Origin of the sequence: Phyllobacterium sp. SB3 (assembly GCF_040009165.1) — a bacterium.
GTDB lineage: Bacteria > Pseudomonadota > Alphaproteobacteria > Rhizobiales > Rhizobiaceae > Phyllobacterium.
This window is the reverse complement of the sequence record NZ_JBDYKI010000013.1, coordinates 57,672-115,342: the sequence shown is the minus strand read 5'-3', so window position 1 is coordinate 115,342 and position 57,671 is coordinate 57,672. Positions and strand designations below refer to the sequence as shown.

The 57,671-nt window shown below is 56.1% G+C and carries 51 protein-coding genes and 2 pseudogenes (2 of these 53 cut by a window edge); 23 read left to right on the top strand and 30 right to left on the bottom strand.

The genetic code is table 11. The features are described 5' to 3' along the window. The 3 genes from ABKW30_RS28180 to ABKW30_RS28170 all read right to left on the bottom strand — a co-directional run. Positions 1-774, bottom strand: the 5' portion of a protein-coding gene (locus ABKW30_RS28180; protein WP_348602276.1) for an NAD(P)-dependent oxidoreductase. It extends 129 nt beyond the left edge of the window; only the first 774 of its 903 coding nucleotides appear in the window; the start codon lies at positions 772-774; its stop codon lies off the left edge, out of view. A gap of 80 nt (positions 775-854) precedes the next feature. Beyond that, positions 855-1,679 carry an aldo/keto reductase gene (locus ABKW30_RS28175; protein ID WP_348602275.1) on the bottom strand — a complete coding sequence of 275 codons (825 nt, stop codon included), beginning with the start codon at positions 1,677-1,679 and terminating at the stop codon, positions 855-857. Positions 1,680-1,716: 37 nt separating this feature from the next. Then, complete coding sequence (locus tag ABKW30_RS28170) at positions 1,717-2,748, bottom strand: aldo/keto reductase (RefSeq protein WP_348602274.1); 1,032 nt, start codon at positions 2,746-2,748, stop codon at positions 1,717-1,719. A 202-nt stretch (positions 2,749-2,950) separates the two neighbouring features. Here ABKW30_RS28170 and ABKW30_RS28165 point away from each other — a divergent pair, with 202 nt between their 5' ends. Both ABKW30_RS28165 and ABKW30_RS28160 read left to right on the top strand, forming a co-directional pair. Beyond that, positions 2,951-3,850 carry a LysR family transcriptional regulator gene (locus ABKW30_RS28165; protein WP_348602273.1) on the top strand — a complete coding sequence of 300 codons (900 nt, stop codon included), beginning with the start codon at positions 2,951-2,953 and terminating at the stop codon, positions 3,848-3,850. A gap of 119 nt (positions 3,851-3,969) precedes the next feature. Then, positions 3,970-4,733 (top strand): IS5 family transposase gene (locus ABKW30_RS28160; protein WP_348602272.1). Its coding sequence is split into 2 segments (ribosomal slippage): positions 3,970-4,291 and positions 4,291-4,733, totalling 765 coding nucleotides; the frame shifts between segments, so codons are not numbered across the junction. 9 nt (positions 4,734-4,742) lie between these two features. Here the strand turns inward: ABKW30_RS28160 and ABKW30_RS28155 are convergent. From ABKW30_RS28155 to ABKW30_RS28125, 7 genes are all read right to left on the bottom strand, one after another. Continuing rightward, positions 4,743-6,518: an oleate hydratase gene (locus ABKW30_RS28155; protein WP_348602271.1), complete on the bottom strand. Its 1,776-nt coding sequence runs from the start codon at positions 6,516-6,518 to the stop codon at positions 4,743-4,745. A gap of 264 nt (positions 6,519-6,782) precedes the next feature. Beyond that, positions 6,783-7,652 carry a nucleotidyl transferase AbiEii/AbiGii toxin family protein gene (locus tag ABKW30_RS28150; RefSeq protein ID WP_348602270.1) on the bottom strand — a complete coding sequence of 290 codons (870 nt, stop codon included), beginning with the start codon at positions 7,650-7,652 and terminating at the stop codon, positions 6,783-6,785. Then, positions 7,640-8,695, bottom strand: coding sequence for a type IV toxin-antitoxin system AbiEi family antitoxin (locus ABKW30_RS28145; protein ID WP_348602269.1), 1,056 nt, complete (start codon positions 8,693-8,695; stop codon positions 7,640-7,642). Before ABKW30_RS28145 ends, ABKW30_RS28150 begins: the two co-directional genes overlap by 13 nt. A gap of 248 nt (positions 8,696-8,943) precedes the next feature. After that, on the bottom strand, positions 8,944-9,879 hold the full coding sequence (locus ABKW30_RS28140; RefSeq protein ID WP_348602268.1) for an ABC transporter substrate-binding protein: 936 nt from the start codon (positions 9,877-9,879) through the stop codon (positions 8,944-8,946). A gap of 82 nt (positions 9,880-9,961) precedes the next feature. Then, on the bottom strand, positions 9,962-10,966 hold the full coding sequence (locus ABKW30_RS28135; RefSeq protein ID WP_348602284.1) for a ribose ABC transporter permease: 1,005 nt from the start codon (positions 10,964-10,966) through the stop codon (positions 9,962-9,964). A gap of 40 nt (positions 10,967-11,006) precedes the next feature. After that, positions 11,007-12,572, bottom strand: coding sequence for a sugar ABC transporter ATP-binding protein (locus ABKW30_RS28130; RefSeq protein ID WP_348602267.1), 1,566 nt, complete (start codon positions 12,570-12,572; stop codon positions 11,007-11,009). 21 nt (positions 12,573-12,593) lie between these two features. Further along, positions 12,594-13,382, bottom strand: a complete 789-nt coding sequence (locus ABKW30_RS28125) for an SDR family oxidoreductase (protein ID WP_348602266.1) — start codon at positions 13,380-13,382, stop codon at positions 12,594-12,596. 112 nt (positions 13,383-13,494) lie between these two features. On the opposite strand from ABKW30_RS28125, the gene ABKW30_RS28120 reads away from it, so the two are divergent. From ABKW30_RS28120 to ABKW30_RS28110, 3 genes are all read left to right on the top strand, one after another. Then, positions 13,495-14,262: an XRE family transcriptional regulator gene (locus ABKW30_RS28120; protein WP_348602264.1), complete on the top strand. Its 768-nt coding sequence runs from the start codon at positions 13,495-13,497 to the stop codon at positions 14,260-14,262. 105 nt (positions 14,263-14,367) lie between these two features. Beyond that, positions 14,368-15,156, top strand: coding sequence for a cyclase family protein (locus ABKW30_RS28115; protein WP_348602263.1), 789 nt, complete (start codon positions 14,368-14,370; stop codon positions 15,154-15,156). Positions 15,157-15,227: 71 nt separating this feature from the next. Continuing rightward, positions 15,228-16,703 carry an altronate dehydratase family protein gene (locus tag ABKW30_RS28110; protein ID WP_348602262.1) on the top strand — a complete coding sequence of 492 codons (1,476 nt, stop codon included), beginning with the start codon at positions 15,228-15,230 and terminating at the stop codon, positions 16,701-16,703. A 124-nt stretch (positions 16,704-16,827) separates the two neighbouring features. On the opposite strand, the gene ABKW30_RS28105 is transcribed toward ABKW30_RS28110, so the two are convergent. From ABKW30_RS28105 to ABKW30_RS28060, 10 genes are all read right to left on the bottom strand, one after another. Continuing rightward, on the bottom strand, positions 16,828-18,579 hold the full coding sequence (locus tag ABKW30_RS28105) for an ABC transporter ATP-binding protein (RefSeq protein ID WP_348602261.1): 1,752 nt from the start codon (positions 18,577-18,579) through the stop codon (positions 16,828-16,830). Continuing rightward, positions 18,576-19,367, bottom strand: a complete 792-nt coding sequence (locus tag ABKW30_RS28100) for a hypothetical protein (RefSeq protein WP_348602260.1) — start codon at positions 19,365-19,367, stop codon at positions 18,576-18,578. The genes ABKW30_RS28105 and ABKW30_RS28100 overlap by 4 nt, the downstream gene beginning before the upstream one ends. Next, entirely contained in the window at positions 19,364-21,121 is a 1,758-nt protein-coding gene (locus tag ABKW30_RS28095; protein ID WP_348602259.1) for a hypothetical protein, read from the bottom strand. The genes ABKW30_RS28100 and ABKW30_RS28095 overlap by 4 nt, the downstream gene beginning before the upstream one ends. Positions 21,122-21,156: 35 nt before the next feature. Further along, positions 21,157-21,945 (bottom strand): ABC transporter permease, encoded by a 789-nt coding sequence (locus tag ABKW30_RS28090; protein WP_348602258.1) that lies wholly within the window; start codon positions 21,943-21,945, stop codon positions 21,157-21,159. A gap of 9 nt (positions 21,946-21,954) precedes the next feature. Then, positions 21,955-22,896, bottom strand: coding sequence for an ABC transporter permease (locus tag ABKW30_RS28085; RefSeq protein ID WP_348602257.1), 942 nt, complete (start codon positions 22,894-22,896; stop codon positions 21,955-21,957). Between the two features lie 58 nt (positions 22,897-22,954). Further along, positions 22,955-24,430, bottom strand: coding sequence for an aldehyde dehydrogenase (locus tag ABKW30_RS28080; protein ID WP_348602256.1), 1,476 nt, complete (start codon positions 24,428-24,430; stop codon positions 22,955-22,957). A 74-nt stretch (positions 24,431-24,504) separates the two neighbouring features. Next, a complete protein-coding gene (locus tag ABKW30_RS28075; RefSeq protein ID WP_348602255.1) occupies positions 24,505-26,043 on the bottom strand; it encodes an ABC transporter substrate-binding protein in 1,539 nt (512 codons plus the stop codon). Between the two features lie 72 nt (positions 26,044-26,115). Further along, on the bottom strand, positions 26,116-26,733 hold the full coding sequence (locus ABKW30_RS28070) for an amino acid synthesis family protein (protein WP_348602254.1): 618 nt from the start codon (positions 26,731-26,733) through the stop codon (positions 26,116-26,118). Next, a complete protein-coding gene (locus ABKW30_RS28065; protein WP_348602253.1) occupies positions 26,730-27,122 on the bottom strand; it encodes a carboxymuconolactone decarboxylase family protein in 393 nt (130 codons plus the stop codon). The genes ABKW30_RS28070 and ABKW30_RS28065 overlap by 4 nt, the downstream gene beginning before the upstream one ends. Beyond that, entirely contained in the window at positions 27,115-27,921 is an 807-nt protein-coding gene (locus tag ABKW30_RS28060) for an alpha/beta hydrolase (RefSeq protein ID WP_348602252.1), read from the bottom strand. Before ABKW30_RS28060 ends, ABKW30_RS28065 begins: the two co-directional genes overlap by 8 nt. Before the next feature lie 152 nt (positions 27,922-28,073). On the opposite strand from ABKW30_RS28060, the gene ABKW30_RS28055 reads away from it, so the two are divergent. From ABKW30_RS28055 to ABKW30_RS28035, 5 genes and pseudogenes are all read left to right on the top strand, one after another. After that, positions 28,074-28,766: a GntR family transcriptional regulator gene (locus ABKW30_RS28055; RefSeq protein ID WP_348602251.1), complete on the top strand. Its 693-nt coding sequence runs from the start codon at positions 28,074-28,076 to the stop codon at positions 28,764-28,766. Between the two features lie 23 nt (positions 28,767-28,789). Next, positions 28,790-29,770 (top strand): aldo/keto reductase, encoded by a 981-nt coding sequence (locus ABKW30_RS28050; protein WP_348602250.1) that lies wholly within the window; start codon positions 28,790-28,792, stop codon positions 29,768-29,770. 113 nt (positions 29,771-29,883) lie between these two features. Continuing rightward, on the top strand, positions 29,884-30,549 hold the full coding sequence (locus ABKW30_RS28045) for a GntR family transcriptional regulator (protein WP_348602249.1): 666 nt from the start codon (positions 29,884-29,886) through the stop codon (positions 30,547-30,549). A 105-nt stretch (positions 30,550-30,654) separates the two neighbouring features. Further along, positions 30,655-30,906: a helix-turn-helix domain-containing protein gene (locus ABKW30_RS28040; protein ID WP_348602248.1), complete on the top strand. Its 252-nt coding sequence runs from the start codon at positions 30,655-30,657 to the stop codon at positions 30,904-30,906. A 218-nt stretch (positions 30,907-31,124) separates the two neighbouring features. After that, a pseudogene (locus ABKW30_RS28035) lies at positions 31,125-31,264 on the top strand (IS110 family transposase); the annotation flags it as partial. 162 nt (positions 31,265-31,426) lie between these two features. Here ABKW30_RS28035 and ABKW30_RS28030 read toward each other — a convergent pair. The 4 genes from ABKW30_RS28030 to lhgO all read right to left on the bottom strand — a co-directional run bounded on the left by ABKW30_RS28030 (position 31,427) and on the right by lhgO (position 36,698). Next, positions 31,427-32,968 (bottom strand): amidase family protein, encoded by a 1,542-nt coding sequence (locus tag ABKW30_RS28030; protein WP_348602247.1) that lies wholly within the window; start codon positions 32,966-32,968, stop codon positions 31,427-31,429. Positions 32,969-33,544: 576 nt separating this feature from the next. Then, positions 33,545-34,180 (bottom strand): 3-oxo-tetronate 4-phosphate decarboxylase, encoded by a 636-nt coding sequence (gene otnC / locus ABKW30_RS28025; RefSeq protein ID WP_348602246.1) that lies wholly within the window; start codon positions 34,178-34,180, stop codon positions 33,545-33,547. A gap of 18 nt (positions 34,181-34,198) precedes the next feature. Next, positions 34,199-35,455, bottom strand: a complete 1,257-nt coding sequence (gene otnK / locus ABKW30_RS28020; RefSeq protein ID WP_348602245.1) for a 3-oxo-tetronate kinase — start codon at positions 35,453-35,455, stop codon at positions 34,199-34,201. A gap of 43 nt (positions 35,456-35,498) precedes the next feature. Next, positions 35,499-36,698, bottom strand: a complete 1,200-nt coding sequence (gene lhgO, locus ABKW30_RS28015; RefSeq protein ID WP_348602283.1) for an L-2-hydroxyglutarate oxidase — start codon at positions 36,696-36,698, stop codon at positions 35,499-35,501. A gap of 407 nt (positions 36,699-37,105) precedes the next feature. Here lhgO and ABKW30_RS28010 point away from each other — a divergent pair, with 407 nt between their 5' ends. From ABKW30_RS28010 to ABKW30_RS27990, 5 genes are all read left to right on the top strand, one after another. Then, entirely contained in the window at positions 37,106-37,966 is an 861-nt protein-coding gene (locus ABKW30_RS28010) for an ABC transporter ATP-binding protein (protein ID WP_348602244.1), read from the top strand. Further along, positions 37,963-38,715 carry an ABC transporter permease subunit gene (locus tag ABKW30_RS28005; RefSeq protein WP_348602243.1) on the top strand — a complete coding sequence of 251 codons (753 nt, stop codon included), beginning with the start codon at positions 37,963-37,965 and terminating at the stop codon, positions 38,713-38,715. The genes ABKW30_RS28010 and ABKW30_RS28005 overlap by 4 nt, the downstream gene beginning before the upstream one ends. Beyond that, a complete protein-coding gene (locus ABKW30_RS28000) occupies positions 38,712-39,479 on the top strand; it encodes an ABC transporter permease subunit (protein ID WP_348602242.1) in 768 nt (255 codons plus the stop codon). Before ABKW30_RS28005 ends, ABKW30_RS28000 begins: the two co-directional genes overlap by 4 nt. A gap of 171 nt (positions 39,480-39,650) precedes the next feature. Next, a complete protein-coding gene (locus tag ABKW30_RS27995) occupies positions 39,651-40,652 on the top strand; it encodes an ABC transporter substrate-binding protein (RefSeq protein ID WP_348602241.1) in 1,002 nt (333 codons plus the stop codon). Positions 40,653-40,810: 158 nt separating this feature from the next. Then, a complete protein-coding gene (locus ABKW30_RS27990) occupies positions 40,811-42,241 on the top strand; it encodes an NAD-dependent succinate-semialdehyde dehydrogenase (protein ID WP_348602282.1) in 1,431 nt (476 codons plus the stop codon). Positions 42,242-42,297: 56 nt separating this feature from the next. Here ABKW30_RS27990 and ABKW30_RS27985 read toward each other — a convergent pair whose 3' ends face one another. Then, positions 42,298-43,344, bottom strand: a complete 1,047-nt coding sequence (locus tag ABKW30_RS27985; protein WP_348602240.1) for a LysR family transcriptional regulator — start codon at positions 43,342-43,344, stop codon at positions 42,298-42,300. A 362-nt stretch (positions 43,345-43,706) separates the two neighbouring features. On the opposite strand from ABKW30_RS27985, the gene ABKW30_RS27980 reads away from it, so the two are divergent. The 7 genes from ABKW30_RS27980 (at position 43,707) to ABKW30_RS27950 (ending at position 50,680) form a co-directional block, all read left to right on the top strand. After that, complete coding sequence (locus ABKW30_RS27980) at positions 43,707-44,477, top strand: aldolase/citrate lyase family protein (protein ID WP_348602239.1); 771 nt, start codon at positions 43,707-43,709, stop codon at positions 44,475-44,477. A gap of 17 nt (positions 44,478-44,494) precedes the next feature. Then, positions 44,495-45,952 (top strand): 3-isopropylmalate dehydratase large subunit, encoded by a 1,458-nt coding sequence (leuC, locus tag ABKW30_RS27975; RefSeq protein ID WP_348602237.1) that lies wholly within the window; start codon positions 44,495-44,497, stop codon positions 45,950-45,952. Positions 45,953-45,964: 12 nt separating this feature from the next. Then, entirely contained in the window at positions 45,965-46,594 is a 630-nt protein-coding gene (leuD, locus tag ABKW30_RS27970) for a 3-isopropylmalate dehydratase small subunit (protein WP_348602236.1), read from the top strand. 127 nt (positions 46,595-46,721) lie between these two features. Further along, a complete protein-coding gene (locus tag ABKW30_RS27965) occupies positions 46,722-48,263 on the top strand; it encodes an acetolactate synthase large subunit (protein WP_348602235.1) in 1,542 nt (513 codons plus the stop codon). 59 nt (positions 48,264-48,322) lie between these two features. Next, a complete protein-coding gene (locus ABKW30_RS27960) occupies positions 48,323-49,153 on the top strand; it encodes a fumarylacetoacetate hydrolase family protein (protein ID WP_348602234.1) in 831 nt (276 codons plus the stop codon). A gap of 18 nt (positions 49,154-49,171) precedes the next feature. Continuing rightward, positions 49,172-49,858: an aspartate/glutamate racemase family protein gene (locus ABKW30_RS27955; RefSeq protein ID WP_348602233.1), complete on the top strand. Its 687-nt coding sequence runs from the start codon at positions 49,172-49,174 to the stop codon at positions 49,856-49,858. A gap of 12 nt (positions 49,859-49,870) precedes the next feature. Next, positions 49,871-50,680, top strand: a complete 810-nt coding sequence (locus ABKW30_RS27950; RefSeq protein WP_348602232.1) for an SDR family oxidoreductase — start codon at positions 49,871-49,873, stop codon at positions 50,678-50,680. A 44-nt stretch (positions 50,681-50,724) separates the two neighbouring features. Here ABKW30_RS27950 and ABKW30_RS27945 read toward each other — a convergent pair whose 3' ends face one another. The 4 genes from ABKW30_RS27945 to ABKW30_RS27930 all read right to left on the bottom strand — a co-directional run bounded on the left by ABKW30_RS27945 (position 50,725) and on the right by ABKW30_RS27930 (position 54,542). After that, entirely contained in the window at positions 50,725-51,132 is a 408-nt protein-coding gene (locus tag ABKW30_RS27945) for a cupin domain-containing protein (protein WP_348602231.1), read from the bottom strand. An 84-nt stretch (positions 51,133-51,216) separates the two neighbouring features. After that, a complete protein-coding gene (locus ABKW30_RS27940) occupies positions 51,217-52,344 on the bottom strand; it encodes an iron-containing alcohol dehydrogenase (RefSeq protein WP_348602230.1) in 1,128 nt (375 codons plus the stop codon). 25 nt (positions 52,345-52,369) lie between these two features. Further along, entirely contained in the window at positions 52,370-53,410 is a 1,041-nt protein-coding gene (gene pdxA, locus ABKW30_RS27935; RefSeq protein ID WP_348602229.1) for a 4-hydroxythreonine-4-phosphate dehydrogenase PdxA, read from the bottom strand. 1 nt (position 53,411) lies between these two features. Continuing rightward, complete coding sequence (locus ABKW30_RS27930) at positions 53,412-54,542, bottom strand: four-carbon acid sugar kinase family protein (RefSeq protein ID WP_348602228.1); 1,131 nt, start codon at positions 54,540-54,542, stop codon at positions 53,412-53,414. Positions 54,543-54,732: 190 nt separating this feature from the next. Here ABKW30_RS27930 and ABKW30_RS27925 point away from each other — a divergent pair. Next, positions 54,733-56,188, top strand: a pseudogene (locus ABKW30_RS27925) (ISL3 family transposase); the annotation flags it as partial. Positions 56,189-56,296: 108 nt separating this feature from the next. Here ABKW30_RS27925 and ABKW30_RS27920 read toward each other — a convergent pair. Beyond that, a protein-coding gene (locus tag ABKW30_RS27920; protein WP_348602227.1) for an amidase crosses the window boundary here: on the bottom strand, positions 56,297-57,671 show its 3' portion. It continues 65 nt past the right edge of the window; 1,375 of the gene's 1,440 nt are visible here — the last part of the coding sequence; the start codon falls outside the window, past its right edge — the gene reads right to left on this strand; its stop codon occupies positions 56,297-56,299.

Here is a 57,671-nt window from a genome sequence, read left to right as displayed (position 1 = left end):
GCGAAGAAAGCCTGCAGTGGGTTCGAGCGCTGTGATCTGGTCGTTGACCGCGTTGAATACCTGAAAACCCAACCCGTCCTTGCGAATGCAAAGATCGACAATCTGGCCCAGATCGCGCGCGTCGATATAGCTCCAGGCATTGCGCTTTCGGGACAACGGGTCGGCCAGGAACGCCGGGAAGCGATCATACTCATCCGGCTCTATGACATTGCCGATGCGCAGCGCGTAAATGTCAGCGCCACTGCGCATGGCAAATGCACGTGCTGTCTTTTCATTGACCACTTTGGAAAGACCATAGCTATCCATCGGGTCAACATCATAATCTTCTTCCAACGGGAATGACTTGAAGTCCTGATCACCTTCGGCGAAGCAGACTCCATAGGTGGTTTCACTGGAGGCGATGATGATCTTGCGGATGCCGAGCTTGGTCGCAGCTTCGATAACATTGTAAGTCGAAACCGCATTTGTCTGGAAAGTGACATTATCGGGTCGAAGCAAGAGACTGGGGATGGCTGCAAAATGCACGACGGCATCGACGGGCGCCGGGCCGCCACCTGCTTCGAGCTCCTTGCCGTCGAAGTGCATGGAGAGCGCGTTGAAGGTCTGACCGCTATCGGTCAGGACGGTGATGAGCGTACGTACGCCGGGATGGGCGAAGGGCACGAGATCGAGATTGAGGACCTGATGACCCTGCTCAAGCAAATAGGCAATGGCGTGGCGGCCAGCCTTGCCGGTGCCACCGGTAAAAACAATGCGTTTGCCTGAAGTCAGCATGATGAAACTCCAAATTCTTATGAAATGATGCGGCGTAGCGGGCCAACCTGTGGGGCCTTGTCAAGCGGCCAAGCTTATGCTCAGACGTCCCACACCGGGCACCAGTCGCCATTGACCAACCGCAAACCCTTGTCGAGCGCCTCGGTCAGCACGATCTGCTCGGAGGTCAGCACGACATGCCGAGCCTGGAAATTCGAGACGATCCGGTCCTTCTTGCCTGAGGAGGGGATAACGATCAGGCCCTTTGCCATCAGAAAAGCCAAGGCGATTTGCTCGCCGGTCGCATCGTGAGCCTTGCCGATCGACTCGAGTACCGGATCGCCGACAACCGCGCCTCGGGCAAGAGGCGAATACGCAGTGATCGGAATTCCGAGGTTGGCGCAATAGCTCACGATCGGACGGTTCTGCATGTAAACGTGGCACTCGACCTGGTTGGTGGTGATCGTGCCTTCGCCCAAAATCGCAATCGAGCGGTCTATCAATCCCTTGGTGAAATTCGAAACGCCAATGCGCTTGGCAAGGCCTGCCTGAAGCACCTCGCCCAACTGGCCCACATAGCTTTCGAGCAGATAGCGATCATGCGGCGAGGGCCAGTGCAACAGCAGCAGATCGACCTGATCGGTTTGCAGCTTGTCGAGGCTTTCGCGGACCGAGGGCAGCACCGCGCCGGACCCGTAATTTTCCGGCTTCACCTTGGTGGTGATGAAAATCTCCCCGCGCGCCACGCCGCTGGCCTTGATGCCACGTGCTACGTCCTGCTCGTTGTCATAGCCCTGCGCCGTATCGATGTGGCGGCAACCTGCCTCCAGTGCCCAGAGCACCCCGTTTGACGCTTCGTCGCCGGGGCGGTTCCAGGTGCCATAGCCCATTTGCGGAATACCCGCGACGACAGGTTCGGTGCTCATGCTTTTTACTCCTCGAGTTTGCGTCGGCTCGTCCGGATTAACGCCCGCCCGCGATATTTCGGTTGCGCTGGGCGATGCCGCCCGCGCCATAGGGATAATCCGACATTTCTGGCTTGCTGACGCCGCCAAGCCTCGCGACGTCTTCGTTGCTCAGCACAAGTTCGGCTGCGCCGAGATTATCCTTGAGCTGCTCGGTGGTCCGCGCGCCCAGGATCACTGAGGTCACCGCGGGCTGCGCCGCCACCCATGCCAGGGCCACCTGTGCCAAGCTGGCATTATTCACCTTGGCGATATCCTCGACGGCATCGATCACCTCCCATGTCATCGACCTGGCATTGCGCTTGTCAAACGCCTCCATGCCGCGCGCGGGATTCTCGCCCAACCGCGTCGCGCCGGTCGGCGTCTGGTCACGCTTGTACTTGCCCGAGAGCCAGCCGCCGCCGAGGGGTGACCATGGCAACAACCCGATGTCGGCATCAAGCGCGGCCGGTACGATCTCGTGCTCGATGTCGCGTACGAGCAGGTTATACTGAGGCTGCAGGGTGACCGGCGGCTGATAGCCACTGGCCTTGGCCAGCCAGACGGCTTTGGTCAGTTGCCATCCCAGAAAATTGGAGAACCCATAATAGGCGATCTTGCCGTTACGAATTGAATCGTCGAGGAAGCGCAGGGTTTCTTCCAGCGGCGTCAACGTGTCGAAGGCGTGCATCTGGTAAAGATCGATGTGCTCGACACCCAGCCGCCTGAGCGAGGCATCCAGCGCTTCGCGCAAATTCTTGCGCGAGAGGCCAAGATGGTTGGGCCCATCGCCCATCGGAAAGCGCCCCTTGGTCGTGATCACCAGATCTCGCAACACGCCGGACTTACTTTTGAGCCAGCGCCCGACGATCTCTTCCGACAGGCCCGCGCTATAAACGTTCGCGGTATCAATAAAATTGCCGCCGGCGGCAACATAATCGTCCAGAAGCCGAAACGATGTCGCCTCGTCGGACTCGGCTCCGAAGGTCATTGTGCCGAGGCAATATGCGGACACGACAGCGCCGCTGTTACCGAGCTTTCGGTATTCCATTGTTACACTCCGTTATGTCTGGAGGCTCGTCGCGAAGCCCGGTCCAGGAATTTGGATAACCGGCGCTACCTGTGAGTGACCGTGAAATCATTTGGGCGGGACCGCGACAGCCCCAATCTTTCGATAATGAGGTAGGCAGTTCCATCAGGCAAATAGATTATATAGATATCATTGATCTATAAACGCGCATAATCAGGGCATCATGGACCTAAGACAACTGCAATATTTCGTTGCTGCGGCAAAAGCTGAGCATTTTACGCGAGCATCCCGCCAGCTGAACGTCGCCCAATCGGCATTGTCGAGTGCGATCAAGTCCCTTGAGGAGGAACTTCGAACGCAGCTGTTCGTGCGATCGACACGCAAGGTCCGCCTGACCTTGGCGGGCAAAGCATTTCTGGAAAAAGCTGTCGTCGTACTCGATGCCGCCGAAGATGCGCGGCAGACCGTCCACGACGTGACGCACGCCAACGGCGGCAAGCTCGGTATAGGGACCGTGCAGGGCCTACCGGCTTTCCTCGACCTGCCGGCACTTCTGGCTGAATTTCACGATCTCTATGAGCGGGTTGAAGTTCGTTTGATCCAGGGGGGTGCCGATCACCTGCTCGATAAGCTTCGGAAAGGCATTATCGATCTTGCTTTCCTTCCCGTCACAGAGCCAACAAGTTCAATCGTCACCACCATGATCGCCTGCGAAGATCTGGTTCTGATCTGTGCCGTTGACCACCCGGCCGCTGCCTTGAACGACATAACCTTGCCAGCCATCAGCCAGTTTCTCTTTGTCGATTTTCAACCCGATTGGGGCACCCGAAAACTCATCGACGATGCGTTTCACAGTGCCGGTCTGACGCGGAAAACGGCTTTTGAAGTCAGCGACCTGAACACATTGTTCGATCTCGTATCGAGAGGACTCGGGATTGCTCTCGTGCCGGAATCGGTCGCGCACAGCTATGGCCCGACGATATCGATCCGTAGCGTAAGCCAGGTCGACATATGTTGGGAGGTCATTGTTGCAAGGCTACCCGGTGAATTGCCGGAAGCGGCTCCGACACGATTCTTGACCCTGCTGGAAACAAAACGCCGTGTGTCCTCTTCGCAGGTTTGACTGCGTCGGAGAACAAGCTCAAAGCCACGCGACTGGAGGCTAGGGCGCGAACTTATAAATGAGGCTTCCCGACTTAGCGTTGTTGTGATTCAAGGTCGGCAGTATTTGGGAGCCCTGCTATGACGCGTCGCCGCTTTGATCTTACGGATTTTGAATGGGGTATCATCGAGCCTTTGTTACCCAACAAGCCCCGGGGAGTGCCGCGTGTTGATGACCGGCGCATCATCAATGGGATTTTATGGCGGTTTCGCACGGGCTCACCCTGGGCAGATGTTCCTGAACGCTATGGTCCGCCCACAACCTGCTACAATCGGTTTGTCCGATGGCGCAAGAAAGGCGTCTGGGATGATATTCTGCGGGAGGTATCAAAGGCCTTCGATGGCGAGATTGTCATGATCGACAGTTCCTGTGTCCGGGTGCATCAGCACGCTGCCACAGGAAAAAAGGGGATGTTGACGATGGCTGCATGGGACGTTCCCGCGGCGGCCTGACTACAAAGATACATGCTGTCGTCGATGCTGAAGGCAGGCCTGTCGAACTCATGCTCACCGCCGGCCAGGCTCATGACAGCAAGATGGCCGAGCCGATGCTCGGCAACATCGGTCGTGGAACAATCCTGCTGGCAGACCGTGCCTATGATACCGATGCGTTGCGCGCTTTGGCAAAAGCTAAAGGAGCCTGGGCAAACATTCCGGCAAAAAGAAACCGCAAGGACACCTTTTCCTTCAGCCCGTGGGTCTATCGCCAACGCAATTTGGTGGAGCGGTTCTTCAACAAACTCAAACAATTCAGAGCCATCGCTACACGTTACGACAAAGACCCGCTTAACTTCCTTGCAGCCATCAAACTCGCCGCAGCACGTATCTGGATCAATGCGTTATGAGTCCGCACCCTAGACCAGCTTGGCTTCTTTCAGCAGCTCTTCGAGATAGGTGCCCTCGATCTTCTTCATGGCCACCTTGCCGAGGAGGCGAGCCAGGAACGGGAGCTGGATCTCGTGCAGCTTCTTCCGATCGTTGAGATAGTACAACGCGCTCATCAGCACGCGCACGTCGAAGGATGAGGCGAAGACTTCAGGTACGCCGCGATCGACATTGAATAGCGTGTAGACGGCTTCCATGGCCGTTCGTACCGAATATTCGGTGGTGAACACGGTATCCTTCTCGGTTTCTGCGAAGTTGCCGATGAAGGCCAGATTCTTCGAGCCCTCCGGTACAACGAGCGGGCGGTCGCCCATCGCCCGCGGCATGAAGTAGGAGGTGATGTAGGGCATATTGCAGGGGATCGTGCTCGCCGATCCGCGTGCCAGGGAGGGAATGTCCTCGACCGGAATGCCCATGTGGAAGAGCCACTCCTCGCACAACTCGGCGCCGGTGCATTCGCGGATGGTCTTCTTCACGTAGTTGCCGGGCTTGTCAGAGAACAGGCCGTAGAGCCAGACCACGAGCTTCTGGCTGGCGTCCTGCGCCTTGAAGTGAGGCTGGCGGCTCATCGTGTAGCCGTACAGCCAGTTCGAGTCCTTGAAGTTGCACGGGCCGCCGGTGACGATGCGGCCATTGCGAGGGTCGCGCCCGGTCATCTTCTCGATCCAGGGCACGATCCTGTCGTCGAGCAGGGTGACGGTCGCCGAGATCGTCCAGTTCGCGTCCGGGATGTTTTCGCAGAACTTCTCCGGCCGGCCGAAGGCCGGGTCCTGCGCGGCAAGATTCTTCCAGAGCGTCCATGCGCCGCCATGGTCAGTCTCGATCGGTGCGGGGTGGTCGTTGTCGCCGAATGTTGACGATTCGGTGATCGACCCGTTGGTGACGAACACCACATCGCTCTGCGTGAGGTCGATCGTCTTCCGCTCGCTCTTCACGGTCATGACGAGCCGTCGGGCCAGCTTGCTGCCCCCGCCCGTGTCGACCTCGATGGTCTCGACCTGGGTGTCGTACTGGAAGCGGACGCCTTTGCCTTCCAGCCAGGCGACGAGAGGCCTGATCAGCGACTCGTATTGATTGTACTGCGTGAAGCGCAGCGAGGAGAGATCGGCGAGCGCCGCGATGTGGTGGACGAAACGCAGCATGTAGCGGCGCATTTCCATGGCGCTCGCCCATGGCTCGAACGCGAACATCGTGGCCCAGTAGAGCCAGAAATTGGAGGCGAAGAACTCTTCGCCAAAGCACTCGTCGATGCGCTTGTCGTCGAGCGCGCTCTCGGGCGTCAGAGCGAGCTTGAGCATCTCCTCGATGGCCTTCGGCGTCAGCGTCAGGTCCGCCATGTGCGGGATCGGCTCGCCTCGGTCCTCGGTTGCTCGACAGGGATTCCGGCTCGGGTCCTTCTTGTGAAGCCAGTACATCTCGTCGAGGACGGATGCGTCCGGCGTGTCGAGCGAGGGAATGGAGCGGAACAGATCCCACAGCGTCTCGAAATGCGCTTCCATCTCGCGGCCGCCGCGGATGATGAAGCCCTTATGCTCGTCGAGGATGCCGTCGATGCTGCCGCCGGGCAGGCCGAGTTCCTCGAAAATCGTGATCATCTCGCCGGGCAACTGGGCGTCGCGCACCAGAAAGGCTGCACCGGCGAGGGACGCAAGCCCGGCGCCGACGAAATAAGCCCTCTTGCCATCAACGCCGTCAGGCTTCGGCGCGCGCGCATAAGCCTCGAAATTGCCGTTGCTGCGATACATGGATGATACCTCTACGGACTTGGGCGCGAGCGCCGGGGATTGACAATGTGATCCGGACCGAGAAGCCGACATCTCCAGAAACGCCTGCAAAAGATTCGATTGGCCGTGTGGAGGCTCCTTCCCACGTGTCCGGTCCATTGAACTGATCGTTGAGCACGGTGCCTGGAGCATGAATATGCGGTTCCCATCAAAGCCACCGCGATCCTGAATTTTTCATATTCCCCCGATCGTTTATATTTTTTGGTCAAAACTTACCTCGCCACGTCAGCCACGCAGGCCAACCGCCCGCAGCCAGGCGTCGACCTGTCCGAAGGCATCCTGTTGCCACTGTTCGGGCGTGCGGCCGTCGAGAATGTCCGTCTCGGCAACGAATTTGCGAACGCTCGTCGCGCCGTAACCTTCGAGGGCGTCAAATTTGTCCGCGATGTACTGATAGCCTCGCGCACCGCTTTTCTGATCGAGCAAGGGTCTGCAGGCTTCGGCCAGAGCTTCTATCCCATCGGGATAGTTCCGGATGCTGTAGTAAATGTCGTAGGCGTCTTTCTGCTTGTGCCGTCCATTGAGGGCGTGGCCCTTCATAGCGAGCAGGGCAGGAATCGAGCAAACGGCCACCTCCACGCGATTGGTGCCGCCCTCCGGCATATCGCCGGTGATGGCGACGAGTTGATAAAACCGCAAGGCGAGGTCCGCACCATTCGCCCGCTGGACAGCGAAGTCAGTCAGGATCGGTGGACGATTTTTCACGAATTCCGCATCGCGCGGCATCAGGAAATCGACGACAATGTCGATCGGCGCGCCTCCATCGTTGAGAGGCACCTCACGCACGAGCTGGAAGCGGCGGAGTTCCTCACGCTGCTTGTACCCGTGCCCCATCAACGCTTCGACCAAAGTGACGTATTCGCCGTCGCCCAGCGCTTCTGCGTTGAGTCCGAGATCGACGTCGAGCGTCCCGACGTGAGGCATGTCTTCATTGTCAAGAAGCAGCCAGGGAACGGCGCCGCCGATGACAGCGAACTTGCCCTTGAAGCTGCCGAGGATTTGGCCGATCTCGACCAGAACACCCTTCACCGCTCTTGTCGTGCGATCCTCGTAATCGGCTGCGGACTGAGGGTCGGGTGGGACTATTTTCGCCATGAAAGGAGTTCCTGTCTCAAGTGTTCCGCGGCTTCCGCTCCTCGTTCTCCAGCGGTGGAAAGGTCGAGGTAGGTTTGGACGAGGCTCGTACAGGCCACACCTGGGGCGGGCTCTACGATATCGTGGAATAGTCCATGATCCTTGAGGACCATGACGACGACATTCGCGCCCGATGCAGCGGGTGACAGCTCCAAAGCATCGCGCAGGGCCGTGAGGCCAATTGAATCTGCGTAGAAATAGTGGGTGGACATCCTCCCGTAGGGTGCCAACCAGTGCGCCGCCGAAAACGATGCAAAGACCGCGTTAGACCCGCCTTGCACGACGCCCAACGCGCCGCGCGCCGCGCTATCGAGCGATTGACCATGGAGCGTCGTGTAAAAGCTCATACGTTCGCTGGCCGGCGCTTCGTAGGCGTCTCGCCAGGCATCAAGGAGCGCATCGGGCTGCGATAGCCGTAACCCCTCATCCGTGACCTCGGCCCACTCACGATCAACCAACTCGCTGCGGACGTTGCTGACGTGGCCCAGGCTGACGCCCGACGTTTGCGAGAGATCTGCGACACGCCATGCCCGACCGGGATCGCGCAGGAGCGCCCGGAGGACCTGCGCGGATTTTGGTTTGAAGATTGATTTCAGATTTCGCTGAAGGGCGGGCGGCCTTGTATCCACCTGGCGCTCAATAAACACGCTATCGAATGTGATCCGCGCGTTTCCCAGAAAGTCGAGATATCCCACGTCGAACTCGCGGCAAAGCGCCTGCGCTTCCCGGGACAGGTAGGGAGCGATGAAGATCGGCATCGCCGGCGGGTCAAAGCCCTGCACAGCCTTCTGAAGCTCAAGCAGTGCCGCGCGCACATGGCGCGGCTGACCGACCGGTTTGACTTCGCATGCGAGGAACCGGCGATTCCCATTGAAGTTGAGCTCGGCGAGAATATCGACGCGGGATTCAGCTGGCGTGAGGCCAAGTTTCTCGACATGGATCACGGGTATGCTCCGCAGCAGCGCCCCCAAAGCCTCGGCTGCTCGTTTCTCCAGGTCGTTCACTTCAAAGGGGCTTTCAGCATTTGCTGAAAATGCCCCAGACGGTGAAAATTGTCAAACCTTTTTCAGTGAAATTGTAGTTTTCAGCAAATGCTGAACAGGTGGCTTCGGGTGAAATCCGCGCTGGGCCAGCCCCATCGCGCTACCTGCGCGAGCGCAACCGATATCGCTCAAGGCCTTTAAAACAGAGGGGATAATATCCGTATAGCGATATTATCCCCTACAAACGAGTATGCCGGTTATCGCTCAAGCTAGTCTCGGGCAGCTTCCCAGCCCTTGTAATCACCGACATTATCACGAGTGACAAGCCTGGAATCGAGGAGGACGACGGACTTTTCAGGGTTTTTGCCATTGAGGACTTCAACGCCCAGTCTCACAGCTTCGCGCGCCATCATATATGGATCCTGACTGGCGGTCGCAGCAATAGAAGGGCTCTTTGCGTCTTTCAACTCCGCTTCCAGATCCGGCGCTCCATCTACTGACGTGATAATAATATCCTTCCTGCCGAGTTGCTTCATCGCCAGATTGCTTCCAATGGCCTGGGGATCTGCCACTGCGAAAACGGCATCAATCTTGGGAAAGCGTGTGAGGTGCGATTGCATGACTGCCATTCCGCCATCGCGGGAGCTCTTGCCATCCTGATCGTCAGAGAGAACTTTGATCCCGGGAGCGGCACCGAAGACAGTCTTACATCCCTGTACGCGATCCATGATCGCCGAATTCTGCGGACCGTTCTGGATAATTACGCTGCCTTTTCCATCCAGCTTGTCGACGATGTACTTACAAGCGATCTCACCGGCCTGAACATTGTTCGTCGTGACAGTAACGTCGGCACCCTTGGCGGCAGTGTCGACAGACACCACAACAATTCCTTTTGCCTGGGCTTTGCGAATTGCGGGCTCCAGCGCATTTTTATCGCCGGGGTTGAGCAATATAAGATCCACGCCAGATGCAATGAAATTATCTATCTGGTCGATCTGCTTGTTCAAATCCTGTTCGAAGCCAATCGTTGTCACCTTGACATTCGGATTGATCTTCTTCGCTTCGGCTTGCGCTCCGTTCGCCAAGGCGACAAAGAAAGGATTACCGAGGGAAGCCAGCGAGATTCCGATTGATTTGAGTTCTTTAGCCGAACTTGCGGAAACCATCATTGCAAGTGCAGAGACTGTTATCAAAAGCGTTTTCATGTGTTTGTTCCCATATTGGTTTCCGGCTCATCTTTGTTCACCAAGGCATCGACCGGCAAATGCCCCTTTTTTTACCCGGCACTCAGGTGCGGCTGGAACTCTTCAGGCGATATCGATCGAGTGCAACAGCACCGATAATAACCAAGCCTTTAATGATGAACTGCCAAACATCGGAAACACCGGTGAGGATGAGTCCATTCGACAGAACCGCAATGATAAGCGCACCGATCAAGGTGCCCCAAATGGTACCGGCACCTCCAACGAAGCTGGTTCCCCCCAAAATCACGGCGGCGATCGCATCGAGTTCATAACCCTGCCCCAGTTGAAGACCGTTGGCGGCAAGCAGGCGCGTTGATGCCATCACGCCGCCGAGGCCAGAAAGGAGGCCGGAAACAGCGTAGACAAACAAAAGGATGACCCAGACTTTGATCCCGGAAAGCCGGGCAGCGTCTTCGTTTCCTCCCACCGCATAAATTCGCACACCAAGAACGGTCCAGCGCAAGACAAACCAGGATAAGAGAACCACCGCCAACGCAATGAGAGAAAGACCCGAGATCCCGATGAAACTGTCCTGGCTAAGAAATGCAAAAGGCAGATCAGAATTAAAGACGGTTTTATCGTCCCCAAGAAGGCGGGCAAATCCACGAACGGCTGTGAGCGTGCCAAGCGTGACGATGAATGGAGGCAGGCGCGCAAAGGCGATCAGCGACCCATTGATGAGCCCCAGAATTGTGCCAAGTCCGATAGCGGCCGGAATCCCGACAAAGCCCCAGTTCCCGGGAAACATCGAAGCCATGACGGCCACCATGGCAGAGGCTGCAAGGATGGAGCCCACCGACAGGTCAATACCGCCGGTCAGAATGACAAATGTCATTCCCGCACCCAAAACCGTGTTGATGGACGCTTGCTGTGCGACAATCGACAAGTTCTCGGCCGAAAGAAACCTGCCTTCGGCCCAGGCATCAATCAGACTTCCGGTCTCCGTATACCCACTGAGGAACTGAAAAAGCAGGCCAATAAGCACAAGGATGGGCAACATGCCAAGAGCCTGAAAAGACGCCTTGACGGCCATCTTTTTTCGGACCATCGCCGGTGGGTGTGTATTGGTCAGGCTCATTTTTATTTCCTCAGTTTCTTATTTTTTGCGCTGTGGCCGATCCGGTTGCCATGGCAATAATCGCCTCGGAATCGATCGCAGCGCCTGTGTCGCCGCCAACCACGCCAGAAATTCTTCCTTCCCGCATCACCAGGATGCGATCGCAAATGCCGATCAGTTCCGGAAGCTCGCTTGAGATAACCAGAATGCCTGTTCCCAGGGCGGCAAGGTTTTCGATAATGCGATAGATCTCGGATTTTGCACCGACGTCGACGCCACGCGTCGGTTCGTCGAGGATCAAGACTTTTGGATGTGTCTGAAGCAACCGGGCGAGCAAGACCTTCTGCTGATTTCCGCCTGAAAGGGAGCCCACATTAGTGGAGGGGTCAGCGACCGCTATTTTCATGTCTGCAATGGCTTTGGCGCACCTGGTACGTCCAGACTGTCCGTTCAAGATACCCAACAGCCCACTGTCCGCTCCAATGGCAGAAATATTGACATTTTTGAGGACGCTCATATCGAGAAAGAGGCCCTGCTGTTTTCTGTCTTCGGTCAGGTAAGCGATACCCGCTTTGATGGCATCAATCGGATGGCGGGCTAGAAGTTGGCGCGATCCCAGTATCACGCTACCGCCCTTCCTATCCTCTGCTCCGTAAATCAGCCGGGCAAGCTCGGTTCGTCCAGCGCCTACCAGACCAGCCAGTCCGAGGATTTCTCCCGCATGGAGATCGAACGACACATCTTTGACTTTACGATCATCCCGAAGATTGTGGACAGACAAGAGAACAGGCCCGGGCGCGTATTTAGCCTTGCGGTCCTTCTGATAAAAGGAAGACAGGTCGCGGCCGACCATCATGCGGACCAGTATCTCTTCGGACAAATCACTGCGCGCTATACACCCGACGAAAGTACCGTCTCTCAGCACAGTCACACGATCACTGAGTTCATAAATTTCGCTCATTCGATGGCTGATATAGACAATGGCGATGCCACGGGATTTCAACTGACGAATAACCTTAAACAGCCGGTCGCATTCTCTTGAGGAAAGCGACGTCGTGGGCTCATCCATCACGAGCATGCGGCAGTCAGAGATCAAAGCTTTGGCTATTTCCACCTGCTGGCGCTGTGCCAGGGAAAGTGAACCAACCAGAGTGCTGCTATCGAAATCCGCCCCCAGTTCGGCCAATGTGCCCTGACAGGCCTTGGCCATTGCAGATCGATTGAGAAAGCCGGATTTTAAGACTTCCCGCCCCAGAAGGATGTTTTCTGCAACCGTCAGATTAGGGGCCAATGCCAGTTCCTGATAGATTATGGCAATACCAAGCGCCTTTGCCGCCATTGGGCCGCTGATTGAAACCGTTTTCCCCTGGATCTCTATTGTGCCTCCGTCCGCTTGATACGCGCCGGACAGGATTTTCATCAAGGTAGATTTGCCTGCACCATTCTCGCCCATCAGAGCGTGGATTTCGCCCGGAAATACGTCCAGTTGAACATTCGCCAAAGCTTTGACACCAGGAAAGTTCTTGGTAATCCCGCGCATGGCCAGCAATGGCCGATGACCATCTGTCCGGATTTTCTCTTGGAGCATTGCAGACATGTGCCATCTCCCTCGTGAAAATTATGCGACTGCCAATGGTTGCTCGACGACCAATCCGGATTGACTCTGCGACAGGAACATACGGTTCCATGTCGGGCTGATAACCACTTCATTAAGGCAAACACGCCGGGGCAGAAGACAGGTCATCAAAATGAGGTCGGCCAGATCCTGTGGTTGCAACATCTTCTCACGTTCATCGACGGGAACAGGAACCGGGCGGTTCTCAAGAACCGGTGTAGCAACCTCACCGGGGCAAAGTGCGCATGAGCGGATACCGTTGGAAAACTCTTCCATATTTATGGCATGGCTCATCGCAACAACGGCATGCTTTGCTGCACTGTAGGCTGGGCCTGCCAGAGAGTGGCTGTGGCGACCCAGCCATGATGCCGTATGGATCATCAGTCCCCCGCCCTGCTGACGCATGATGGGAAGCGTCGCCGTAACGCAATAAAACGCCGCCGATAAATTGGACGATATAATTGTATCCACGCCATCGGGTCTTAGAGCGCGCGAGCTGCGGTCACGGATATTCACACCCGCATTGTTAACGAGCACGTCAATCCTGCCATATTGCGCTATAATCCCCGATGCGATCCTTTCCACGACAGCCGCATCGCTCAAATCCCCGGCTGCCACATAAGATTGGCCACCAGTGGCAGCAATCCGTGCGCTCACGGAACGCAATGGTTCTTCCCGGCGACCGGTGAGCACAAGGGTTGCACCGGCATCGGCAAGGGTAAGCGCCGTGGCTTCGCCAATCCCGCTCCCCGCCCCTGTGATCCAAATCACTGCATTTTCAAGCTTGGTCATGTTACCCCGACAGGTCTGCTGCAAGATTTCAAAAAGTTTCATATCAGAAACATTTTGTCAATCAGGAAAACATGTTCAAGACCCATCTCTGTTGGGGCCGAAGGCGCAGAGGATGGATTTACTTTTTGCTTTTACAAGTGCAAAACGTTGTTTATATGGAAGTTTAGTGCAGTTGCTTATGGGAAACATCATGGTTTCACTTACAAAACAGGCCACTCCATCGATTGGTCAGGCTCTGAGAGAACGGCGTGGGTATCACGGCTGGACGTTGGCGGACGTGAGTGAGAAAACCGGTGTCTCCAAATCGGCACTGTCCAAAATAGAAAACGATCTGATTTCTCCGTCGTATCAAACCATACTGCAGTTGTGCGCAGGTCTTGGAATAGAGATCGGCGACTTGATGTCGAGACCCCCCGCCGGCCAAACGGACAGCCGCCCCTTGACGGGACGGCGCAGCATTTCCCATGCGCATGAAGGCCTCAGTCTCAGCGATGATCAGTTTTCCTATACATACCTTTGTACAGATATTGCGCATAAGCGCATCATTCCAATGGTCATCGAGGTGAAAGCCAATTCCTTGAGTGATATCGAGGGGTTATGGAATCATGTGGGGGAAGAATTTTTATACGTTCTTGAAGGCTCGATTGAGCTCCACACCGAGTTTTACGAACCGACCCCGCTCGTTGCCGGCGATTCTGCCTATTTCGACAGCACGATGGGTCACGCCTATATCGCCACAAGCGAAAAACCCGCGCGATTGCTCGTAATGTGCTCCAGCGCCACACCCAACCTTGCACAAGTCCTTCGGGAAGTGCTGACCGAGCGCCTGAGCAAACGCGATGCCCATCGCGCCGGTATGAAGTCGCCCGTTAAAAGCTGATTATTTCCTTACAGAAACTTTTTATTTCTTATTTGCAACTATTGACATTTTTTGCTGATAAGTTTCACATGCTCTACCTTATCTCCAATTTTAAAGGACCCTGGAATGGTGGAGTCATCCGGTAAGCAGCTTCTCTCGCTGGTAAAAAACGCTCAGATTATCGATTTGTCCGTTCTTACCGGAGAAAACCAACCTTCCTCTCCTCCGGAGGGTCAACGCTTTGGCCAGTTTATGATGAACCACTACACGTGGCCGCGTGGGAAATTTCTGGAATATGTGCAGGTTCACGACGATCATACCGGAACCCACATCGACGCTCCCTGTCATATGATTCCCACCTTGGAAAGTGGGCTTGAGCACGCAACCGGGTTCGGCTCGGTCACGATCGATCAGCTTTCCTTGGAAGACATGATAGGAGAAGCAGTGGTTGTCGATGTCCGCTCGCTGATTACCGATTACCCAAAGGGCAAGACGACCAATCTGCGCGAAAGCCCGATCATTACCCGTATTTTCCTTGAGAATTGGGAAAAAGACAACGGTCCGTTTTCGGCCGGAGACATCGTTCTGTTCCGCACAGATTGGTCGGACACCTATTTTCGACCCTATCCCGAGGGTTTTCAGTACGACCGATCCCATCCTGCCCCGGGGGCGGATGCCATCGAACTCTTACATGAACGAGGTGTTCGCCATATTGGCATCGATGCCCGCGGTATCGGTCAGATGCAAGATGATTATTCCCCTCATTGGGCGGCCCTCGGTCGCGGGATCCTGGCGACGGAAAATCTTACAAACCTGGGCAAGCTGCCGACGCGGGGCGCTTTGTTTATTTTCCTGCCGCATAAATTCGAAGGCGCAACCGGGGGTATGGGACGGGCAATTGCTCTGCTAGCCTGATCCGGAGCTGGAGATATTGATGGACACGCTCAACCCGCCCCGGGCATTTGCGCCTGCATGCCAGCGACAATGTGATTGTTGCCGTAGACACTTTCCAGGTGGGCCAGCATATCGAGAAGGTAACAGCCACAGATCGCGTGCCGCGTGGACACAAGCTTGCATCGCAGTTAATTGCGGCAGGTGAGCCGGTGCGCAAGTTCGGCCAGATCATCGGCTCGGCTTCGAAACGCATTGAACCTGGCCAGTGGGTGCATGAGCACAATCTCGATTACAGCGACTTCACCCGTGAGCCGGATGCCGCTCATGCAACGTCGGTCAATGGCGTCTTGCCCGTTGGTCAACGTGCTGTTTTTGAAGGGTTTCGCCGCGCCAATGGCCGTGCTGGCACCCGTAACTATATTGGTGTTCTGACTTCTGTGAACTGCTCCGCATCGGTTGCGCGGTTCATAGCCGAAGCAGTGCAGAAGTCTGGCATTCTCGACGAATATCCAATGATTGATGGCATTATCCCGCTTGTCCATGGCGGTGGCTGTGCGCTGGATGTCAAAGGTGAAGGTTACGAGGTTTTGAAGCGTACCCAGTGGGGCTATGCGACCAATCCCAATATCGCTGCTGTGCTTATGGTTGGCCTTGGCTGCGAAGGATTCCAGATTGGACGCTGGAAGGAAGCCTACAATATTGTCGAGAGTGATACGTTCCGAAGCCTGACAATTCAGGAAGTTGGCGGCACCCGCAAAACCATGGAAGCCGGTGTTGCAGCCGTGCGCGATATGCTGCCGACAGCCGCGAATGTTAAGCGCGAAACCATCCCCGCATCGGAACTTATGTTGGCGCTGCAATGCGGTGGATCGGATGGCTATTCGGGGATCACCGCCAATCCGGCTCTGGGTGCCGCGGTCGATCTTCTGGTTCAGCAGGGTGGCACTGCCATTCTTTCTGAAACCCCGGAGATTTACGGCGCCGAGCACCTTCTGATTGAACGTGCATCGAACCCTGAAGCCGTCGAGCGGCTACAATCTGTTATCGCCTGGTGGGAGGATTATACTGCTCGTAACCGCATGGAAATGAACAATAATCCGTCACCGGGCAACAAGGCTGGCGGCCTGACTACTATCCTTGAGAAGTCACTTGGAGCTGTGGCAAAATCCGGAACGACACCGCTGGAAGCAGTCTATGGATATGCCGAACCTGTCACTGCGCGAGGTCTGGTTTTCATGGATACGCCGGGTTACGACCCGGTGTCCGCGACGGGGCAGGTGGCAGGCGGCGCCAATATTCTTGCTTTCACGACAGGGCGTGGTTCCGCCTATGGCTGCAAGCCTACGCCCTCGATCAAGCTTGCAACAAACACTCCGATGTACACGCAGATGATCGAAGATATGGATATCAATTGCGGCGATGTTCTCGATGGCGTTTCTATCGAAGACAAGGGTCGTGAGATCTTCGAACATATCCTTAAAATCGCATCGGGCGAACGCAGCAAATCCGAAGCTCTGGGCTATGGCGATGCGGAATTTGTGCCATGGCAAATTGGCGCCACCATGTAAAGTTGGCTACGTGCTTGCCATTGCCGCCGATCCGGTCATTATGAATGGCACAACCGAGTATCCTATATGTCCAAATCGAAATGAAGATAAGGGCATCATATGTTCAGCTTGTGCAGGATAATTCCTACTCCAAGACAAAATGTCCGATGCCAACTTCACGGTAGCTCCGCTTAGGAGGCTGATAATCCAAAGGCCTGATTGGTGAGGGCAGGTCACTGGCTGTCAGTGACATTCTTCGCCTGCGATCAGCCGCTGCGACCGACGGATTTGGAACAGCTTTCAGGAGTGCTTGTGTATAGGGGTGTACAGGGTTGCCAATGACTTCGCTGCGAGGCCCAATTTCAACAATTTCACCCAGATACATGACCGCGACGCGGTGACTGATCCTGTCTACAACTGCCATGTCATGACTGATGAAGAGATAGGAGAGGCCAAATTCCTGTTGTAGATCCATGAGCAGATCAACCACCTGCCCCTTCACCGAAACGTCCAGGGCAGAGACGGCTTCATCAGCGATGACCAGCTTTGGATTGAGCATTAGTGAGCGTGCAATGCAGATGCGCTGTCGTTGGCCACCGGAAAATTCATGTGGCAGACGAGAGACCATTGAAGCCTCCAGCCCCACTCTTTCGAGCAAGTGCTGTGCTTTCTCGTGCGCTTCCTTGCGGCTTGCAAGTCCCCGGCAAAGAAGGGGCTCCGCCAAGACACTGCCAATTTTCTGATGCGGATCAAGCGAACTGAAAGGGTCCTGAAACACAATTTGAACGTTGCGCCGCAGATTGGCAACTTCGCTCTTATTGTCCCGACGAACAGTGAGGCCTTCGAAAGCGATCTCTCCGCTTTCCGGAGGATTGAGATAAAGAATGCTCCGGCCGGTCGTGGATTTGCCGCAACCGGATTCACCCACGAATGATAAAGTCTCGCCCGGAGCGATGTCGAAACTGATGTCCTCGACTGCGTGAACGCGGCCGATCATTTGCCGAAATGCTCCACCCCGTATCGGAAAACGCGTAACGAGGTTGTGTACGCTCAGCACGGGCTCCGATACGGCAGTCGTTGCGGGTGCCGGAATGGGCCCGTTGGTCTGCCCTAAACGTGGAACCGCCTCGATCAGCATTTTCGAGTAGGCGGCGGCTGGCCTTTCAAAAATCTCGCGAACCGGCCCTGTCTCGACGGTATTGCCTGCTCGCATCACCATAACGCGATCAGCCATGTTTGCCACAACCCCCATGTCGTGGGTAACAAACAAGATCGCCGTCCCGATCTCGCGTTGCAGATCGTTCAGCAGATCAAGAATCTGAGCCTGAATCGTGACATCAAGCGCGGTCGTCGGTTCATCGGCAATCAGAAGCCTTGGCGAACATGCCAGAGCGATCGCAATCATGATCCGTTGGCGCATTCCACCGGAAAACATGTGAGGGTAATGGTAAAAGCGGCGGCGTGCATCGGGGATGCGCACGCGGTCGAAAAGCCGGATACCTTCCTCGGTTGCCTCGGCGTCACTAAGACCCTTGTGCTGGCGGAGCATCTCTTTGATCTGGAAGCCTGCGCTCAGCACAGGATTCAAACTCATCATCGGTTCCTGAAAGATCATGCTGGCGGTTCGCCCACGCATCTGCCGCAGGGAAGATTCCTTGGCGCCAACGATCTCCTGTCCATCAAGCTTGATGGATCCACGCACTTTTGCCAGGCCACGCGGCAACAGACCCATGATCGCCATTGACGTCATACTCTTGCCGGAACCGGACTCGCCAACGACCGCCAGCGTTTCGCCCGGATTGATGTGGAAACTCACGTCGTTGATGATCGACAGAGCACCGAAAGAAACGTTCAGATTACGGACGTCGAGCAATGGTGCGGTTAGGGGCGCGCTCATGTGACAGCTCCTGAGCTTTTCTGAAATCCCGCTTGCGCACGCGAACGCTCGGAGGTAGGCGCCCACGTGCGCTTCTCGAGATCGTAGATCGCCTTGAGCGTTCCCGGTTTGATGGGTATTCCGCGCCGGTGAGCGTCAAGCAGCATCGCGTCAGCGTCGATCACATCGGCATCGTTCACTTGCGGCAGGACAAAGATGCTATGCGTCGCAAATATCACGCAGGTTGCCGTTGCAACGTCAGATTCAACGCATTGCCGGGCGGCATCCAGCATTTCCTTCGCACCACCAGCCAGAACTCTCTCCAGAGATGGCAAATCCGCGCCTTGGACAATCCCGCGTTTGCCGTTGCTGGCCATTTGAATACACCAGTACAGTCCCTTGCCGGACGATGCGACTGCAAGGCAACCAAGATCGTAGTCCCCGCCGATCAGCAAAACAGCCGGAAGGATTTCGAGGTCGGTGATATCCTTGATCGTCCCCTTGAGAAATCCGTCAGCCGGTGCATGAGCTCCCATGAAATCCAGCATGGCCGGCCCGACCTCGATAAAGGACTGGCCTTTCGCATCGACGGAAAACGTCTTCTCGTCGTGGATATCAATGCAGGCGAGCGATCCGGTGCGCGAGGACATCCGGCTGATATCGTCCAAAACCCCAGGCGTGATGGCCGCAGCCGATGCAATGACATGGGCGGCACGATCCGCTACGGGAAATGAATATCCAAGTCCACGAAGCGACCAAGGCAATACGCGGGTAAGTTCTGAATAAGCGGTGGTAACAGTCTCACTCACAGGACAGCCTCCTTGTATTTCGCCGGCGCACCATGTTCGATATGCCCACCGGCAAGCAGATCTTCCGGCAAGGGAACGCCCTGGAAAAAGGTACCCCGCACATAACGCATGCTAAGGGGTGTCGCTGACCGGATTCCGAGGGATGCGAGGAAGAAGCGGATCAGATTCGACGGCAGAAAATCGCTCGTAGCAAGACAATCGCGTATTTCCGCGTAGGGCAGGCCATCCAGATATTGCACGCGGGAGATCGCGAAATGCAGATCCGGATGCCGCAAAATGACTTCGCCGGCCAAGGTCTGGTCCGTATAGCTTGCCAAGACCGAAGCCAGCCGCTGGATCAAACCGAAATGATCAATGAAGGATTCGTATTCCTCCGACGGATCAACAATCCGATCGCCGCGCCGCTGCTCCCCGTGATCCACGGAGTGATACCAGAAATGCTGATGACTGGAGGCCAGCGTGCGGTCGCTTCTCAACGCCGAAGAGTAGTTGCGGCGCAGTATGGAACGCAGCGTTGCCACGGACATTTCCGGCTTCAGCACCCGCTGTCTTTGTGTCCCGAGGATAAAATACGGAGCTATTGCGTCGCAAAAATCAGGTACCAGATCAACGAGAATGCTGTTGAATTGCTCTCGCGTTTCACCGTCCATCGCCACGGCAACCTTGTCCGCAAAGTCAACCCAGTGCCCCTTGGATGGTTGATCCAGCCAGTCGAGAACTGATTGGAGTTCGGAAGCGACTCTCTCACTGGGCGTCATCAACTCCTCCCCGGTCGACTCGATGCCCTCATAGGAGGCTATCACCTCAGCGAGGTTCTTCTTCAGAGTGACGCGGGCCTCATTCGTGACGGCCTGGCTTTTCGCATAGGCAAGCGCAAGTTCGCGCTGCGTCACCCACGTCGAGACCCAGTGGGGCCAGCGCTGCAGGGCGACGCACATCCCCTGCCCCGACGAATTGCCTACACCCAGATGCCGGGCCAACCGAGAATCGAGTTGCACCGCATGGGGATTGCGATTTCGTGCAACTGCGTTGACCAAATCGATCGAGACGATACGAACAAGATAGATGGCGAAGAGATCTGCAAAAAAAGGATGGCAAAGGGGATGGCCTGCAGGTATGCCCAGATATGAAATCGAGCCGTTGCGCCCGCTACTCTGAAAGCCGCCATTTCGCAGAAGATATTGAATGTTTTCATCGAAATCGGGTTGCTTGCCTTGGACAAGGGCATCAACAGTTGCATCAAAATGACGACTGCTGCGGTTAGCAGGTGTCCAGCCAATGACGTCGGAATCTGTACGCATCGCATCCACATCACGCATGTCAAACGTTTCGAATTCCCTGTTGATGCGGGCATCATCGGCCAAGCCTACGAACAAGGCACCGAACAGGTCACGCAGCGCTCCATCCGATCTGCGTCCTACCTTCTCTTTCCCGTCCCATGGATACGCCCTGGCTATATAGCTGAACGCGTGTCCTCCGGCTTCGATCCGATAGACAAAGCGTCCGGCACCGTCATCGCGACATTCACTGGAGATCAACCGGATCGACCAGCGTTCTCTTACCATCCTGGCGACGAGCATATCGGCAAAGCTCAATCGCGAGGCCTTGATGCAACTCAGATTGGCAACGGACATTACCTCGTCCGCACTGCGCATTAACCCAAGAACGGCTTGCGTGCCTTCGTGCCCGGTGAAGTCTATAAGCCGGTCCTGCAGGAACTGTGGCAGGGCCATTGTCTGTGTGGAGTAGGACATCGCTCTTTCTCAATTTTATACACTCGAATAGAAGATCAGGATTGTTTCTTGCTCGATCCGATCAGATAGAACGTAAACACTGTCAAAGCCACCGCACCCCCTGGCCCAAGGCTCAAGAGAGGAAGGATGGGCAGAAAAGTGGCTCCATCCCGCACCATTCCGCCCCAGTCGGATGCTGGCGGAGGGACGCCAAGTCCAAGGAAACTGAGGCTGGCCAAAGTAAAGATCGCATAGGACACATTGATCGCCAGTTGAGCCCAGATTGTTCGCGCGACATTGGGCAAAACGTGATGGCGAATGATCCAGGCAGAGCTTGCCCCGGTTGCGCGGGCGGCTTCAACGAAGAGAGCTTCCCGCACCACAAAGACTTGACCGCGTATCAGTCTGGCCACTGTCGGCGCAGTAACAACACCCAATGTGATCGAAAGGTTTTCGACCGAGGCCCCAAGCATCGCAGTGATAATCAGAGCCAGCACAAGTCCTGGCAATGCAATGAAGAGGTCGATAATCTGGACAAGGAAAAAATCTAAGCGGCCGCGAAAATAACCGGCCACAAGACCCACCGGCGCTCCAATCAGAATCGCCACCATTGCTGCGGCCAGTCCGACCTGCAGCGAGATTCTCGTGCCATAGATTATACGGGACAAAACATCCCTCCCAAGGCTGTCGGTTCCGAGAAGATAGTTGGAAGACGGCGGTGCGAGGACGTCAATCGTAGCAGCATTCGGATTGTACGGTGCGAGCAACGGAGCGAATATGGCAACGATTGCAATAATAGTCAGTAAGATTAGGCCAACGGCCCGACTTGGAGAGATTTTTGTCATCGGACCATCCTACGAAGCATTCCGGACCAATGGATTGATAAATCCATAGGTCAGGTCCGCCAATAAGTTCAAAATCATGACTCCAACGATGATGACAATCCCGACGGCGAGCATCACCGGGAAATCACGAGCCGCGATAGCGTCTACCAGAAGTCTGCCCATTCCAGGCATGGAGAAAACGGTTTCTGTAACGACGGCCCCACCCACCAGTTGGCCGAGTGACAGCCCCGCATAAGTGATCAACGGCAAAATCGAATTGGGCAGAATATGGAGATAAGATATTCGCCCCTCGGACAGCCCCTTGGAACGGGCCACGTTGATGTACAAACTGTTTTCTACGGCGCGATATTCGGATTTGTAAATCAGACTGAAGGAACTGAAATAGAACGTGGTGAGCGTTAAAATGGGCATGATCAGGTGGGTGTAGTGCGCAACAATACCGTTGCTCCAAGGCGACCACCCCGTCGTCGGCAACCAGCGCAATTGCACCGACAGAAGATAGATCAACAGGAGACCAAGGAAGAAATTCGGTATGGTGATGCCAACCAGGCTGATTGACGACGTAATCCGTTCAACGGTTTTCCTCATGAAGGGTAGAGAATTAACCAGCGATGCCGCCAGAAAGGCCAGTGTGATTGAGTACACTGCCAGTTCCAGTGTGAGAGGCAGCGCGTTGGCAATCATCGACGCGACTGATTCCTGCGTCGCGTAGGAACGACCGAAGTCGCCCGACAACGCATTGCCTATCCAATGGAAATACCGACCAATAAGAGGCCCGTCGAATCCGAGGCGCGCGTTAAGCTCCGCAACGGCTGTGGGGGAGGCTTCCTCGCCCAGCATGATTGCGGCCGGCGTTCCGAGAAATGATGTCATGCTGGCAAACAGCAGAAATGTCAGAATGACGATGTTTGGAATCATCACGAGTATGCGGAGACTGATGAGCGCTATCATGGCATCCGTTTCACGAAACGAGAGAACAAATAATGAGGGGCATCGCACTATACCTTTGTCAGCGCATCACAAAGGGATCGGCCACCTTTGCGCCTGATATATTCACAAAGATCGCCTTCGCCTGGGTGTAATCCTGGATTGCGTGGACACCGCCTTCACGGCCGTATCCGCTCAACCCCGCACCCCCGAACGGCATCATAAAGGATGTCACGCGATAAGTGTTGATCCAGAAGCGACCGGCAGGAATCGCCCGTGCGGTCCGATATGCCTTGGCGAAGTCCTTGCTGAAAACGCCGCCCGCGAACGCATATTCTGAATCCCGTGCAAGGGCGATTGCCTGTTCCTCGGTCGAGAAACGGATCACGCTGAGAACCGGCCCGAAAAGCTCGTTGCGGACAATGGAAAAATCCTGGGTATCGCATTCAACGATCGTCGGCTCGAAATACCACCCCTTGGAATGGCCTGCACGTCCACCGCCTGTGACCAACCGTGCGCCGGCTGCTTCGGATTCGGCTAGCAGACGTTCGATCCGGTCCCGCTGACGCTGCGTGGCAAGTGGCCCCATATGCACGGACTCGCTCGTTGGATCTCCGATAACGATTTCCTTTGTGCGCTTCACAAGTCGCGTCAAGACTTCATCATATACCCCGTCTTGCAGCAGTAGTCTGGAACCGGCAGCGCAGCTTTGGCCGCTTGCGGCGAAAATGGCGGACGTTACGCCGTTCACCACACTGTCAAGGTCGGCATCGTCGTACACGACGACTGGGGATTTTCCGCCGAGTTCGAGCGACATTTCCGCGATATTTGCAGCAGTTGCCGGAATGATCTTGCGCGCTGTCTCCACGCCCCCGGTAAATGCAACCCGCCGGACGAGAGGATGAGAGACAAGAGTTTGGCCACAAGGATTGGCCGACCCGGTGACGACGTTAAACACGCCATCGGGCACACCAGCTTTTGCAATGACTTCCGCGAAAGCCGTGACGGCTGCAGAGGCTTCTTCGGAAGGCTTGAGAACGATCGTGTTGCCGGCCGCCAAAGCAGGTGCAATCTTGAAGGCTGCAAGGTGGAGCTGCGAGTTCCACGGAACAATCGCCGCCACGACGCCAAGTGGCTCCCGCACAATCATCGCAAGCGGTCCCTCCGGCCCCATCGGAGGAATTTGCCCTTCGATTTTGTCAGCCAGGCCGCCGTAATAATCATAGACCTCAACAAGATTGCGGGTCTGCCACCGGGTCTCCCGCAGAAGTTTGCCCGTGTCGGTGGTCTCGGCCGCCGCGAGAGTATCGACCATCGACTCGATTTCGCGTGCGATCTTTTGAAGGACTTTTCCGCGTTGCGTTGCGCTCATGCGTGACCAAGGGCCCTCAAGATAAGCACGGTGCGCCGCTTTCACTGCACGATCCACATCTTCCGCCGTCGCTTCCGGAAAGCTTGCCCACACTTCCTCGGTCGCTGGGTTTAATGACTGGAACCTTTTGCCGTCGCTTGCTTCACACCAAGCGCCATCAATGAACATCTTATAATTTGCAGTCATGGCTATTTCGTCCTTCGGAATTGCAAGTCGGCGGCTCCAGCCCCGCAACAGCGGGATCGGGATTTTTTGACAAATCAGTTCGCGCGCTTCCACATGTAGCGGAATCGGGTAATCAGATCGGGCATCGGTATGAAGCCATGTACCGAACTGTGAACAGCGCTAAATTCACTGGCAAAACCAATTGGAAGATAGGGGAGGTCAGCTGAAATCTGCCGCTGGATCTTGTTATAGAGGTCTTTGCGCACTTCAAGATCGGCCGTGACCCGAGCTTCTTCAATCCATTTGTCAACCTCAGCGTTTTTGTAGCCTGTAGAATTGGCCGTTCCCTTGCTGGCGAACAAATACTGGATCAACCCATCCGGATCTGACCGCTGCGTCCAGCGCATTGGTGTAAACTTAATCTCACCTGCAACCGTCTTGGCGTAGTATTCGCTCATCGGTACCGGAGCCAGCTGGACATTCAGCCCGATCGCGTCGAAATCTTCCTTCGCCAGCTCTGCAAGCCTGCGCAAGGGGTCGCCACTTGGAGCCGCAAGCGTAATCGACGTTCCGGGCTTGATGCCAGCTTCAGCCAGAAGTTTACGGGCTTTGTCAGGGTTATAGTCGTATTCGACGAGGTCCTTGGGCGTCCACCAAAGTCCTGCAGGTGTTATGCCCGAGGAAATCTGAGCCTTGCCCGCCCACAAGATCGTGTTCATGCGGTCGCGGTTGATTGCGTGAGCTAGAGCTTCGCGGAATTTCGGATTGTCAAAAGGAGCGGTGTCCCAGCGCCATTGTAGCGAATGCCAGTTTCCGCCCGTCGCCGGAACCAGACCGATGTCCGGGCTGGCCTCGGCAAGACGTGTGTCCAACGGTGTGAGCTGACCGATATAGTCAAGTTCACCGATCATCATGCGTTGAACACCGACGACGTTTGATGGAATATCATTGAAGGTTATGCCATCGAGATAAGGCATGCCCTTTTCCCAAAAATCAGGGTTGCGTTCGAGGGTGATGTGATTGCCCCGCACCCATTCCTTGAATTTGAAAGGGCCTGTCCCGACAGGGTGAGAGCCGATATCCGCGCCGTAAGTCTTGGCGGCGGTGGGCGATACCATCAGACCGGCCCGGTCGGCGAGCTGTGCGAGCAGCGGCGGATAGGGTTGCTTGAGATTGATTGCCACGGTGTGTTCGTCGACCGCTTCAACGTTTTCAATCACGGGAGCGAGCTGACTGCGCTGAGTAGAGTTGACAGCCGGATCCAGCCGCGTCTCAAGATTCCACTTCACGGCCTCCGCATTGAAGGGCGTGCCATCATGGAACTTCACACCGTTGCGCAGATGCAGCACAATACGCTTGTCATCGTTCTCAAAGTTCCAGCTTTCAGCCAAAGCAGGTTTCAATGAAAAGTCTGGGTTCACGTCGATGAGAGTGTCGAAGATCAGAAACAGGGTCTGACGCTCGGTCCATTGTGCCGACGTAATAGGATCGAGCGTCTTTGTGTCGCTCAGGTAACCGATATTCAGCGTGCCGCCCTGTACCGGCTTTGCGTCCTGCGCATTTGCGCCGCCGATCAGGGTGGTTATGGTAATAATGCTGGCGGCGACAACCGCCGCAAATGCTTTCCCGTACATTTTATTCCCCTTTGTGTTAAGGCTAGAATTCTTCTCGACATTCGCCGTTTTTATTGCCCCTGCCTTTAAGTGTCAGGCAGTGGTTATTGGCTTTCCTGTTTGATCAACGCCCATTGCCTTCATATCCTGAAATCGATCGCCAATCCTGTGATGGGGACGCCCGCCACTCGCAGCACCAAGCACGACGACAAGTTCGTCGGGAGCAGGCGCGTCAGAGATCGCGAATTCCAAAGATAGAAAATGAGAGCGGGTTCCTTTCTTCTCTTCCCTTTTATGGGTGAGCGGAAAGGCGATCATCATGCCCGGACCGGAGCGTTTGTTGATGAACGGAAGAAAGGCATTTCCGTCCGCGCCCATGCGGAAGGCATTTCCGAAATGAAGTGTATGAATCAAACCCGCTGCGTGTTCAACTTCACCGCTTGTACCAACGATCGCAGCCTTGCCAAATGCTTCGATATGATCGGGGCCGCCCATAAGAGCAACGAGCCGCGGAACCAGAGCGTCGCTTAAATGCGGAGCGAAGCCGAGAATCTCCGGTTGCAGATCCTCGACAAAATCTCTGCCCACCCATGGATTTTGGATAATAGCAGCACAGGCCGCCATTCGAAGTGGCGTGGGGGCTGGGCGACCACCTTCGATCAGGATGTCCTCCACATAATCCACAATTTTGCGAATCCGTATTTCGCTCATACCGCTTTACCCTCGCCAGCCAGTTCGCCCAGAACGCGATTGGCAATTCGGTGGCACTCAACGCCGACTGGCACGCCGCAATACACCGTTATCTGGGTGATTATCGCCTGCAGCTCCTTGATAGTAATTCCGTTGGTCATCGCACCGCGAAAGTGTAGCTCCCACTCATGCATCCGGTTAAGGGCAGCTATCATCGTCAAATTGAGCATGCTCCGGGTCTTGGCAGGCAATGTGGGATCACCCCAGGCAGCACCCCAGCAATACTCCGTAATGAAGACCTGGAAATCCTTGGAGAAATCCGTGGCGTTGGCCAGCGAGCGCTCGACGTACTCAGCACCCAGAGTGCTTTTTCGTTGCTCGAGGCCGCGCGCAAAAAGAGCATTATCCATGGGCGGCTACATCCTTTCCTGACTGTCGTGATAGAAATTCTTTGACATGCCCGGCTATCAACTCCGGTGCTTCGACCAGCACGCTGTGCTTGAGGTCGGAAAGAATGCGCAATTCCGAATTCGGAATTCTCTCCCGTATGGCCTTCGCCATGCGGACATTCGAATTTGGATCAAACTCCCCGGTCATGACGAGCGTATCGTTGGGAATAAGATGAAGATCATCAATCAATTCGGTCTCGCCGAAGACGCGGTAAGCCTCAAGATAGGACGGGATATGAACAGCCTTGAGTTCCGCAATGCGATTCTCGATCAGTTCGGGATGCTGTTCAGCGAACTCCTTCGTAAACCACCTGTCCATGGCCGGTCCGACAATCGCATCGATACCGTCTTTACGGATAGCGCCGAGCCGCGCGAGAACCCGGGCACGTTCCTCCGAGGTTCTTCCAGCAACTGCGGAAAGTATGACAATCCGGTCAAACCGCTCCGGCCAACGGCTGGCCAGTCTTTGAACGATGAGCCCGCCAAGGGAAAAACCAACCACATGAGCTTGGACAATACCCTCCTCATCCATGATTTTGAGAACGTCGCCGGCGAAGTCGTCAACCGTCAATGATCCATCAACTCTGGCTGAAGCCCCATGGCCACGAAGATCGAGACGCAGCACATCGAATTGATCCTCAAGGGCTGCGCAGACGCCGTCCCAGCTCGACAGATTGGCGCCAACACCGTGAATCAGAACGAGCGGTGCACCCGAACCCCGCCGTTCGTAATTGACGATCCCATCCTTCGTTGTGGACATGAGTTATCCTCAGGTAATTGCGGAGTAGAATTTATAATTGCCATATGGTATACCAACATCCAGTATCCCGGTCAATGGAAATTCCTTTTCCACATGAATGGGATTAAAGGACAAGTCTGGAAGGGTGTTCTTCATCACAAATCGGGGGCGAGATGGAAAAGCTTGACATACTGGACGTTCCGGAGACGCCAAATCTCAGAGAAAAAACCGTCGAGGTTCTCCGCGATGCGATCCTCACACAATATTTCAAACCTGGGCAGCAACTGGTGGAGCGTTCACTTGCGGACGAGACCGGTGTGAGCAGGACCAGTATACGCGGCGCCCTTAGCCAGCTTGAGGCGGAAGGCCTCGTTGTCCGGGTATCCGGCAAAGGCATGTTCGTGACGCGCGTAACCGCTATCGAAGCACAAGAGATCTACGAGATGCGGACGATCATCGAATCCGCGATGGCCCGCCTTTTCGTGGAACGTGCCGGCGATGAGGATATCGCATCGGTGGAGGCAGCAATCATTGCCGCTGAAGAGTTCAGGCAACCTGAGGATGCATTACTCTATGCCCATGGGCTGGACGCAATTTCGGATGCTGTTATGGGCGGGGCCGGTAACGACGTTGCCCGACAGATGGCGTCTGTTCTTCGCGCAAGAGTTACATTTTTGCGAACCATCACAGCGCGTTCCGCGTCGCCCGAGAGGCGAAAGGCAACATTCGCCACCCTGTATAAAATCCTGGATGCATTCAAAGCCCGGGACGCCACCGCGGCAGAAAACCTTACACGAGATTACGTTAAACGGTCCGCCGAGTTCGCGCAGCAAGTTCTGCAAGAGCCGCCTCAAGACTCTCTTTAAGCTCACCTAGCACAGGAATCACCATGCAATATATCAAGTTCGGGAATACGAACCTCAAAGTATCGCGCCTTTGCCTTGGTGCCATGGGTTTTGGTGCGGCAACGTGGCGGCGCTGGGTGCTCGACCGTCAGACATCCGACCAGATTGTCGGGCGAGCATTGGAACTGGGGATAAATTTCTTCGATACGTGCGACTTCTACTCCGCAGGCGAGAGCGAAAACATCCTTCGGGAAGTTTTGGTGAAACGGGTGCCGCGCGACAGTGTTGTGTTGGCGACCAAAGCCGGAAATCCGATGGCTCCGCATTGCAATGGAAGAGGCTATTCCCGCAAACATCTTTTCGAAGCCATCGACGCGTCGCTGCGCAGGTTAGGCACGGATCATATCGATCTGTTTCAGACCCATATCTGGGATTCGACCACCGATCTTGACGAGCTTGTCGATGCCTTCGGGGATATCGTTCGATCCGGCAAGGCGCTTTATGTGGGAGCGGCGACCATGCCGGCTTGGTCCATGGCCCTGACTTTGTCCAAAGCGGCTGCCGGTCGTTTGCCAAGTTTCGCTTCGATGCAATGTGAGTATAACCCGGCGCATCGGGAGTGCGAGCGTGAACTCCTGCCACTGTGCCGGCACGAAGGCCTGGCGCTCATCCCCTTCAGCCCAATGGCCCGGGGCTTTCTTGCAGAAGATCGAAGAGAGCCCGGCAACTCAACAATTCGCACGCAAAGCGATGACTATACGTTGAAGCACTATTACCGCCCTTCCGATTTTGCGGTGTTCGAGGCAGTAACCAAGGTCGCCGCGCGGCTGGACACGACAGCCGCGCAGGTTTCACTTGCGTGGACACTCGCACAGCCGGGAATTACATCACCGATTTTCGGGGCGACGAAAGTCGAACATGTGGACGCTGCAGTTGCCGCGCTCGACATCCACCTTTCAACGGAAGATATCGCGCTTATTGGAGCAGCCTACGCCCCTCGCCCGCTTTCCGAGGGTGGCCATTGAAGGTGATTCATGATGTATCGCACGCAGCCGGTTGGAATTTGGCGAAATGAAACTTATTACGGCCGGACATTTTTGAGCATGCCGAGTCGCTCGAACAGGAATTGGAGATCTGGGTGCTGAGGCCAGTAAGCTTGAAAGTGGATGTATCGCCTACCTTACGCAAAAGGGTCGTGGACACTCTGAGAAACGCTATCGCGCAGGGCGAGCTGGAAGCAGGGGAGCGACTGGTGGAGCGCGTATTGTGCGAGCGCACCGGCGTGTCCAGAACTTCGCTGCGTGAAGCATTGCGCGAATTGGAAAATGAGGGGCTGGTCACTAATCTTCCCAATCGCGGAGTGATCATTTCAAAGCTGACTTACAAGGATGCCAAGGCGATCTTCGAGGTGCGGGCAATGCTGGAATCGCTTATTTGCCGGCTGTTTTGCGAGAAAGCCACCCCGGAGCAATTTGAAGATTGTAAATCTGCCTTCAAAGACGTCGTGGTTGCATATCAAAGCGATGTGCCGCGCGATATGATTGTCGCAAAGTCCCGTCTCTATGACGTATTGATGGCCGGCGCAGATAACGAAATTGCCCAGCGCATGCTACGCAGCGTCCATATTCGAGTGTCGCAATTGCGTATGCTGTCCCTCTCCAGTTCCGCGCGAAGAAAAGCGTCCTTGGCAGAAATGGAAATCTTGATGGCAGCTTTTGCAGCCCGCGACGCGCACGCTGCGGAAGAAGCAAGCCGCTCCCACGTGGAACGGGCGGCAGAAAGCGCGCTTGAAGCCCTGGACTGAAGCCGCCGAGCGGCACGGCATACCCTTCACATTGCTCAATTTATTGTCCAGGTTGATTGCTTTGCCGTTACGCGGCATAAAGGTCTTTTCCGAAAGGTTGTCGGTATGGATTTGAAGTTCGATATTGGCGCACGGCTTAATGCGATGCGCTCCGCTGCAGGTTTCTCTCAACGCCAGCTTGCTGAGCGGGCTGGGGTCCCGCACGCCCAAATATCAAATGTGGAGACTAACAAAGTCAGTCCGTCAGTTGCAACAACCAGAAAGATCCTGAATGGACTCGTCGTCGGTATATCTGACTTCTTCGCGCCGGAACGCTCTCACCCCAAAGTCCCGTTTTTAGCGTTGACGAGCGAGTAGACCTGACATCAAGAGTAGCAGCATCGTCAATCTCCGGTGCGGGCGGGGCATTGGCGTTCAGGCAGATCGGTGACGCAAGAGGAACATAACCTGCAGATCCTGCACGAAGTCTATGAACCCGATGCCGAGACAGGCGACACGTTGCTGCAACATTCTTCCCCGGAAGGAGGATATGTTGTAGAGGGCGATAGCCCGTCCGCAAGAAGTTCAAAGCCTTCAAAACGCTGGCGAGCCAGCAGCGACGAGTCTTGCTGAGCGCGCGCAAACTGCTTCAAAAGAAGGCTATCGCTATCCAGAGCGATATCCGTGGCCCGTTGCGCGCAACTTCGGTTTGAAAACCGAACTGGAAGTCGTCGGCAACCGAATAGTGAACATTCTGAGCCAGTATTTTCCAAGTCTAAAGCAATCGATCGTGGCGCAGGGCTTCTTTAGCCCTGTCGATCTGCAGGAGGGGTTCGGTTTTATCGCGGGAAATTTTAGTTATCTGGACATGGTGGCCACCGAATGCAGTTTACCCTCGTTACAATTCGGAAAGGTCTGGCGGCACTCGTAGATTGGTCGCCTGCTCGAACGCATAAGCGAATCCGAGGATTGTTGCTTCGTCATATGGTCGACCCATAAAAGAAATGCCCGCTGGAAGCCCTGCCGTCCCGAGGCCCATCGGCACGGTAATGTCGGGATTGCCGATTGAACTATAAGACGCGAAAATAAAGCTACTAATCTCTGGAGGAATGTAGGTTGGATCTTTCGTCTTCAGAACCGGTGTGTTGATCGGAGGCGGAAAGCTGGTGCTTGTCGGATAGATCAGCGCGCCTACTCGATTTTTATCGAAAAGGGACTTTTTGTATGTGCTCGCAGCAGGTAGCATATCATTGACAAGATGGAAATGGGACAGGTTGTTCGCGTTCATCTTCAACGACGTCTCTAAAAGATCCAATATACGCTGTTCCACCGGTTTACGAGAAACGGTGGTCGTGGCCCGGTAAATGTCGACGAACTCAGCAACCGTCTTTGGCACATGAGGTCCGAAATACGTTGAGAGATAGTCTTCAAAGTTTTTTTTGAAATCGGCATCAGCTGGCACCCGTAAGTTCTGGGCTCCGTTCACAATATTGAATCTCAGAAAGTCAGTATCGAGATATATATCAACGATCGTGGCGCCAAGATTGCCTATAACCTCTATGGCATTGTTCATCATCGCTTCAACCTCCGGGTCGCCCTTGAGAAAGTTATGAACCAGACCAAGACGAGCACCCTTTAGCGCGTCTGCGTCGAGCGATTCGGTGTAGTTTATTTCTCCTGCGGGATGGGTGTTGTAGACGGCAACGTTCATCGGGTCAGCTTCGTCGCGTCCTGCTCCTGCACCAAGCAAAGCGGCAAGGTCTGTAACGTTGCGGGCCATGGGCCCCGCAGTATCAAAAAGCGGACTCTTGGGAGCAATGCCGCTCCTGCTCCATAAGCCGGTTGTTGGCCGTAATCCCACTAATCCCGCAAAGGCGGCCGGCCCGCGGATCGAAGAGCTGGTATCGGTGCCAACTGCCAACAAGGCCAAGTTGGCAGTCAGGGCAGCAGCGCAGCCGGAACTTGAGCCGGACGTCGACCGCAGGCGGCTATAGGCATTCGTCACCACTCCGTCGATAGTATTGTAGTCATTATTGGCAAACTCGCCCATGGACGCTTTTCCCAAAATAACGGCGCCGGCCTGTCGAAGATTTGCAGTTATGTATGCATCTTCTGTCGGGACTGCGTCTTTGAGAATAATGGAACCATTGGTCGTGGGCATATCGAACGTATTAATGTTGTCTTTGAGCAGAATCGGCACACTGAAAAGTGGGCCCATCGGTTCTCCTGCCGCGAATTTTCGGTCGAGCTCTGTCGCAATTTGCAGCGCTTTGGGATTGAGATATGTGATCGAGTTTAAACGAAACTCGTATTTATGAATCCTGTTCAGATATTGCTGGATAAGCTCAACACACGAGATTTTGCGGGTTCTGATTGCCTGCTGTAAGTCCGCTATTGTGGCTTCTTCAATTTCGAACGGTTCAGATGAGTTTGGCAACATTGTCGGAACCCTAATAGATGTGACTGAACGTGGAAGTGCCTTCAGATCGAACCCCGTTCAATTGGCCTGCTATGCAACTATGAACGGTCAATCGTTCGCGATCACTTCTTTTTATATTCTTATACAGACCACCAGCGCAATCGTCCGATGATCATCCAGACATGACAAGGGCCAATCAAGCCATTGCCACCATGCAGCACTTGTGCGCGGCGGGGATTGGCTTTGCCATCGATGACTTCGGAACGGGCTATTCAAATCTGAGCGTGCGCTGAAAAGTCTGCCGGTTTCCCGGCTTAAAATTGATCGATCGTTCGTGCGTAACCTGGCAACGTATTAAGCTGAAGGCTACAGAAACGCCCGGTTGGCAAGGACAATGGGAATCGGCAACCACCAGCGGCATTCCTATCGACATATGTGGCTCCGCAGAAGCGTGCGGGCCAATCCGAGCTGTCGGGGCGGCATATCGCCGTTGTCGAGGCTTGCAGAACAAGGATTTCGCCCCGGGCCCGGGCCGAACTGATCGCCGATATCACCATGACCCAGGAAGTCCTGCGCCCTCCCTGCCCCAGCTGACAGTTAGTAGCTTCCAAACACCGTCTTCAGTTCCTTCACCTGATCTGCCGTCAGCAACTGGGATTTCGCACTGCGCAGGATTACCAGAAGCCTGGCAGTCTCTTCGAGTTCTTCGGCTGCATAGACGGCGGCGGTAATATCCTTGCCGGTGACAACCGGTCCGTGATTGGCCAGCAGCACGGCCGCATATTTGCCGCCGAGGTCCCGGATCAATTCCCCCGCCTTTTCGTCGCCGGGACGCACATAGGGTACCAGCCTCACCGCCCCTACCCGCATCACCACATAAGGCGTCAAAGGCGGAATGCAGTCATCAACGTCGATATCACCCATGCAGGACAGCGCCGTGGCGTAGGTCGAGTGCAGATGCACGACAGCGCCGGTCTGCGGGCGGGTTTCGTAAAAGGCCCGATGCAGAAATATTTCCTTCGACGGCTTGTCCCCGGACAGATGCCGGCCATCCGTGCCGATCTTGGTGATGCGCGCGGCATCAAGAAAACCGAGGCAGGAATTGGTCGGCGTAATTAGGAGACCGTCGTGTACGGCAACACTGACATTGCCAGCCGAGCCGACGGAGAAGCCGCGATCGTAGAGCGACTTTGAAAGCCGCACCATATCATCCCTGACCTGATTCTCGTTCATTTTGCAGACCCGTATGCCTCAGTTTGTTTCGATCTGCGCCAATGCCTTGGCGAAGAAATCCGTCGATCCGAAATTGCCACTTTTCAGCGCAAGCCCAAGCGGGCCATTTCTTGCCGCCACCAAGATCGGCACGCCGGGATCGATCTCGCGGCCGACCTGCAGCGTATCGAGATCGAGCGCACTGACCACCGCACCCGACGTTTCGCCACCGCCGACGATGATGCGGCGTACGCCGGAATCGGCGAGCTTCCGGGCAAGGCTTGCAAAGAAATGTTCAATCTGTTCGGCAATCTTGCTGGCGCCGAACTTGCCTTGCGCAGCGGAGACGGCAGCTGGATCGTCGGAGGAATAGATGATGGGATTGGCATCTGCATGGTCTATGTACCAGCCATAGGCTGTCTCGACATTCATGCGGCCACCGGCAAGTTCATCGGGTTTTATCGTAAGGCCCGGGTGGTTCTTCAGATAGTCCGCGACCTGATTGCGCGATATTTGCGAACAGGAACCGCAAAGGACAACCGCAGGCCCTGAAGTAGTGGGTACCTTGCTTCCTCCCCCCGCAAGCAGGCCTTTCTTGCGAAAATTGTCCGGCAGGCCAAGGGCAATGCCGGAGCCACCGGTGATCAGATTGTGACCGGCAATTGCTTCGCCTAGGGCAAAAAGGTCCTCATCGCTAACGGCATCAGTGACCACAAAGCGATTACCGGCCTGGACTTCGTACGCGAAGGCGTTGGCAAGCGCGCCAGTTCCAGACCGAACCATGTCGAGCGGGATCAGGCCCACGCCCGCCTTGGTTTGAAGCCCCAGCCAGCGGCGTAGACTGGCATCGGTCATCGGGGTCAACGGGTGTCTTTCCATGCCGGACTCATTGAGCAGCTTCTCGCCTACGAAGAGGTGCCCCATGAAAACACGCCGGCCGGTTGCCGGAAATGCCGGGCATACCACGGCCACATCCGCACCAAGGAAGTCTGCCAGCGCTTCGGCGACGGGGCCGATATTGCCCTTGGGAGTCGAATCAAAGGTCGAGCAGTATTTGAACACGATCTGCCGGCAACCCTGTTCTACCAGCCATCGCGCCGCCTGCAGCGATTGACGCACGGCATCATCGGGCTCGATCGAACGGGTCTTCAACGCCACCACCCCTGCTTCGCAATGCTTGGCGGCCTCACCTTCGGGGACGCCAACAAACTGGAATGTGGCCATCCCACCTTTCGCCAGCGTGCTGGCTATATCACTTGCCCCGGTGAAATCATCCGCGATTACGCCAAGCAGCATGTGATGCTCTCCTTTTTTGAAGAGAGCTTATTCTTACCAATGGTCATGATTGTCTCTCCGTCGCCTCGCGGGCGATCATCTCACCAATGGGAATAGACGCCGTTGCCGCCGGCGATGGCGCGTTGCCCACATGCAATGTACGAGGTGTGCGCAGGATCATGAAATCATGAACGAGCGTGCCATCGCGCATCACCGCCTGGGCGCGGATACCGGCTTCGCGTGCCACCAAATCGCCGAGTTCGAGCGAAGGGCAATATTTGCGGCATTCGGCGAGGTAGCGCGCTTTGAACAGCGAATTGCCGGCTTCGGTGAGTCCTGATTGCAGGTTCTTCGAGATGAGCCGCCAGAATCCCGGAAATTGCGCAAAACTCATCACATCCTTCAGGTTAAATGAGAATTTGGCATATTGTTCGCGAGCAAGGCCAAGTACCGCATTCGGGCCGACGGTCAGACTGCCGTCGATCATCGGCGTCAGGTGAATGCCGAGGAAGGGCAGATCAGGATCCGGCACGGGATAGATCAGATGGCGTACGAGCGCGCCCTTTCTTGGGGAAACATCATAATATTCGCCGCGAAACGGTACAATCTGGAAACCGGCGTCAAGGCCGGCCAGCTTGGCCAGGCGATCTGATTGGAGGCCGCCGCAGGCAATAATTTGCTTGGCTTGCCATCGTTTTCCTCCAGCTGCAACAATCACATATTCCGCAGTTTCCGCAAGGGCATCGACGCGGGCGCCATATTCGATTGAGCCCCCCGCTTTACCGATCAGCTCGCCCATCACCTCGCAGATGCGGCGGTAATCGACAATACCAGTCTGCGATACGAAGAGAGCACCGAGCCCGGTGATATTGGGCTCGCGCCGCTTCAATTCAGCGTCGTCTATCTCCTCGACATCGATCTGGTTGAGGGCGGCATTCACCCGGAGGTTGGCCATACGCGCCAGTTCCGTCGGCGTGGTGGCCACCACAAGCTTACCTCTTGTTTCGAAAGGGATGTTGTTTTCTGTACAGAATTGCTTAGTCGCTGTTGCCCCGCGGCGGCACAAATCAGCTTTCAGGCTGCCGGGCTTGTAGTAGATCCCGGCATGGATGACACCGCTGTTGTGTCCGGTCTGGTGCCGGCCGAGCCCGGTCTCCTTCTCTAGAACGAGAACGCCTGCGCCAGGCCGCAGACGGGTTAGCTCAAGTGCCGTGGCAAGGCCGACAATGCCGCCACCGATGACGCAAAAATCGTAAATCATGATTTCAACCGTCACGGTAAAGAAGTTACGATTGCACACATACCACGACGCCCGTATTTCGAACGATCTCTCAAAGCGTTTACTCCTTCCCCAAATATCCGGTGGCACGAAACTCCTGGCCCGATTGCCAAGCCGATCTGTGCCGATCAAAACCGGCACTCCTAGGTCTGGCTAGCTTCATCCATACGCGAATTTCAGAGGGGATCAACATTTTTATTATATTTATTATAAGTATCTCTTGACTTTCGCGGCGCCGGGAAGGAATGTTTTAGAGTGGTTCTATTCTGCGCGGGAAACCGGCGCATGAAAGACAGACTTTTTGAGGAGGATGTCTAACTACCGTGTTGGGCATTGGTTTGGTGGTTTTACCCACGATCCAACACGTTTATGTGCTTGCTAGGGAGGATTAAGTGATAGCGCAGCGACAAACACAGAAGTCCCGGTTGGACGTTATCGTCAATGACCGGGTCGACGCTCATGTCAAGCTGAGCGGCATTACCCAGGTCTTCCGGTCTCAGACCGGTGGTCCTGCCATCGAGGCGCTTGGACCTCTGGATCTCACCTTGAAGACCGGCGAATTCTTTTCGGTGGTTGGCCCTTCCGGTTGCGGCAAGTCGACGTTGCTGGAACTGGTTGCAGGCCTGACCCGTCCGACGACAGGCGAAATTCTCATCGATGGCAAAGTGGTGCAGGGCGGCGTCCCGGACGGGGTCGGCGTGGTTTTCCAGGAAGACGCAAGTTTTCCATGGCTGACGGTTTGGAAGAACATCATGTTCGGCCTGAAGCGCCGTGGTGTTGATCCAACGATTGCCAATGAACGCGCCGAACGCGCGTTGGAACTGACGGGATTGCAGGCATTTCGCGATGCTTATCCTTCGCAATTGTCCGGCGGCATGCGCCAGCGCGTCTGCATTGCCCGCACACTGGTGATGGAGCCAAGGCTCATTCTGCTCGACGAGCCATTTGGCGCTCTCGATCAGCAGACGCGCCTCATCATGGGTGATGAGGTGCTCAATCTGTGGCGTGCAACCGGCGCAACCGTGATGCTGATTACCCACGCGCTCGATGAAGCAGCGATGCTTTCGGACCGTGTCGGCATCATGTCAGCGCGCCCCGGCCATTTCATCGAGATCGTCGAAACCGGCTGGAGCAAGGATCGCGATAGCCGTATCGCTTCTTCCGAAAAGTTCGGTTCGCTGACCGCCCATCTCTGGTCGAAGCTGCGTGACGAATCCATCCAGGCAACCCGTCAGTCGGAGACAAAAAAATGAACCGCCTGATGCGTGCCCGCCTGCTTGTCGTGGCCGCTATCCTTGTCGTGCTTGAATTTGCATGCAGGACGGGCTTGATAAGCAGTTATTCACTGATACCGCCCAGTGAAATGGTCGTTGCGATGATCGAAATGCTTCGCAGCGGTGAACTGACGGCCGAGATCCTGCAAACGGTGCTGGCGGTTTTCATTTCTGTCGCCGCCGCAGTGGTCGTCGGCATTCTGGTAGCAATCGTGCTGCATTCGATGCCGCGCTTGCGCCAAGCCATCGAACCGGTTCTGGTGACCTATTATTCCATCCCGATCTTCGTGTTCTACCCGCTGTTCATCGTCCTCTTCGGTCTCAACGACGTGCCGAAAGTGGTCATCGGCTTCATGCTTGCCGTGGTTACCATGATCGCAAGTACCTTGAACGGGCTCGACAGGGTACCAAGAGTCTTGCGAAAGACTGGGCGGGTTCTGCATCTGAGCCGCATGGAAACCATCCGGGAAGTCGTACTTCCTTCGGCCGCTCTCAGTGTTTTCAACGGCGTCAAACTTGCCATCGCCCATGCATTCGTCGGTGTCCTGGCTGCGGAATTTATTCTCTCCACGGGTGGCCTAGGTTATCAGATAGCCTATGCCTTCCATGACTTCGACAATCGCAAAATGTACGGAATCATGCTGCTTCTCCTGATCATCGTGGCAGTCGTCAATGCCTTCCTGATGGGTTGGGAACGGTACATCCGGCAGCGCAGAGGTTTGTCATGAACATGCTGAATATTCTCAAATCACCAAAATGCCGGAGCACCTTCGATCTCCTGCTCCTCGGCGTGGCCTTCGTTGCGTTGTGGCAGATTTTCTATGAAATTGCTGGCTCAGTAGCGCTCGCCTCCCCGCTAGCAGCAACCGAAAACGCGCTGAAAATGCTGGCAACGTCGGACTTCTGGATGAATGCCGCCGCTACACTCAAAGCCTTTTGCATAGCAGTGGTAATTGAGGCCGTTGCCGGCCTCGCGATCGGTATTTTCCTCGGATTACAACGCTTTACCGGCGACGTCTTCGAACCGATGCTCACCGGCCTTTACTCCGTTCCCAAGCTGATGTTCTTTCCGATGATCACTTTGTTTTTCGGGATTGGACTTGCGTCAGAAGTGGCCTTTGGTGTGCTGCAGGGCATTATCTCGATCATCCTTTTCACGATGAGCGCCGTGAGGAACATCAAGCCAGTATATATGAAGACCGGCAAGACGATGAACCTTTCCACCACGCAGATGATGCTGACGATCGCCCTGCCTGGCGCTCTTCCTGAGATTTTCACGGGCCTGCGCATTGGCGTATCGAGCTCGCTTATCGGGGTGATTCTCTGTGAAATGTTCGGATCAAGCCGTGGATTGGGCTTCATTCTCATGAACGCCATGCAGAACAACATCGTGCTTGATATCTCATCGCAAACGCTGCTGCTGATCGTCTTTGCCGCAGGCTTGAGCGGTGTCCTAATGGCGGCAGACTATAAGCTTCATCGCCGGGTCTGATTCCGGCAACCCGAAGCACGCGAACAATAAGACGGTGGTGCAGACGTACCGTCGCAGGAAAGTAACAGCCCAAATAGCGGCTGGAACGAATGATTGGCTGCAACGGGCAGCACTGCACTGAGGGAATTGTCAGTGCGAATTTTCTAAAAGGTCAAAAGGAGGGACCACGAAATGATAAAAATAAAATGGCTTTTATCACTCGCACTTGCAGGCATACTTTCGGTTGCAGGGGTCAACGCATCGCAGGCGGAACAGATCGTCGTGGCGAACTATGGCAGCTCGGTAAATGGCATGCCCTGGGTTGTCGCGCTTGAAAAAGGTTTCTTCAAGGAACAGGACCTCGACATCACCGGCATCATCGGTTCACAGGGGGGCAGCTCGGAAGTCCGCAACCTGATTGCCGGCGATCTGGCCTATGCCGACAGTGCGCTGGTCCCGATCCTGACCGCGATCAAAGCCGGTGGTTCCGATCTCAAAATCGTCAGTGAAAACGGCCATACGACCACGCAATTCGTCTGGATCGTCATGCCGAATTCACCTATCAAGACAATGGCGGATCTCAAGGGTAAGTCCATCAGCTTCACCACGCCGCTGAGCACAAGCCAGATCCTCAACAACATGCTCGTCAAGAAAGCCGGCCTGGCCCAGGGTGACGTCAAGTTGGTCTCGACCGGTGCCTATGGTGCCGCGCTGACTGCGCTGCAGAATAACGGTATCGACGTCGCACTGGTTGCCGAACCCGTCTATACGCTCAACAAGGACAAGTTCCGTCCGCTGTTCTTCTCGCGCGATATCTTCCCGGCGATCAGCAGCACGGTCGGCGTGACTTCGGCCAAAGTTGCCAATGACCGGCCGGATGCGATCCGTGGCATCATCCTTGCTCACCGCAAGGCGGTTGAATTCATGAAGGCCAATCCGAAGGAATCGGCGCAGATGATCGCCAAGGTCTACAAGATGGACCCGGGCATCGTAGAACAGGTCATCACCGAGCTGATGGATCATAATACGAGTGACGGCCAGCCCTTCTACAGCCTTGGCGATCTCTATCCAAAGGGTATGGACGCCATTGTGGATGCTTCGCTCGAAGCAGGTGCGCTCAAGGATAAGGTTGATTGGCGCCAATATGTCGATCAGAGCTTCCTGCCGGATGATCTGAAGCGCGACATCAAATGAGTTATCGCTCAAAAATCCGGACAGGCGCCCTCACCGGCGCCTGTCCTCAAAATGATGGACAGGCAAACGGAAATTTGACATTGCACGGTAGGCTTCCGCCGAAGCCGGATTTTACCTTTCAATGTGAAACTTCGAAATGTCCAAGACGGAGAAATATGATGTCTGAAGATGTGCTCCTCTATATAAACGGCGAATGGAAAGCAGGAGGCGCTGGCAAGCTTCCCATCATCAACCCGGCGACCGAAGAGCAGATCGGAACCGTTGCGCACGCGTCCCATGCGGATCTGGATATAGCCCTTGAAGCCGCTGACCGCGCCTTCAGGCAATGGCGTGACGTGTCAGCCCTCGACCGCAGCAAGGTACTGCGCCAGGCCGCCAAACTCATGCGCGAACGGCAGGAAGATATCGCCCGCATCATGACGATCGAACAGGGCAAGCCGCTGGCAGAATCCCGCATCGAATGCGCCGCATCGGCGGACTTATTCGACTGGTTCGCCGAAGAAGCGCGCCGCACCTATGGCCGTGTCATCCCGGCCCGGGCCGTGGGCGTTTCCCAGACCATGACTAAGGAACCAGTTGGCCCGGTTGCCGCATTCACACCCTGGAATTTCCCGCTGTCGCAGACGGCGAGAAAAATCGGTGCGGCACTGGCTGCGGGCTGCTCGATCATCGTCAAGGGACCGGAAGAGACACCGGCAAGCGTTGCTGAGCTGGTTCGCAGCTTTGCCGATGCCGAACTTCCGGCAGGCGTTCTTAATCTCGTCTTCGGTGTTCCCGCGGATATTTCCAGCTATTTGATCCCGCACCCGATCATCCGGAAAATCTCGTTCACCGGTTCGACCGCCATCGGTAAGGAACTGGCTTCACTAGCAGGCCGCCACATGAAACGCAGCACGATGGAGCTGGGCGGTCACGCCCCGGCCATCGTCTTCGCCGATGCGGATATCAACGTCGCCGCCAATCTTCTGTGCGGTGCCAAGTACCGCAATGCCGGCCAAGTCTGCGTCTCGCCCACACGCATGATGGTTCAGGAAAGTGTTTACGAGCAATTCATCGATCTGTTCGTCGAGGGTGCCAAGAAGGTCAAGGTCGGCAACGGTCTCGATGCGGACACGGCAATGGGTCCCCTTGCCCATGGCAGACGCGTTGAAGCGATGGAAAGCTTTGTTGCCGATGCGGTCGCCAAGGGTGCAAACCTGCGCACCGGCGGCAGCCGTGCAGCCAACAAGGGCTATTTCTTCCAGCCGACCGTGGTCACGGACCTGTCCGGTGATGCCCGGCTGATGAATGAAGAGCCTTTCGGCCCGATTGCCCTGATATCGTCGTTCCGCACGTTCGACGACGCAATCGCAGAAGCCAATCGCTTACCCTATGGCCTTTCCGCATATGCCTACACGAAGTCGGCGGAAACAGCAGCACGCGTATCTTCATCCATAGAGAGCGGCATGATTTCCATCAATCATCACGGGCTCGGACTGGCCGAAACACCATTTGGCGGCGTCAAGGATTCCGGCTATGGCTCGGAAGGTGGTGTAGAGGCAATCGAAGCCTATCTGGTGACCAAGTTCGTCTCGCACCGCTATGCCTGATCGGCGCTGGCAACAGGCATCCAAAAGAATAAATGGCGCCTTGGTGCGCCATTTTCTTAAGCCCGGCTTGCTAACGGGCCAAGCTCATGCAGCACCAACCGCTTAGCGATCTGCGGCATCAGGGCCTCGGCCCTCGGCAGGAAATGCTGGCGCAGCGCGCCGACCGCCGCCGCGTGGATCTGCTCGGCAACGTGAATCCCTTCATCATTGCGAAGCACGACCATAAGCGTACGGGTCATGGTCTCTTCCGGATAAAGCGCAACGCGAAACGCCTCGCCTCGGCCCAATGCCCTGTAAATGGCCAGAGGCGGCAGGATAGTCCACCCGGAACCAGCTGCCACCATTTGCAGCGCGGCCTCGTTGGTATCCAGATGATAGCGATGAGGTGGAGCAATGCCCTTGGCACGCAATGATTGATCAATGCGCGAAATCAGGAACGGATCGCGGCCAAAACGAATAAGATCAAGATCGGCGCTGAGCTTTTGCAGCTTTGTCGGGTCGCCCTTGTAGGAATCAGGATAGACGACCAGCAACGGCTCGGTCAGGATCGGCAGCATCTGCACTTCCGGCGGCGGCGGCGATTCATCGCTGGTGACGATGAAGTCGAATTCGCGATCGGCCACGCATTTGAGCCGCGTCGCGCCATAACCCGAATCGACCGTCAGCTCGGCTGCGATATGCTGAAGCCGGTCGATGATGAACGGGCCCATCGTCGCGGCAAAACTGTTGAGCATGCCGATGCGCAGCGAGGGCAGCTGTGCCATATGCCCCAAGCGCAACGCACCGTCAAACTTCTCAATGCTGTCGATGATGGCCTCGGCATATTTTATCAGGGCTGTGGCCTGCAAGGTCATCACAGGCGGGCGGAACGACCGATCGAACAGCTGGATGCCGAGTGCGTTTTCCATAATGCCGATAGCTTGGGAGATAGCCGGCTGCGACAGTGACAAGCGCTCGGCCGCAGCACTCATGCTGCCGGATTTTCCAACCGCCACAAAGATTTCAATGGCCCGGATGGTCAGGCCGGGACGGATGCTCAGTTGACTGGTCCGGTCTCCGGATCCGGTGGAAGCCGAGTGACCCGGACTCTGCTTTTTCGCCATTACTGCCCTCTCAATGTGAACCCAAATATAATATCCAAAGTGAAACGCTTACACTATTGGAGGCGCGGATGCATGGCCTCCGCCCATATTTCAATGGCTACCCCAAACTAAGTCAACGTCTCCCCGCCGATACTAGCGTAAATTTTCAAAAAAACGATTGCCGCCGCGAAAAATCTATTATACTAAATATAACATCATTTGGTCATGCAGGCCAAGCCCAACCGGCAACTTCAAAGAGAGTTGAGAATACAGCTTCGAGCAGCCTCGCCGAATGCGCCGGAGGAATGGCTTCGCCAGTACGATAGACGCGGTTTTCAGAGAATCGCGGAACATAGCAGAACGTTCAGTGGAGGTCGGTGGTTATGAATTCAATGTCTTTCAAGCAGAAGCTTCGGGCTGGTATCCCTCAGGTCGGGATCAGAAGCCAGCTTTGCAACGCCACCGTGGTCGAGGCTCTCGGCTTTTGCGGTTTCGATTATATCTACATCGACATGGAGCATTCGCCCAACGATCTCATGTCCGTTCTGCAGCAGGCGCATGCCATAGCAGGCACAAAGGCGGAAACAGTTGTCCGTATCCCTTCCAATGATAATGTGCTGATCCAGCGGCTTCTGGACGTCGGTGTGGAGAATATCGTTGTTCCGATGGTCGACACACCGGAAGAAGCCAAGCAGGCCGCCTCGGCGGCACAATATCCGCCTAACGGCATTCGCAGCCGCGCCCGTGTGCATCGCGGTAACTCCTACGGAACGGACGCAACCTATGAAAGCACGGTCGATGACCGAATCTGCCTTGCCGTGCAGATCGAATCGGATGCGGCCGCATTGCGGGCTTTCGAGATTGCCAGCGTTCAGGGCGTCGATGCGGTTCTGTTCGGCCCGGCCGATCTTGCCGCCGATATGGGCCACACCGGCAATACCGAACATCCTGCCGTGGTAGCCGCGATCGACGACGCGTTGAAGAATATCCTCAAGGCAGGAAAGTTCGCCGGCATGTCCACGACCGACCCGGTAATCGCCAGCAATTGGCTGGCCAAGGGCTGCCACCTCGTTTCCATAGCCGGTGACTTGCAGACGCTCGTCGGAGCGTCGCGCCGTCAGCTTGAAGCCACCAGACAGGCCATGAAGGCCTGAAACCTGGGAGAGATTAATTGACCGAGAAAAAAACACTATTCCAGAAAATCTGGGACGAGCATGTCATCGTGACCTCGCCGCAGGGCGAAGATCTGCTCTACGCTGACTTCAACTTCATTAATGAGGGCCAGTCGTTTCTGGCCTTCGATCAGCTTCGCATCGAAGGACGCGAATCGCTCCGCCCGCAGCAGCACCTTGCCATCACCGACCATTATCTGCCGACCAAGAACAGGGAACGCGGCCCTGCGGGCATCGAGGACAAGGAAATCCGCAACGTTGTGGAAATGCTTGCCAATAATTCCACGGATTTCGCCCTCCCTCATATCAACATGAACCACCCAAAGCAGGGTATCGCCCATGTCGTCGGGCCTGAGCTCGGTTTCTCCCAGCCAGGCATGCTGATTACCTGCAACGATTCGCATACCGCCACCCATGGCGCCTATGGCGCGCTGGCCATTCCGATCGGCGGGTCGAACCAGCTGCGTCACGTCATCGCCACCCAGACCGTCTGGCTGCACCGGCCGAAGACCATGCGCGTGCTAATAGACGGCACCTTGCCGGAGAGTGTCACCGCCAAGGACGTCATTCTTACTATCATCGGCAAGACCGGCATCGGCGGCGCCACCGGCTATGCGATCGAATACGCGGGCACCGCCATTTCGGCGATGTCGATGGAAGCGCGCATGACCATCTGCAACATGTCGATTGAGGCAGGCGCACGCATCGGCATGATCGCCCCGGACGAGACAACCTTCAAGGATCTTTCCAACCGGCTGATGGTGCCGAAAGGTGCCGATTGGGACAAAGCTGTCGCCTACTGGAAGACACTGCCGACTGACGACGGCGCGGTGTTCGATCATGAAATCCGCATTGATGCGACAGAAGTGGCACCTATGATCACCTGGGGCACCAGCCCGGAGGATTGCGCCCCCATCGATGGTCTCGTTCCGGATCCGGCATCGTTCGCCGATGTCGAACGGGCACGCCACGTCAAACGCGCTCTCGACTATATGAACCTGAAGCCCAAGACGCGGTTCGTCGATATTCCGATCGACCGCGTTTTCATCGGTTCGTGCGTCAACAGCCGCATCGAGGATCTGCGCTCCGCCGCCGCCGTGCTGAAGGGCCGTAAATCCGTGGTTCCAGGCATGGTTTCTCCCGGTTCCACGGATGTGAAGCGTCAGGCGGAAGCGGAAGGCCTCGATCAGATTTTCCGTGACGCCGGTCTAGACTGGCGCGACTCCGGCTGTTCCATGTGCAACGGTTCCAATGGCGAAATCGTCGCCGCCGGGGAGCGTTGCGCATCAACGACAAACCGCAACTTCGAGGGCCGCCAGGGCCGGAATGCCATGACCCATATCATGAGCCCTTCCATGGTTGCAGCCGCCGCCGTTGCCGGTCATCTCGCCGATATCAGACATACGTTCGATACCCCTTCGTCATTCAGCGCCTCTGCAAGCGCCGTGCGGAACTGACAGGAGAAAAACATGCAGCCATTTACCGTTTTGACGGCGACCGCCGTTCCGCTGGAGATCGCGAAGATCGATACGGGTATGATCCTGCCTGGCCGTTTCATGCGCCGCCATCGCCGCCCTGGTCACGATTATTCCGAGGCTTTTCTTTACGATCTGCGATTTGACGAAAAGGGCCATCCCCGCCCGGAATTCTCGTTGAACCAGCCCTCATACAGCAAGGCCTCGATTGTCGTTACCGGCGCTGATTTCGGCTGCGGCTCGTCGCGTGAAGGCGCTGCCTATGCCGTCATGGACTATGGTTTCCGTGCACTGGTCGGCCCCAGCTTTGCCGAAATCTTCTATGGCAACTGCCTGCAGAATGGCATCTTGCCGGTTGTGCTGCCGGAGCTGACCATCAGCGAAATCTGGGAACAACTGCGTGCCAAGCCCGGTGTCGAACTCACCATCGATCTGCCCGATCAGGTTCTGATCGACGCGGATGGAAGACGTCATCCCTTCGATATCAATCCGCTGCGCAAGGATCGCCTGATCCACGGCATCGATGATATCGACGTGACGCTGGAGCACAAGGAAGCGATTATCGATTTCGAGACCACACGGCGCAAGGCGTTTCCCTGGTTGCCGACGTCGGCCAATATCTGACCGGGTGATGAGCCGGAAAACGCCCATGCGTTTTCCGGTGGTGAATGTAGTCGCCTGACTTATGAATGGAGCACAAGCTGGACATTCTGGCTTATCTCCAAATATAGACTTCAAAGGGAGAGTTGTCGTGAACGGTGCCGAGAGTCTTGTCCATACGCTGCTAGCTTCGGGCATTACGACATGCTTTGCCAATCCAGGTACAAGCGAAATGCATTTTGTTGCCGCGCTAGATCGCGTGCCCGGGATGCGGTGCATTCTCGGCCTTACCGAAAGCGTCGTTACTGGCGCAGCGGACGGTTTCGGCCGCATGAACGGCAGCCCGGCGGTGACGCTTCTGCATTGTGGTCCTGGCCTCGCGAACGGCTTGTCCAACCTTCACAATGCGCGGCGCGCCAAGACATCCATCTTGAATATCGTCGGAGATCAGGCGAGCTACCACCGGCCTCTCGATCCGGCATTGACGGCTGATACCGAAGGCTGGGCGCGCGGCGTCTCCGCCTGGACCCGCACGGCGACATCGGCAGCGACAATCGGCCGTGATGCTGCGGTGGCCATCCAAGCCGCGCGCACATCTCCCGGACAGATCGCAACCCTGATCGCGCCCGCCGACACTTGCTGGGAAGATGGCGGCATCGTTGCGGAAATGCTGAGGCCGCCTGATCCCACTCAGGTTGCCCCGCATCGCGTAACCGAGATCGCCCGATTGCTACGGGGTTCGGAGCCCTGTTTTATCCTGATGAGCGGTTCGGCACTGCGCAGTGGCGCGCTTGCCGATGCTTACCGCATCGCCCACGCGACCGGTGCAAAAATCATGGCGCAGGTGTTCAATGGCCGCGTCGAACGTGGGCAAGGCCGTGCACCGATCGAACGCCTGATGTATGGCGTCGATCAGGCTATCGCGACGCTGGCTGGCAGCAAGCACATCATCCTCGTGGGCGCAGAAGCACCGGTGGCACCGTTCGCATACCCTAACAAGCCAGGCCGCCTCTACCCGGAGGATGCGACAATCCACGTGTTCGCGCGTCCCGAGCAGGATATGCCCGCAGCGCTTGCCGCCCTTGCCGATGAACTGTCGGCTCCGAAGGTCGATTTGCCGCCCGTTGCAAAGCGGGCGGATCCGGTCAGAAGTGGTGGTATCAATGCTGATGCCGTGACGCAGACCTTGGCAGCGCTTATGCCCGAAAATTCGATCATCGTCGATGAGAGCGTCAGCTTCGGCCGGCCCTTCTTCAACGGTCTCGCTGGCGCGGCGCCGCATGACTGGCTGCAGCTGACCGGCGGCGCTATCGGCAGTGGCATCCCCATGGCAACCGGCGCTGCCGTAGCGGCACCTGACCGCCGGGTGATCAACCTGCAAGCGGACGGATCCGGCATGTTCACAGTGCAAGGCCTTTGGACCCAAGCCCGCGAAAACCTGCCTGTTACCACGGTGGTCCTGTCCAATCGCAAATACGGCATCCTACTCGGCGAACTCGCCAATGTTGGCGCCAATCCGGGGCGGACGGCGATGGACATGCTTGATATCGGCAGGCCAGACATCAACTGGGTTGGCCTTGCAAACAGCATGGGCGTCGAAGCCGCACGCGCCGGAAATATGGAAGAATTCACCAAATTGTTCGAGACAGCCAATAGCAAAAAGGGTCCGTTCCTGATCGAATTGATGACATAGCCGGTTCGGTCTGCCCCGTTCCTGCAGAGTTCAATTCCACAGAGATTGCGAGCAACACAATGCGCTTGGTTAAATTTACCGCCGATGGCCGGACACGGCTTGGCACCCTTTCGGATGGCAAGATCGTCGAGCTGTCCGGGTTTACCGATATGGCCGAGACCCTCGACAGCGGCAATCTCGAACGGTTGCGGGCGCCAGAAAGCCAAGGCGGAAATTCGTTCGATCCCGATAAGGTAACCTATGAGGCGCCGCTTGGTGAAAACGTCCGGGTGTTCTGCGTCGGTATCAACTTTCTCAAGAAGCACCCGATTGCGGGTGTCATTTCGAAAGCTCCGGAACGGCCGACGATCTTCCTGAAGCTTGTGGAAACATTTGTCGGACACGAGCAGACTCTGGAGCATCCGGGTGAGGTTTCGCAAAATCTCGACTACGAAGGCGAACTCGCCGTCGTCATCGGACGCGGCGGCCGGCATATCCTCGAAGAGGAAGCCTATAGCCATGTCTTCGGCTACACGCTTCTAAACGATGGCTCAGTGCGCGACTGGCAGAAACACAGTCTTGTATCCGGCAAGAACTTCTATCACTCGAGCAGCTGCGGTCCCTATGTGGTGACCGCTGACGAAGTTTCCGACCCGATGAAGCTGGATCTGGTGACGCGCTGGAACGACGAGGAAGTGCAGAACGCCAATATGGATCTGATGCTCTTCGACATCCCTTACATCATCAGCCACATCTCGCAATTTACCACCCTGAAGCCCGGCGACATCATTGCAACCGGTACGCCATCAGGCTCCGGCGGTTCCATGGACCCACAGCGCTTCCTGCGCCCCGGTGACAAAATCGAAATCGAAATCAGTGAGCTCGGCATGTTGTCGAACACGGTCGGCTGACCACTGGAGGCTAATCTCATGGCTAGATCATTGGCATTTTTGCACACGGTGACCGATCTCGTACCGGTATTCGAGGAGCTTGCGGCAAGATATCTGCCGGATTGGACGCCGTTCAACATCGTCGATGAAAGCCTGCTTCGTAACACGATCAAGCAGGGTGAGCTGACGAAAGGAACGATGCAACGCGTGGCCAATTATATCAGGTCTGCGGTGGATGGTGGAGCGGAAGCCATTCTGGTGACCTGTTCGTCCATCGGGCCCGCGGTTGATGCAGCCCGTCCATTCTGCCCGGTGCCGCTCGTACGTGTCGATGAAGGTATGGTCGACCTCGCATTGACAACAGGAAAACGCATCGGCGTGCTGGCGACACTGGCATCGACGCTGCGACCAACCGAGGACCTGATCCGGACGCGGGCAACGCAACAGGGCTATCAGCCAACAATCATCGCCCGCCTTTGCGACCGGGCGTTCGAACGTCTTTCCGCTGGGGACCGCGCCGGACATGACACGGCAATCGTTGAAGGCATTGCCGCGCTGGAACAGGAAGTCGACGTCATCGTTCTTGCCCAGGCGTCGATGGCACGCGCCGCAGCTGATCCCCGCTTCGAGGAAACCGGCATACCCATTCTGTCGAGCCCTGAACTCGGCATTCTCCATTTCCGCTCGCTCCTGCCGGGGACCGGCACGAAAACGGAACTGGTCTAGAGGAGAAAGACAATGATTGAAAAAAACAACGACCTTAAAGATCGTACATGTGTGGTCATGGGTGGCGGTTCGGTCACCCCCGGCTGGGGCATCGGCAAGGCCATCTCGGTTGCCTATGGGCGCGCCGGGGGGAAGGTTGCCGTGTGCGACCGCGTCCTGAGCGCAGCGGAAGAAGCGGCTGAAATCATTCGCAGCGAAGGCGGCGAAGCCGAAGCGTTTGAGGTCGATGCTTCCGATGAGAAGAGCATTGCGCAGGTCGTCAGCGCCATCCGCGCAAGGTACAATACGATCGATGTGCTGCACAACAATATCGGCATCGGCAAGGCGGGCGATTCCAGCCAGACCACTGGTGATGACTGGCGCCGCATTTCAGACGCCAACCTGCTGTCATTGCATCTGGCAACGCAAGCCGTGATCCCGGTAATGAAGGAGAACCATCGCGGCGTGATCCTGACCACCTCTTCGGTTGGAAGCCTGCGTTATCTCGGTTTTCCGCATCTCGCCTATAATGTCACCAAGGCAGCGGCCAACCATTTCTCGCGTCTGGTCGCGGCGGAATACGCGGAATTCGGCATTCGTGCCAATACGATCGTTGTCGGCCTGATGGATACGCCGCGCATTCGCGTTACCCTGCAGCGGACTTACGGCGCTTCGGAAGAAGACATGCTGGCACGCCGCAACAAGCAGGTCCCGGTGGGCTTCATGGGCGATGCCTGGGACGTGGCTCATGCCGCGGTATTCCTTGCTTCCGACAAGGCCCGCTATATTTCGGGAACCGAGCTCGTCATCGACGGTGCCCTGACCGCCACGACCCGCACCTGAGGGGAAATCCCTTCAGATGCAGACCGGCAAACTGGTGGGCTGATTCAGCCCATCAGGTCCTTGGCGGAGAGATGCTCGACTTCATCATCGCTTCCCGCAAATGTCCGCGTCACGATCTGCGCGCCATAGATCCATAGAATACGCATCGGCTGCTCGCCGGTATTACGGAATGCGTGCTCCCGGCCAGCCTGGATATAGGTGCTGTCGTAAGGCACCAGGGGCGTGATCACACCCTCGATTTCAACAACGCCCTCACCTTCAAGCAGCGTCACCTGCTCATCGCAATTGTGCACGTGCAGGGGCGCTCCCTTGCCCTTTGGATAGACGCTCATGCCCGTGGTGAATTTGGCGTCCGGCAGGGAATGCACGGTGACCAAGGGCGTAGTGACGATGCCGCCGCCGCGATTGATTTTCCGGATTTCTTCGACTTTGAGGATGAGAGGTTCAGACATTCGTGGGTCTCCTTGTTTCTTATACTGAGTATAATAAATAAGGATGAGGCGCAATGCCAGAACGCAAAGCATCGCTGCATTATTTCAATAGGCCGCCTCATACACGGCAAGAATGTCGTCGCGGCTCATGTCACGCGGATTATTGTCCAGGAGACGGCGGATGGCATGTGCCTCGGTGGCCATTGCGGCAAGATCGTCGCGGGGCACGCCAAAGCCAGACAACCGCATCTCACAACCAAGCTTGGAACAGAAATCATGAGCCGCATCGAACACGTTTTCCTGCTTGCCCGATGCAATGCCAAGCGCAGCAAGAATGGCTGCGGTTTTTTCCGGCGCCGCGGGCGCATTAAAGGCAAGCGTGTGCGGGAAGATCAGCGCATTGGCCGCACCATGGGCAACATGATGGCGCGTCCCGAGTGGATAGGAAACCGCATGTCCGGACGTGGTGTTGACGGGACCGAGGCAATAGCCGCCATAAAGCGAAGCGAGCGATAAACCGGCACGCGCTTCGAGATCGCTGCCATCGGCGATGGCCCGGCCGAGAAATCTTCCGACAAGGCGCACACCCTCAAGCGCATACATATCGATCAGCGGATGGGCGCGAAGGCTGGTGAAGGCCTCTACGCAGTGCGCCATGGCATCCACCCCGCCAGCCGATGTTACTTGCGCAGGGAGACTCAAGGTTAGCGCAGGATCGATGACTGCGAGATCGGCGAGCATGTAATTGCTCTGCACCGCGACCTTGTTCTGGGTTGCGGGATCGGTAACCAGCGCCCGCGTTCCGGCCTCGCTGCCAGTTCCTGAAGTGGTGGGCACCTGAATGAGTGCCGCACGCTTGCCCGCGACCCGCTCTGCTCCGGCCACATCGGCAATCGTCTGGCCGCTTCCCGGCAGGACTGCGGCAAGCTTTGCCAGGTCCATGACGCTGCCGCCGCCAAAACCGATGACAAGATCTGGCTTTGCAGCTTCGCCTACGGCAACAAGCGCTTCGAGATTGGGAACATCCGGTTCCGGGCGGACATCACCGAAGATAGTGATTTCGCCGCTGAGGCCAAGCACGTCGACCCACCGGGCATTGAAAGCATCAGCCACGACAAGGATGCGCTTAAAGCCATTGGCTACGGCCCAGCTGCCCGCCTTGGATGCCATCCCCGCGCCAAATTCGATGAGGTGGGGACGGACGAGCGTGATGAGCGTTGACAGGTTCGGCATGATAGAAAATCCTATGCGGGTCAGGTTAAGCGGCAGCGGCCGCCCGGGCAGTAAGCGTAGCAGCGAGACGCTCAGCATATTCGATGGCTTCGATCAGGCTGAGTTCGTTGGCAATGCCCTTGCCGGCGATATCGAAGGCCGTGCCATGGTCAACCGAGGTACGGACGATCGGCAGACCCAATGTGATGTTGACGCCGGACAGGGCATCCCAGGTTCCGGTCTCCGGATTGATGTTGAAGCCTAGTAACTTGACTGGGATATGGCCCTGATCGTGATACATGGCCACCACCGCATCGTACTGGCCGCCTCGCAGCTTGACAAAGATGGTATCGCCCGGAATTGGCCCGACGACATCAAGCCCCTCGGCAACGCAGCGCGCCACCAATGGCTCGGTCACATCGATATCCTGACGGCCGAACAACCCGCCCTCGCCCGCATGCGGGTTCAAGGCGGCGATGGCGATGCGCTGGCGTTCGAGACCGAGGCCCTGCAGCGCCTCATGTGTGCGGTCGATGACATAGCGAAGCCGTTCCGGCGTCAGCTTGGCTGGCACATCCTGCAACGGAATATGTGTCGTCAAATGGCTGACGCGCATGCCGCCATGGGCGAGCATCATCACCGAACCTTTGGCCCCGGTGAGATCCGCCAGCATGTCGGTATGTCCGGCAAAATGATAACCTGCCTTGTTCAAGGCCTCCTTGTTCAAAGGTGCAGTCACCAATCCCTGAATGCGGCCTGCCTCGGCCAGACGCACTGCACGCTCCACCGCGAGATAGGCAAAGCGCCCGCCATCGATCGAGAGAACACCCGGTTTTATTTGCTCACCTTCGGGGCCAGCCTGAAGACAAGAAAGATGTGGCCATTGGTCGTGTTCATTCACTACGGGAAAATCAATATCGGCACCAAGCGCGTCACGGGCCGAAAGCAGGGAAATATTGCTGCCGATGATGAGCAGGCGCAGCTTGCCGCTCTGGATGTTTTCACGCAGTTTGAGGCAGGCCTTGACAATGATCTCCGGACCGATTCCAGCAGGATCACCCATGGTAATTGCGATATGAGGGTTCAATTTAACATTCCTTCGATTGTAATGGCCAGGCGCCAACCAGATGCTGCAAGAAAGACGGGGCACCGAAGGCGCCCGATTTTGAGAGGACTTCGACGCCGTCGAAGCGGCCGCCGCGCATAATGGAACGCGGCACTCCTTGCATGATTTGTCCCTGCACATCGAGCCGAACGGCACCGAGGGATATGCAAAGCGCACGCAGCGTTTCACCTCCGGCAACGATAAGCGCCCCGGGTGGATCAATGTGCTGGACAAGACGTGCCATTTCGGAGTTGATTCTCGCAGCTGCTTCGGCCCGGGCAAGCCCGGCCGGCAGGTTGAAACTCGCAAAAACGGTTCCGTCCATTTTCAAACCGCGCGCAATGCGCTTTGCCGAGTTAATGCTTCCATCGTCGAGCCGCATGTGTAGGGGACCGCACTGTTCGAGTTGAGCCACTGTAGACGGGTGGTTGGAACCGAAAAGACCAAAAATTGGACACCGGAGCGGTTGAACCGGTTCGTTTGGTGCGCGTAAATCCACAAGAGCCCCGGCCAGACCGCTACTACCGCACCATAGAACGTCGCCCAGAGCGCGCCCTTTTGCTGCGATCGCAGCAAGATCGCTATCGGTCGAGGCATCCCATATGCTTATGCCGTTTGGGACCGCATCGGCCGGGCGACAGATCGTGACTTGATGGCCAAGTTTGGTCAAATCACGCGCAAGATCGCTTGGAATAAGCCTCCAATCGGCATTTTCCAGAGTGTATTGCCGCCCGCCACGCGTCACCCGGTGCTGGAACGGAAAGGCTGGTGCGACAATGCAATAGGTTGGTTTTATAACTTGCAAGCACATATTTATTTCGACTGCGTCGTGTCCGCGCAAAAGACTGTCGAGTTTCTTGAATGCAAGAATGTCCGGCCCGGCGATAAGCACGGTAGCCAGGGTGGCAATTTTCGCCGCTGCGTCGGCCGTGGAACCTTCACGCGTTGCGCTGTCGAGCCCCATACTCCCAGAAACAATGCGCATATCACTGCCCCAGTGCACCGGTATCGGACCTAGCGCTGCGGTAAACTGTGCCGCCGTATCTAGTGCACCGGTAACATCGTCGGCGAGCAGCCTCAACTCCGTGATGGCAGTTGGCTCAATCGCTGACATTTGCTTGTTCCCACGCTTACGACTCGATTAGTCATTCATACTAATACTAAATATAACTTGAGCTCGAAAGGCAACCGGCATAGCCTTCTGAATATGGCATTCGGCCGTCATTACCGGAATGAACGGTTCTTCCTCAATTTTTGTTAGCGCCGCGATTGCTATCTGCGGGGATGCGAACGCAATTGAATTGATCCCCCGGTCCAGGTGTACCGTTCAAGATGAAGAAAACTGGGTTGTTTCTGCCGCTGGGAAACCTGGCGGTATCTGCCCGGATTGCGAAGGCGAAGCCGGCACCGGCACGGCTGGCACAACCGCCGCCTCCAGGACTTGCCTGTTCAGGGTCAGGTTGTGGAAATCAAACTCGCACTGAACCGGTGGCAGTGCAGGCAGCGGAAATGCGGGCGACGCACCTTCACCGACAGGTTGCCCGAGATTGCTTCACCCTACACGCGACGAACTGGACGGATGGCCGAGATTGTACGACTGAGTGGCCACAAGATGGGCGGTCGCCCGGGTGAATACTTGATGCATCGGCTCGGCATGCCGGTCAGTGACGACACGATCTTGCGGCAACTGAAGCGCAATAATCCGGCGTTCATACAAAAAGACAATATTCGGGTTGTGGGCATTGATGATTGGAGCTGGCGGCATTCCTCGCGGTACGGCACGATTATGGTCGATCTTGAGTGTCAATCGGTCGTCGATATTCTGGACGACCGCAGCGTGGAGAGCGCAAAAGCATGGTTGCAAGAACGTCCGACGATCGAAGTTGTCAGCCGGGATCGCTGTGGCCTGTATGCCCGGGCAGCCAGGGAGGGCGCACCGCAGGCGCGCCAGGTGGCTGACCGTTTTCATCTGGTCCAAAACCTCAGGGCGGCGAGCAGGGAACAGATGAGCGTTGATGGCCACGCCCATGTCAGACCCATTCTCTCCGAAGATGCGATCGCCAGCGCGACGGCACAACACCGCCGAGCCCGCTTGCAGCACAGACAATCCCGTCAGGAAATATTTGTCACGCTTCAAGCTTTGCGCCAGCAGGCCTCACCTACAGCGAGATTGCAAGACGGATCGGACACGAGCGCCGCAGCATCGCGAATTGGCTCACCTCTACCGCACCTCGAGACAGAAACCGGGCAGCATTGAATCCGACATCGCCGTTGTATTTTGAAACTTTTCTGGCTGAATGCCGGAAGAATGGAAACCGTATTGGGCGCCATCTGTTTCACGATGTCAAGAACCGCGGCTAAACGGGCAGTCGTTCCAATCTGGAGTGCCTGTTGAAGGTTTGGCGTGAAGCCGAAAACATCCAACCCGACGACCCGCCTCCAGATGTGCATGTTTCAGAACCTGTCCGCGATTCTGATAACGGCCATGTGATCTCGTCTGTGGTGGCCGCAGCTTTGTGCATAAAACCGCGCGGCCTGCTGACAGATCTTCAGACCAGAAAGGTCAATGCTTTGAAGCAGGGCTCGACAGTGTTCGCCATAATGCGTGACTTGGCCATGCGCTTCAACGGCATCTTGCGCAGCAGGAATTCGGAGACACTGGATAAATGGATCGACGATGCCATTGACACCGAACTCACGGCGATCATGCGTTTCGCCAGCGTTTTGCGCCGGGATACTGATGCCGTCAAAAATGCAATCGGGCGGGTTTCCCGCATCCGGCTTTACGGCAACCGTTGCCTAGGCGAGTTCAGAAAGCCTGGGTTGTCATGGCAACCAATGTGAGAGGATTAAATTGCGGCGCAATAACTACGTGGCACATATTGGAGGCCGACGTTTATCCCAATGCAACTCTTGTTCCATGGTATGCGCTAACCGCAACAGAGTGGCTTCATCTCCATAACGCCCCACCAGCTGCAGCCCGATGGGAATGCCATTTTGTGTTTCGGCCACCGGTACTGACATAGCCGGCAGACCCGACATGTTAAAAGCAAACAAATAACCTGCATCGGACCACCGATTTAAATATCGTTCCAGATCACCGTCTTCCATCGACCAATAACCGACAGGACGTGGCGTCTGAGTTAACGTAGGGGTGACAAAGACATCGTAAGCTGCAATGTCTTTTGCGATGTGCTGACTTGCTTTTCTGACAGCCGCAATGCCGTGAGCATAGTCGATTGCAGAAAGAGAGCGTCCATATTCCAGCAATGACCAATTGAACGGTGCGAGTTCCGCTTGCTCCACAGGTCTGCCTATAACCGCAGCCATCCGGTCGAAATCGGCCGCTGTTTCCACGGCATTGATGACATTATAGTGCCGCCAGGCCGCTTCGAGCGGGACGGACATTTCATGTTCTTCCACATAATGGCCGAGATTTTCACATAAGCGAAGCGTCGTTTGAAGAGCATTCATCACCTCGGGCGCGTAAGGCTCCCCCCAGGGTTGCTTGAGCGTATAGCCAATGCGCAAGCCTCTGGGCGGAACCGCCAGTTGGCTCAACCATGGGCTTATCGGTAAGGGTGCTAGATAAGGATCCCCGGGGACGGAGCCTGCGACAGCATCAAGGTAAGCAGCAGTATCGCGGACTGTACGGGTTACGCATAATGTTGCAATACTGCCGTGCCAAAGATCAACGGTTTCCGGACCATAGGTAATGCGCCCTCGTGAGGGCTTCAAACCGACGAGACCACAGCATGATGCTGGCACACGAATGGAGCCCCCACCATCGGATGCTTCCGCGAGCGGCACCATGCGGGCAGCAACGGCAGCCCCTGCGCCGCCGCTCGAACCTCCCGGCGTTATTTCTAGATTCCACGGATTTAGTGTGGGTCCGTAAAGCCTAGGTTCTGTTCCAATGGACCAGCCGCCCTCTGGTGCATTAGTGCGACCGAGCAACAGAAAACCGGCTGCCTTGATACGGCTGACCATCTCTGAATCATGATCGCATACGAAATCCCGCATGTAACCAAGTCCGTTCGTCAGACTTGTTCCACGCCACATGGATCCAATATTCTTCAAAAAGAACGGGATGCCGCCGAATGGACCTGCGGGTGGATTTGATGCTGCCTTACGTGCCAAATCGAAAGTTTCGATTACCATTGCGTTGAGCCGCGGATTTAGCGCTTCGACGATAGTGATCGCGGTGTCCAATAGTTCCACTGGAGTAACCTGACGCCGACGC

Excerpts from the sequence above, each read along its gene's own strand:
- ABKW30_RS27960 (WP_348602234.1), top strand. The coding sequence starts at position 48,323 with ATGCGCTTGGTTAAATTTACCGCCGATGGCCGGACACGGCTTGGCACC.
- ABKW30_RS28075 (WP_348602255.1), bottom strand. The coding sequence starts at position 26,043 with ATGTACGGGAAAGCATTTGCGGCGGTTGTCGCCGCCAGCATTATTACC.
- leuD (WP_348602236.1), top strand. The coding sequence starts at position 45,965 with ATGCAGCCATTTACCGTTTTGACGGCGACCGCCGTTCCGCTGGAGATC.
- ABKW30_RS27980 (WP_348602239.1), top strand. The coding sequence starts at position 43,707 with ATGAATTCAATGTCTTTCAAGCAGAAGCTTCGGGCTGGTATCCCTCAG.
- ABKW30_RS28105 (WP_348602261.1), bottom strand. The coding sequence starts at position 18,579 with ATGAGCGCGCCCCTAACCGCACCATTGCTCGACGTCCGTAATCTGAAC.
- ABKW30_RS27940 (WP_348602230.1), bottom strand. The coding sequence starts at position 52,344 with ATGCCGAACCTGTCAACGCTCATCACGCTCGTCCGTCCCCACCTCATC.
- ABKW30_RS28170 (WP_348602274.1), bottom strand. The coding sequence starts at position 2,748 with ATGGAATACCGAAAGCTCGGTAACAGCGGCGCTGTCGTGTCCGCATAT.
- ABKW30_RS28150 (WP_348602270.1), bottom strand. The coding sequence starts at position 7,652 with ATGGCGAAAATAGTCCCACCCGACCCTCAGTCCGCAGCCGATTACGAG.
- ABKW30_RS28125 (WP_348602266.1), bottom strand. The coding sequence starts at position 13,382 with ATGACCAAGCTTGAAAATGCAGTGATTTGGATCACAGGGGCGGGGAGC.
- ABKW30_RS27955 (WP_348602233.1), top strand. The coding sequence starts at position 49,172 with ATGGCTAGATCATTGGCATTTTTGCACACGGTGACCGATCTCGTACCG.
- ABKW30_RS28005 (WP_348602243.1), top strand. The coding sequence starts at position 37,963 with ATGAACCGCCTGATGCGTGCCCGCCTGCTTGTCGTGGCCGCTATCCTT.
- ABKW30_RS28115 (WP_348602263.1), top strand. The coding sequence starts at position 14,368 with ATGGTGGAGTCATCCGGTAAGCAGCTTCTCTCGCTGGTAAAAAACGCT.
- ABKW30_RS28120 (WP_348602264.1), top strand. The coding sequence starts at position 13,495 with ATGGATTTACTTTTTGCTTTTACAAGTGCAAAACGTTGTTTATATGGA.
- ABKW30_RS28140 (WP_348602268.1), bottom strand. The coding sequence starts at position 9,879 with ATGAAAACGCTTTTGATAACAGTCTCTGCACTTGCAATGATGGTTTCC.
- ABKW30_RS28050 (WP_348602250.1), top strand. The coding sequence starts at position 28,790 with ATGCAATATATCAAGTTCGGGAATACGAACCTCAAAGTATCGCGCCTT.
- ABKW30_RS27945 (WP_348602231.1), bottom strand. The coding sequence starts at position 51,132 with ATGTCTGAACCTCTCATCCTCAAAGTCGAAGAAATCCGGAAAATCAAT.
- ABKW30_RS28040 (WP_348602248.1), top strand. The coding sequence starts at position 30,655 with ATGGATTTGAAGTTCGATATTGGCGCACGGCTTAATGCGATGCGCTCC.
- ABKW30_RS27930 (WP_348602228.1), bottom strand. The coding sequence starts at position 54,542 with ATGTCAGCGATTGAGCCAACTGCCATCACGGAGTTGAGGCTGCTCGCC.
- ABKW30_RS28085 (WP_348602257.1), bottom strand. The coding sequence starts at position 22,896 with ATGATAGCGCTCATCAGTCTCCGCATACTCGTGATGATTCCAAACATC.
- ABKW30_RS28095 (WP_348602259.1), bottom strand. The coding sequence starts at position 21,121 with ATGTCCTACTCCACACAGACAATGGCCCTGCCACAGTTCCTGCAGGAC.
- ABKW30_RS28070 (WP_348602254.1), bottom strand. The coding sequence starts at position 26,733 with ATGAGCGAAATACGGATTCGCAAAATTGTGGATTATGTGGAGGACATC.
- ABKW30_RS27985 (WP_348602240.1), bottom strand. The coding sequence starts at position 43,344 with ATGGCGAAAAAGCAGAGTCCGGGTCACTCGGCTTCCACCGGATCCGGA.
- ABKW30_RS28055 (WP_348602251.1), top strand. The coding sequence starts at position 28,074 with ATGGAAAAGCTTGACATACTGGACGTTCCGGAGACGCCAAATCTCAGA.
- ABKW30_RS28080 (WP_348602256.1), bottom strand. The coding sequence starts at position 24,430 with ATGACTGCAAATTATAAGATGTTCATTGATGGCGCTTGGTGTGAAGCA.
- otnK (WP_348602245.1), bottom strand. The coding sequence starts at position 35,455 with ATGCTGCTTGGCGTAATCGCGGATGATTTCACCGGGGCAAGTGATATA.
- ABKW30_RS28165 (WP_348602273.1), top strand. The coding sequence starts at position 2,951 with ATGGACCTAAGACAACTGCAATATTTCGTTGCTGCGGCAAAAGCTGAG.
- ABKW30_RS28135 (WP_348602284.1), bottom strand. The coding sequence starts at position 10,966 with ATGGTCCGAAAAAAGATGGCCGTCAAGGCGTCTTTTCAGGCTCTTGGC.
- ABKW30_RS28000 (WP_348602242.1), top strand. The coding sequence starts at position 38,712 with ATGAACATGCTGAATATTCTCAAATCACCAAAATGCCGGAGCACCTTC.
- ABKW30_RS28155 (WP_348602271.1), bottom strand. The coding sequence starts at position 6,518 with ATGTATCGCAGCAACGGCAATTTCGAGGCTTATGCGCGCGCGCCGAAG.
- otnC (WP_348602246.1), bottom strand. The coding sequence starts at position 34,180 with ATGAACGAGAATCAGGTCAGGGATGATATGGTGCGGCTTTCAAAGTCG.
- ABKW30_RS28065 (WP_348602253.1), bottom strand. The coding sequence starts at position 27,122 with ATGGATAATGCTCTTTTTGCGCGCGGCCTCGAGCAACGAAAAAGCACT.
- ABKW30_RS27995 (WP_348602241.1), top strand. The coding sequence starts at position 39,651 with ATGATAAAAATAAAATGGCTTTTATCACTCGCACTTGCAGGCATACTT.
- ABKW30_RS28175 (WP_348602275.1), bottom strand. The coding sequence starts at position 1,679 with ATGAGCACCGAACCTGTCGTCGCGGGTATTCCGCAAATGGGCTATGGC.
- ABKW30_RS28060 (WP_348602252.1), bottom strand. The coding sequence starts at position 27,921 with ATGTCCACAACGAAGGATGGGATCGTCAATTACGAACGGCGGGGTTCG.
- ABKW30_RS28130 (WP_348602267.1), bottom strand. The coding sequence starts at position 12,572 with ATGTCTGCAATGCTCCAAGAGAAAATCCGGACAGATGGTCATCGGCCA.
- ABKW30_RS28030 (WP_348602247.1), bottom strand. The coding sequence starts at position 32,968 with ATGTTGCCAAACTCATCTGAACCGTTCGAAATTGAAGAAGCCACAATA.
- ABKW30_RS28090 (WP_348602258.1), bottom strand. The coding sequence starts at position 21,945 with ATGACAAAAATCTCTCCAAGTCGGGCCGTTGGCCTAATCTTACTGACT.
- ABKW30_RS27950 (WP_348602232.1), top strand. The coding sequence starts at position 49,871 with ATGATTGAAAAAAACAACGACCTTAAAGATCGTACATGTGTGGTCATG.
- ABKW30_RS27990 (WP_348602282.1), top strand. The coding sequence starts at position 40,811 with ATGTCTGAAGATGTGCTCCTCTATATAAACGGCGAATGGAAAGCAGGA.